Source organism: Mechercharimyces sp. CAU 1602, assembly GCF_024753565.1.
Taxonomy (GTDB): domain Bacteria; phylum Bacillota; class Bacilli; order Thermoactinomycetales; family JANTPT01; genus Mechercharimyces.
Genome location: NZ_JANTPT010000001.1, coordinates 2,073,590 through 2,131,260, shown reverse-complemented (window position 1 = coordinate 2,131,260; position 57,671 = coordinate 2,073,590). Strand labels below are relative to the sequence as shown.

Here is a 57,671-nt window from a genome sequence, read left to right as displayed (position 1 = left end):
CATACACTTCATATCCTTTATTGCGGAGGTCACGTGGAATATTGGTTAGTCCACCCCAGTATGGGATGCCATACAAGTCTTTAAAACCACCTAATCCGTGAACCAGAACTATTGGGTAGTTGTTTGCGTTTTTGTCTGAAGTGAGCTTAATATCCAACTGTGGGTTGATGTTTTTCTCTTGTTCTGCTTCTTTAACCGAGCGGTTATAGGGGTGATCTTGATCTACCTCAGTCAATGGAGTGACAGCAAAGAGTGAACCGCTGAACGATGTCATGCTTAACAGCATGGTAAGCACCAGAATAACAGAGAGTCGAAGGATAGGGAGTCGACGCATTTTTAATTCCTCCTATAGTTAGTGAAATTATCTTTATTTTCAGATTTAAATAAGGGTTACACGCCTGTGGATGGTGATATAGCTGATGCCTGTTGAGAGAAGGATTTAAGTGTTATAGGTGAGGGCAGGAGGCTTTATGCCTCCTATTTCAACCTTTAGAGTGTAAATTTGGAAGTAGATTATTACTCAGGTAAAGAGGAGAGCATAGTCGCCAAATCACGGTACCATGAGCGTAAATCGCGTACGCCAGCTCCAACGATATCAAAGTGATCGAATGATTTCATCTTACCCATATAGTTCCACTTGCCGCGTTGCGGTGTGCCGTCGTAATGTACAATTTGGTCATTTGAACCGATAGTAGGTCCATCCATCGAATTGGTATTTACAATGCCGTCATTTTGCCACCAGTCTGCATTGATCGTAATGCCATTTTCGTTACCCCGGTATCGTCCCATATGAATACTACCAGCGTAAAATAGGGGATTCATTAATAATTCGGGTCGTTGTTTACGATTGAAAAGACTGCTGCGAGTCTGCTCGTTGGCGATGGAGAAGTAATAGACATTGGGAGATGCATTGACCCACTGATTTAACTCTTTGGCTCCATTAGGACTTAAGTCCCATTTGCTCTGGTCTGAAGTTTTCCATACTTTACTCTTTTTAGCGCGTTGGATGTAATCGTGAAAAGATTCCCCGCGCTCCCTTTTTAGGCCCCATTGATCCAGTTGTAAATCTAACTCCGCTTTCTTCTTACCTCCCGTTAATGTCCCGAAACCGGCAAGCAATTTTTGTGCCTGAGGAAGGACTTCATCTACAAAACCGGTAAAGGTGGTTCCGTCATGTGGGGAAGAGATAGTCACAACACCGTGAACCCACGGCTGAGGTGTGGAATCGAACAATGGAGAAAGATCTCCTCCTGATGTGGAAGCGCTTTCATTTTCGTGCCCATTTTCTAATAGTTGAATGAGTGTGCGAATCGTTTGTCCGCCCATACTATGGCCGATTAAGTGAATTTTATTGATACTACCTGTTTCGGGATCGATATCACCCCAAGCCGGATATAGTCCGGAATAGGAACGACCAAAACGATGGTGTCCATGTTGAGCCGCATGTGCTTTGCCATAGTCGACGGTTCCGCCTTTGATCTGTGCATATAATTCTGCAGCTCGATCCCAGTTGCTCGTTACGGGTCCGATTTCAGCTGTGTATACTTCATGACCCCTTTTACGCAGATCGCGCTCATAGTCAGTTAAGCCGCCCCAATACTCAATGCCCAACAACTCGTCAAATCCAACAAAGCCATGGACGAGTACGATCGGATAATTATTTTCTTTTTTACTGCTTACAGGTTCAATTTCAATGCTTGGTAAAATTTTTTGTTCCGATCGCTCAGCTGTACTGAGTGCGGGGTCACTCGTTGGCGCAGCCCATGCCGTATTACCAAGAGGATACAAGAGTAACGTTATGACCAAAGTGAAGCTAAAAAAGATGCGAAAAGAAGTAGTATAGTTCAAATTTAATATCCCCTTCAATATATTTTTGATTTTTAACTAACATCTATTATGACAATATCCAGCGAAAAGGGTACCCCTAATTTAAGGGGGTTTTTAATGAATCGTTCTCGATAGTCTATCCGTCCTTTTATTCGGGAAAAATAATTTGAAGCAAAAGATAATGAGCGGCTGACATCTGTCTGACACACTGTGACGATAGACTCTAGATGTGAACGGCGCCATAGCGCGGTTAATATATAGGAGGAGGATGTACAATATGAATAAAAAGATGGCAACGATGATGTTAGCAGGAGCACTAGCTTTAACCGGTGGTATTGGAGGGTACACTGCATTTGCAAGTGAAAGCGGCAGTGCAGAGAGTAGTAAACAGGAGCAAACAGTAGAGAAAGAGATGAGCGGAAAGAAGAAACATTGTAAAGAGCGTCATGGTTATAAGCTTAATAAAGTGGCACAAGAATTGGGGATTAACATCGAAGGAATGGATAAAGAACAAATTGTAATGGCCGTTGCGAAAGAGTTAGAGATTAGTACAGAGGGTAAGAGCACCAAGGAAATTCGCACGGAGGTTGAAGAGTCTCTATTGATGAGTAAGGCGGAAGAAGCAGGTATTGATACGGAAGGGAAGAGCAAGGAAGAGATTCGTAAAGAGCTGCGTAAATTACGTATGGAAGCAAAAGCGAAAGAACATGGGATTGAATTAGAGGGTAATTCATTGGCTGAGTGGAAAGAACAATTGAAAGAAGTTCGTCAGCAAGAGAATGCTGACGCGAAATAGAGACGCGTTATTCGTTTCTTGAAGGGCTGGTAGTGGGGAAGGCGAGCGATTCCACTTAGTGGGATCCCTTCGCCTTTCTGTTTGTTCGTAGAGGGGGAGCCTGAAGTGAAGAGAGTGTTACTTGCAGAAGATGAGGTGACGATAGCACGAGTATTAGAGGTGTACCTACAAAAAGCAGGTTTTATCGTTTCAGTTGCGCATGATGGGAGAGAGGCAATTTCTAAGTTTGGTGAAGAGGAGCCCGATTTAGTTATTCTCGATGTGATGATGCCAGAACAGAATGGATGGGAAGTACTCCAAACGATTCGTCAACGGAGCAGCTGTCCCGTTATGATGTTAACTGCATTAGGGGACGTGGAGTACCGTCTGCAGGGCTTAAATCATGGAGCAGATGATTATGTGTCAAAGCCGTTTGAGGCGGAAGAAGTGGTAGCGCGGGCACAAGCAATTTTGCGGCGTTCACAAAAGTTATTACAAAATGAAGATGGGATCCAGTACGGATCACTCAATATAAACTTTACGTCTGATCAGGTAACCGTTGATGGTGACTCGATCGCTCTTACACCACGGGATCGGTCGTTGCTTCTGTTTCTAGCCCGTCATCCCAATCAAACGTTCTCGCGAATGCAATTATTGGATCGGATCTGGGGAATGGATTATGAGGGAAGCGATCGAGCAGTGGATCTATCAATAAAGCGGATTCGCAAATCATTATGTCAGTGGCCATCCACAGAAGGAGAAATTCTGACACGCAGGGGGGTAGGGTATCAACTCCGCATCTATGAAAAGTAGTAGGAAGAAACATATAAAACGAACACCATTATTGCGTCATTGGACGCATCGCTATGTATTTATTCTCCTCGTTAGTATGGTGATTATCATTGCCGTGTCCACTTATTGGATGAGAGAAAACGGACGCGAAAAGCAACTAGAAATTTTGCAATTAAACGTAGAGATTTTGGCAGAAGATATGGAGCGTAACTATGTAGCGGAAGACGGGATTCAAGTATGGGAAGGGATGGTTCAGCGTATCTTAGCGGTAGCTAAGCGGGGAGGACCACCTGCTCTTCATCAGAAAAAACAAGACTCTGTCGATATGTATGGGAAACGTGAGGAAGTTGGACAAGCGGGGGAGCCCGTTTTGATCCAGGTTGTTGATGATAATGGAACCCTTATTTTCCCGACGCCAAAAGCGATAAAAAGAAACAAAGTGACGACTGGAAACATAGAAGCAAATTTTGTTACTGAACCTACTACCTATAAATTTACCTATAATAATGAAAGCTGGTATATGATTTCGCAACCTATTTCTTATGAAGAGAAAGTGGTTGCCAATATCCACCTAGCGGTTTCTGAAAAAAATCTTCTACAGGAGGAAAGTGCACCGCCGATTTTGCCTTGGCTTTTAGTGATAGCGGGGATCAGTGTGGTAGGATGGTTTGTTGTTTATTTGTTGTCTCGCAAATTAACCCACCCGATTCGTGAGGTGGCATTGGCTGCAACACAAATTCGTCGAGGCAACTATGATATTACATTGCCGCAAGATGCCAAAGAAGAAGAGATATATCAGCTTACCTCTTCTTTTGCGGAGATGGCTAATCGCTTACAACGATTGGAATCATTACGAACAGAGCTGCTTGCAGGTGTGACGCATGAATTGAAAACACCGATCACTTCTATTAGCGGGTTGTTGCAAGCGGTGGATGAGAAAGTGGTAACAGGCGCAGAGCGTGATGAGTTTGTACAACTCTCATTACAGGAAACGAGACGTTTGCGTCGTATGGTTGAGGATTTGCTTGATTTTAACACGTATGCGACCGGTTCATTTCAAGTGAAGCGGGAAGTAGTCGATGTTAACCAACTTTTACAGCAGGTTGTTCAGAAGTGGCAAGTATCAAAAGGAGAGAGTGGAATTGAAGTATCCTGTAATCTACCTCCCACCCCACTTTATGCTGTGGTCGACCCTGCGCGTACGCAACAGATTTTACTCAATTTAATCAACAATAGCCGTGCGGCATTAAGTGATCAGGGTAAGATTGGTTTGCAGGCTTACCGTGGAAATCATGATGCGATTATGATCGAGGTTAGCGATACTGGATCAGGCATCCCTGTAGAAGAGCAATCCATGATCTTTGAACGCTTTTTTCGTGGTGCAAACAAAAAAGAGCGTGTGCGTGGATTGGGATTAGGTTTGCCAATTAGTAAAATGTTGGCTACAGAGCAAAGAGGAGACTTAACCTTGAAAGAGAGCTCTTCTGAAGGAACGACATTTTTATTAACGGTGGAAGCGGCTAGAAAACCAGATAAGTAACAGGTACAGGCGTATGTTCTGGTCAGTTGCGGTCATATAGCGAAAAAGTAAGAAGAGACACAGTTGCTAGACAAATCTTTTTTTCTCATGCTATACTCGAAGCGACAATGTCAACTGTCGATGCATCCCAAGTTGACAATAAGGAGGGCAAGCATGACGGAGAGAGAAAGTCGTTATGATGCGTACTTAGAGAAAAATCGCCGTTATCTGTGGAACCCATTTACGCAGATGAAAGAGTATTTACACGATGAACCCCTTATTGTAGAAAGGGGTGAAGGGACGAAGCTCATCGATATTAAAGGGAAAGTTTATTATGATGGGAATGCTTCCGTCTGGCTTAACCCTCATGGACATGGACGCAAAGAACTAAATGATGCGATAAAGGAGCAATTAGATCAAATCGCTCATTCCACCTTATTGGGGGCGGCTAATGTACCGGCACTCGATTTAGCAGAGCGATTGGTAGGGATAACACCTGCAGGGCTTAATAAGGTGTTTTATTCGGATAGTGGGGCCGCAGCAGTGGAGATTGGCTTAAAGATTGCTTATCAATATTGGCAGCACCGTGGTGAATCGAAGCGAACTACCTTTATTAGTATGAAAAATGCCTATCACGGTGATACCATCGGTGCAGTAAGTGTGGGGGGAATGGATCTATTTCATGCTACCTTTGAAAAGATGCTTTTTCCGACAGAGAAAGTGTCATATCCATATCCATACCGTTTTCAGGGTACAGAAGCTGAATGTATGCATGCTGCACTGGCTGAGTTGGAGCAGAGTTTACAACAAAATGGAGAGTGCATCGCAGGTGTGATTGTGGAGCCGTTGGTACAAGGGGCTGGTGGCATGATCATGATGCCTGCTGGCTTTTTGAAGAAGGTAGAAGAGCTGTGCCGTGATCATGGGGTGTTACTGATTGCTGATGAAGTGGCAACCGGGTTTGGACGCACGGGAGAGATGTTTGCCTGTGATCATGAAGAGGTTTCTCCTGATATTATGACACTAGGAAAAAAATTGACAGGTGGGTACTTGCCCGTGGCTGCTACCTTAACGACAGATGAGATTTATGATGCGTTTTATGCAGACCCCCATGAAATGAAAACGTTCTTTCATGGTCATTCATATACAGGAAACCAATTGGGGTGTGCTGTTGCACTTGCCAATCTAGATATTTACGAAAATGAGGGTGTGCTGGAGCATGTACAAGCGCTATCCCGCTTTACAGCTAAGAAGTTGCGTCAAATCGCTGAACTGGAGCATGTAGGGGAAGTGCGACAGAAAGGTTTGATGATCGGCATAGAGTTAGTGGCTGATCGAACGAGCAAAGCACCATATCCAGCAGATGTAGGCATGGGAAAGAAAGTGTGTCGCCGTGCTCGTCAACTGGGATTGATTACCCGTCCACTAGGGGATGTGATCACCTTTATGCCGATGCTGGTAACATCAGAAGCGGAAATGGAAGAGATGATTGCGATCTTAGCACAAGCGATTGCAGAGGTGACGGTGTAAGTGAAAGGAAAGGGTATTTTTATTACTGGCACGGATACAGAGGTGGGTAAAACCGTTGTCACTGCGGGAATCGCGCTCGCTCTTACTCGGCGTGGTTATCGCGTAGGTCTTTTTAAACCGGTGCAAAGTGGGCACATGGCTGAGGATCGGAACGGAGATGCTCGTCGTTTACAGCGTTGGTCAGATAGTGATCAACCGCTAGCGGATATTGTTCGCTATGCTTTCCCCGAACCATTAGCACCCATGATTGCTGCCCGTAACGTAGGGGTTTCGCTTCATTTACATGAATTTGTATCTCATGCAGAAGTATTGTATTCACAATTTGATGTCGTGCTGGTAGAGGGAGCAGGTGGCTTAATGGTGCCGATGGGGGAAGACTGGACGGTTGCTCATTTGGCTGGACAGATGGGGCTTCCCCTTGTCATTGTGGCGCGCCCTTCTTTAGGAACGGTAAATCATACTACGTTGACAGCGAAGGTGGCCCGTCAGTATGGGATGACAGAGATGGCAGTGATCTTTAATGGTTCTACACCGCATGTGGTAGAAGAGAGTGCTTTGCAGGATAACCGACAAATGATTGAAGAGCTTGCCGAGGTGCCTGTAATCGGAAGTCTTCCCTATCTAGGTGAAGAGTGGGATTCATCATGGTTGTGTAAACAGATGGAAGAGTGTGTGCAGGTGTCTGAGCTCGAAGCGTGGCTACACAAAGGAGGAAGAATAACGTGAACCAGCAAATGAAAGCGATTACATCGGTGCGATGGGAACAGCTTGCAGACCAGGTATTGGCGGGAGAAAGCTTAACACGAACAGAAGCGTTGTCCTTGTTGGCAGTAGAGGATGAAGAATTACTTACACTATTGCAAGCGGCATTTAAAATACGCCATCACTATTTTGGTAAAAAAGTAAAGCTAAATATGATTATTAATGCAAAGAGTGGTCTTTGCCCAGAAGATTGTGGATACTGCTCCCAGTCAATCGTGTCCGATGCTCCCATTCAAAAGTATCGCTTTTTAGATAAAGAAACGTTGGTTGCAGGCGCACATGCCGCCTGGGAACGAAAAGCAGGTACGTATTGTATCGTAGCAAGTGGTCGGGGCCCGAGCCGGCGTGAAGTGGAGCAAGTAGTAGAAGCAGTAAAGGAGATTAAATCAGAGTTACCTCTTAAAATATGTGCCTGTCTCGGTATCCTTAATGAGGAACAAGCGCAAAAATTAAAAGAAGCAGGCGTAGATCGCTACAACCATAACTTAAATACCAGTGCTGACCATCATGATAAAATTACACACACCCATACTTATGATGATCGTGTAAATACAGTAAAAAAGGCAAAGGGAGCAGGGATTTCTCCGTGCTCTGGTTGTATAGTAGGCATGGGCGAATCGGATGAGCAAATTGTTGATATTGCTGAATCGTTGCGTGATCTGGATGCAGACTCGATTCCGGTTAATTTTTTGCATGCGATTCCGGGTACCCCACTAGAAGGAGTAGAGGAGTTAAATCCTCGTCGCTGCCTAAAAATTCTTGCACTCTTCCGCTTTATTAACCCTACGAAAGAGATCCGCGTATCAGGGGGAAGAGAAGTTAATCTGCGTACACTTCAACCACTCGCCTTTTATGCCGCCAACGCCACATTTATCGGGGACTACCTTACGACAGAGGGGCAACAAGCAGAAGCTGATCATCAGATGATCGCTGACCTCGGCTTTGAGATCGAGGAATGTGCGTTGTGAACCTGTGGGAGAACGAGCTAAAGAAGAGGTTACAACGGATTGAAACAGCGGGGTGTTATCGTCAACTACATCCCGTTGAAGGAGCGGTTGGTTCAGCACTCACCCGCAATGGGAAGAAGCTAATCAATCTATCCTCCAACAACTATCTAGGGTTTGCAGGTTTAAAAGAAGTACAAGATGGGGCTCGCCAAGCATTGGAACGTGGTGGAAGCAGTACTGCATCGCGCTTGATTGTGGGGACGGATGAGGCGACTGTAAATTTGGAAAAGGAGATTGCCGCCTGGAAAGGAAAAGAGGCGGCGCTCCTTTTTGGCAGTGGTTTCTTAGCTAATATTGGGGTATTATCTTCGTTGCTGCGTCGTGGAGATGCCGTGTTTAGTGACGAACTAAACCATGCGAGTATCATTGATGGTATTCGCCTATCTCATGCTGAGCGATACCGTTATCGTCACCGGGATATGGGACAATTAGAGCAGCAGCTAGTAGATGCGGAGACAAGAGGTATCCAACACAAGCTGATCGTCAGCGATTCGGTTTTCAGCATGGATGGGGATGAAGCACCTCTGTTACAACTCATTGAACTAAAAAAGAAATATGGAGCAGCATTAATATTGGATGAAGCGCATGCAAGTGGGGTGTGGGGAGCGGAAGGTGCTGGTTTAGCTCACCACTATGGTGTAGCAGATGAAGTAGATCTTTTGATGGGCACCTTCAGTAAAGCATTTGGCGCTTATGGTGCATACGTAGCAGGAGAGAGGGTGTGGATCGACTATCTGATCAATTCCGCTCGCTCATTTATATATACAACCGCCTTACCACCTGCTACGATTGGTACGATAGCAGCTGCGTTGGAAGTGGTCAGAAGTGCGGAGGAAAGGCGCTGCATGCTGAAACAAAAAGCTGACTGGTTTCGTACGCATTTGCGCGAGCGAGGGTGGGAAACAGCTGGTTCCACAACCCAAATCATACCGCTACTGATTGGGTCGAGTGAACGAGCAATGAAAGTAAGTCAGCAGCTCATCGACGAAGGCATCCTGGCAGTGGCAATTCGCCCCCCAACCGTACCAGCAGGTAGAGCACGCCTCCGCTTCTCATTGATGGCGACGCACACGGAGGAGGAACTGGAGCATGTCGTAAAAGTGCTGGCGCGGATGTCTGTTCCTTCTTCTATTTAAGTGATATCAAGAATTTTTCTTTAAATAAAAAACCCTTTTCCGAAGGAAAGGGCAGGCTGTCGAGAAAGTCTCGACAGCCTGTTTTTTACCCCTTTCATGTTTATTCCAAGTGAAATAGTATAGAGATATACATAGAAGAAGAGAGGAAGAATCGGATGCTACGTTCAACGAATCACACTCAGTCTGAGATGGAATTTGTTTGCATAGAGGAGCTTGTTCCCCAGGATCATCTTCTCCGCAAGATCGACCAATATATCGATTTTTCATTTATCACGGAGAAGGTTCGCCCTCTTTATTGTGAAAATAATGGCCGCCCCTCCATCGATCCTATCGTTCTATTCAAAATGATGTTCATCGGTTATCTCTATGGCATTCGTTCGGAGAGACAATTGGAACGAGAGGTTCGTGTAAATGTAGCTTATCGTTGGTTTTTAGGATTACATTTGACGGATCCGGTTCCTGATCATTCCACGATCAGCTGGAATCGTCGAACTCGCTTTAAAGGAACCTCCATTTTCCAAGAGATCTTTGATGAGATTGTCCTGCAAGCCATGAATCACCGCATGGTGGGTGGACGGGTGTTGATGACGGATTCGACCCACCTAAAAGCCAACGCGAACAAACGAAAGTTTAAAAAAGAGAGGGTAAAAGGACAGACTCGTGCCTACCTAGAAGAACTAAATCAGGCCATCGAAGAGGATCGGAAGGATCACGGAAAAAAGCCATTAAAAGAAAAGGAGGAGGTGAAGGAGACAAAGGAAGTGAAGGTGAGTTCGACAGATCCTGAGAGTGGCTATATGTATCGAGAAGGGAAACCTGAAGGGTTTTTCTATCTCGATCATCGCACGACAGATATCAAATACAACATCATTACCGATGTCCATGTGACGGCAGGAAATGTGCATGATTCTATCCCCTACCTCGAGCGGTTAGACCGTCAAAAACAACGATTTCAATTTGAGGTTGAAGCAGTAGCTTTAGATGCAGGCTATCTTACCAATCCCATTTGTAAAGGGTTGAGTGATCGGAATATCTTTGGAGTCATCGGACATCGTCGGTATTCACCCACTAAAGGACTCATGCCCAAATGGAAATTTCAATATGATGAAACGAACGATACGTATTTGTGTCCAAATAGACAGACACTCGCGTATAGTACAACCGATCGTCAAGGGTACCGTCAATACAAATCGGATCCAAAGAATTGTTCCACGTGTTCTCTACTCACATCGTGTACACGTTCAAGGAACCATCAAAAGGTCCTGACGCGCCACGTATGGGAAGAGCATAAAGAAAAGGTGCGAACGAATCGGCTTTCATCCGAGGGCAAGCTCCTTTACAAAAAAAGAAAAGAGACTATTGAGCGAAGCTTTGCAGATGGAAAAGAACTGCATGGGCTTCGCTATTGCCGGTTGCGAGGACGGGAAAATGTCGAGGAGCAGGCGCTGATGACAGCGACTGCGCAGAACATCAAGAAGATTGCCAACCACCTAGCTCGTATGAACTAGGTGGTTGGGAGAACTTTTTGATTTGAATAGACGATATAGATAATGCCTTTTCATCTATATAAAGTGAAAGAGTGTGGAGAAAATGATCGGTTTCTCCACACTCTGCCTTTTCCGAAGGAAAGGGTTTTTTATGACGGAAATAAAAATTAGAAAATATTAGTGTAAATTATTTGCTTATTTCTCCTAGAACAACTTTTTCTTCAGTGGAATCTGCTCTTCTAAGTAGACCGTCATTAACAATTATTAGTTCAAAGCGGTCGTGGTGGTCATTGTGTGATACAATGTTCGCTTCATTCTTATCATAAGGTAATCTCTTTTTTCACCGATCATTTTTGAGGAAGTCCCCAAAACTTGTTTCGGAAGAACGAAAAAATAATTAAGACAGAGAACACAGATATAAACGCTCCTAAGTAATACTTTATCAGTTGGAGTGTAAGAGCGTTACTCTCTACCTGAATTCGTGCAAGATTGTATTCCATGTTGGGATGCTGAGTAAGCGTGAAGATGCTAAAGATAGCTAGTGACAGCAAAAGTGATGAGAAAGTGATTGCTCTCATGTTTCTAAGCATTATTTAATCCCCTTTTCTTACTCTGTTCTTTTCTGTTCCAGATATGCTGTTTGGTTCTCCATCTGTCCATGAGAGTCCTCCTCAATACGGTAAACTTTCGGTCGAGCCTTCCTCTATGACTTCCTTTATCTATTCTCACTCGGAGACTATATCGACCTATAAGTTGTAGATTAAAGCTATATGGATGGAGTATTACAAAAAGAAATGACCATAGACGTTAGAATTTTCCGTATAGATATGCTATGATTATGGTATAAAGGGGAGAGGAGCATCACATATGTTTAAAACGATGCTAGCATCACTCGGAATTGGCGCGGCTAAAATTGATCTCGTGTTGGATCAAGATCATGTCACGATGGGTGAAGAGGTCACAGGAGAAATAAGACTTCAGGGTGGAGAAGTGGAACAGCGCATGGAATATTTATCTGTTCATTTTTGTGTACAGTCTCATTTCTCTATGGGAGATCAGGTGATGAATGTGGATGAACGGGTGGATACGATTCCGATCGTAAAAAGCCCATTTACTGTGCAAGCTTCAGAAGAACAAACGTTCCCTTTTTCTTTCATCTGCCCAGAATATTTACCCGTCTCATCTATTAACACGAAGTATTATTTTCTGACCAATTTGGAGATTGAGAAAGGTATGGATGCGAAAGACCGTGACTATATCAACGTACTGCCCGCTGGATTGTTGAAAAACTTTATGGATGGTTTCACACGTCTCGGTTTTCGTCATATCGGGGAAGGATATACGGGTCGTCGACATGGCTCAGCGCAAATCATTCAGTTTTATCCGACGGAGTGGTTGAAAGGGAAGTATGATGAGATTGTGTTCAATTTTCAACCAGGGGCGACTCAAAGCCGTATAGAAGGATTTTTTGAGTTGGATAAGCGCACGGCGGGCTTAGAAGGCTATCTGGCGGATAAGTTGGATTTAGATGAGAAGAAGGGGCGTTTTGCGTTTACCGCTGATCAGTTAGCGACGGTGGAAAAAGCAGAAGCGACGATCCGTCAGTTTATTATCGATAACTCTAAAGGGTTGATCGGAATATGATGTTTAACTAGGAATGCTTTATCGTTACTGGGATAGAGGAGAAATATTGTTCCCTAAAAGCATTTCCCGAGAAATGATATAAAGATATCTCTAATTAAGAGTAGCCCTCATCCATCTGGATGAGGGCTTGTTACATACTTCTTACACCTTGTTTATTACCCATTCTTGTAGGAAGTCTGCTACTTGGGTGTATGCTTCGAGGCGGTTTTTATACTTTGCGAGACCATGTCCTTCATCTTCAAAGCGCAGATATTGGACGGGCATCTTCCTTTCCTTGAGGGAAGTGACGATTTGCTCTGCTTCTGCTACAGGGACACGAGGATCATTGGCTCCGTGAATGACAAAGAGTGGAGCTTGGATGCGGTCTACGTGATGGATTGGTGAAATTTGATCGAAAAACTGACCATCTTTTTCGATACTGCCGTACTCTGATTCGCGCAGATGGCGGCGATACGAACTGGTATTTTGAATAAAGGTGCGGAAATTGGAAATACCGACAACATCTACTCCCGCAGCCCAGCGTTCGGGATAGTGGGTTAGGGCGGCGAGAACCATGAAGCCACCATAACTTCCGCCCATCACAGCAATCGCATCTCGATTAGCGTTTCCTTTAGAAATGAGCCAATCGACGCCTGCATTAAGATCAGCGACAGAGTCCATACGCTTTCTTACATCATCGAGGTGGACGTAGGTACGTCCGTATCCCGAACTCCCTCGCACGTTAGGTACAAGGATTGCCATCCCCAGCTGGAGGAAGTATTGAAGGAGGCTATTAAAGCCGTTGCGACTTTGTGACTCTGGACCGCCATGAACATATACGAGAACAGGATAAGGCCCCTTGACATGAGAGGGTCGATAATAAAAAGCAGGGATCTCCAGTCCATCGAAAGAGGGATAATGAATGAGTTCCGGCTCGATATAAGTACTTGCAGGGACGCCAGAGATGGAAGCGTATGTGGCCCGCTCTAACTGGTTTCCATTCATCTGGATTGTCCATATCTCTGTCGCATGACTTGGGCTACTGAGAGTAAAGGCTAATGAATTACTTTGGTGATTCCATGTAAGTTCCGAGATTACACCTGCTGGGGTGGAAGGAAGCGTGATCCGTTTCGAAGTTTCACAGTTAATAATATGAAGGCGTGAAGTGCCTCCTTCGTTAACGGCAAAAGCGAGGTACTGACCATTGCGTGAAAGGGATAAGTGTTCGGCATCCCACTGATCGTCTGTAAGCCATACCCACTGTTTTGTCTGTAAGTGGTAAGCAGCGACACGGAGAAATTGACTGTTGCGGTTGGAGAGTAGATAGAGCAAATCACCGTCAGGGGAGAAATGTGGCATACGATACTGTGTATCATTTTCGGCAAAAGAAGTGATTCGTTCATGCTTGCCGCTCGTCAGATCGAGAAGGAAGAGGTCATTGGTCATATTGGTATGGGAGCGTGAAAAGAGAATATAGCGCTGATCGGGACTAAAACGACTGGCATAATTGGTATGATCGCTTGTAAAGAGTGTGCGGTGGGAGTCCGTATGCACATCATAGAGATAGAGGTCGAAATGTTGCCCGTCACGTTTATTACTGCTGTATGTAAATTGGAGTCCATCTGGAGACCATGCCCCAAAGTGATAGATGTGATGGGGGTCTTGAGTAAGGTTTTTATTCTCTGACCCTTCAGTATTCATGAGGAACAATTGGGCCCGCTCATTCCCACCTTGATCTGCACTTACGCAGATATACTCTCCTCTGGGTGAGGCATGTACTCCCAGCACACGATCGAGAAAAAAGGTAATCTGCTGTGGCCATGGATTGGCAGGTGATTTGCTCCACACTTGCGAAAATCCTGTTAAGTTACTGAGGAAATAGAGAGTTTGATCGTCAGCAGAGTAAGAAGGAGCATGCGCTGCGCGCACACCAAGATAGCGTCTTAATGGAATGATTTGCCGAGTTTTTTTATTCATGGTAACGCCTCCGTAAGGTTAATGGAATGCAAAGGGAAGTTGGGGGATCGCTCCGCTAGTGGTAGAGAAGAAAGTATTACATTGGATCAATCACGGCAAGTGTACAGCGGGAGATGCAGATTAGTTTTTCCTGTTCATCTGTGATATGTATTTCCCATACCATCGACTTGCGTCCGCTGTGTATGAGTGTAGCTGTGGCGGTAACGATTCCTTCCAACTTGGGACGGAGATGATTGGCATTGATCTCTTGTCCAACAGCAACTTTCCCTTGTTTTTGAGCAAGGTTGTATCCGCCGATGCTAGCGGCGGTTTCTGCTAGTGCGACAGAGGCACCTCCGTGTAAAATGCCCATCGGTTGACGAGTATTTGGACCTACAGGCATGGTCATGATGACCTTTTCGTCTTCGATTAGCTTTAGTTCGATTCCAAGTGTGGTTGCCAAGGTTTCAGTTGAGAGTTGGGACCAGCTATCTACTTGAAAATTCATGGATATCCCTCCGATTTGCTGTGTTATAGGTTTATTTTATCATAATGAGCCTATAAAAAGCCTGGACAACAAAAAGGATGTGTGGATGGAATTATGATCTTTTTTTACTGATTGAATGAAAAAGTTTGCGTACGTATTGTAACCATGATTCTAGAGCATGTAAATCAATATGCTCACTCTGTTGGGAAAGCTTACGATGTTCCTTAAGTAGCACGGTTTGAATAGCATGGGCGGTGTATTGGATAGAATGACCCAAAGTAATAAGGATATCTCCATCCTTTTTTTCTCTAGATGAAGAAGAGGATAGTTTGCTTTCACCTAAAGTGGCCACTTTGGCTCCTACAGATTGTAACCAAATGCTCTGTTTGATCAAGTCATTCATTTGCCTTAAAAGCTCTTGGATATCCCTTGAGAGACTTGGCATTGAGATCACCCTTTTCTCCACTGATGTTACGATACTATACGCACTGTAAGGTGAAGAGGGAAGAGGTGTTTATACTACATCAGAAAAATTGTATGCTAGGCTGATGGAGGATGGGGGATTTTTTGTGAAATAGGTGATATATATAGAATAGGAGAGGATGATGCTCAATATGGTGATGTCACATCCTATTACATGTAGTGAAGGTCTACCTTCCGAGATAAAGCGGTGTAGCGTGTGTTTCGTGTAATGGTGTTCTCCTTGAGCATAAGTTCGGTGAGTGATGCAGGTTCATTAAACATAGGAACAACCTTAAATGTGGTAAGCAAATCGACAGATTCTCCGGGAGATTTCCTTAGAGATCCACCTACTGTCCCCAATATTGGTCCTGGACCCGTGGTGGGCCCACTTCTGCCTGCCCCTGTTTCTCCACCCGGTCCTATCGCTCCGCCTGGACCGGTCGGTCCTGTTGCTCCACGAGGAGATGAGAATTAGGTAGTGAGTAAAGAGAGCTAATAATGGGAGGTGGCGATAGAGAAAAGGTAGCCCTACATGGTGGATAGGCTACTTTTTTTGGTCGTTTTTTTGGGCCCATTCTAAAAGGGTGTTGATAGCCCAGCTATCTAAAAGTGGACCCCATCTTCTCGTGCTGTTAATACTAACAACTTTCCAAGTGGAATCTGTGTATATCAAGATGGGCCCACCACTCATTCCGTTGCCTACATAGGCATTGTGATGAATAATTTGATTCATACGATTTATCACCATCAGTTGCCCGGAGTTAGTAACCATGCGCTCCTTTTTTAGTGCGGCGGGGTAACCGGCAGTGAACAAGGGGGCGTTCGGAATGGGGCTAGTAATGGCTAGCCAACTCGGATGTGAGGTTGCTACATTAATGATGGCATAATCTTCTGCCACAGCTTCATAAGGGACTTTCCCCGGCTCTTGAGGCTGAGCTGCTTGCCAAGAGCGGGTAACATAAAATTGGCGGCTATACTCTATCTCGCAAGGTGGTTGCTCTTGATCAGTTGCCGGTATGATGAGAGCGATGCGGAAATATTCATTTTCATAGGTATCATAGACGCAATGGGCGGCGGTGACAATTGAATTGGAGTCGATATACCATCCGGAGCAAGAGTACCATTCTCCCTGGTTATTTTGAAGGCGGAGGAGGACGACAGCACTGTATGGGAACTGGTTAGTTTGAGCGTTTGTCAGACGGCGCTGGTCATCTGACGTAAAGGCGGGGAGTATGGGAAAGGGAGCCGAATAGAGTAAGAGCGGAGGCGAAGAGGAAGAGATGTGTGGGGGAATCAGAGAAATATCATTTAGAGAAGAAGATGATAGATAAAAGGTAGCGGGGTCTTCGCTCTGATCGAATAATACGCTTAGGAAGAGTAGAGGTAAAAATATCAAGTATAAAGAAAGAGAAATTCTGCGTCGCTGTCGACCGAAAAAGGGGTAAATGATTCCTCTTCATTTGTGTGGTAGCATATGGCTTCACCTCCGTTTAATTAAAGGTACATGATTGCTATAGGGGTCCATATGGTAGGGGAGGGGACACTCATTTCAGAATGCTCTCTACTCTCTTTTTGTCATTTGCGATACAATTACTATATTCAATTACTAAAAACATGTTTGTATCTTTACTACAACGCTTGACTTATTTTAAGCGGAATTTCCTTTGATTTCGTATCAACATACAGTTGTTTAGAAAGTGGCGAAGCGAGTTTTTATATAGAGATTTAAAACAGATGAGCTGTAAAGGCCAAAGGCCTATCCTATTTTGAGAAGGTGTTAGTAGGGGAGAATGGGGTTTTGTTGGAACGAGAGTGGGAAATAGATGCATAGGATTTACTGTTATGAATGAAGAAGAAAAAGACTAGCATAAGAGGAGGGGATGAAGGTTGTGATCGGTTATCATATTATTGTGCATGGGAAAGTGCAAGGGGTGGGCTTTCGTAAATATACTGTTAGAGTGGCACGCCAATTAGGGGTGAAGGGCTGGGTGCGTAATCTACCTGAAGGGACAGTGGAGATTTTTGTGCAGGGGGAGCAGGAGAAGGTAGACCGCTTTTTGCGACGAATGAGGAAAGGTCCACTCTTAGCGCGTGTGAGTGATTTGACGATTCATACACGTAGAGTGGAGCGGGTGCTAAAGGGGTTTGAAGTGAAAACGTAGAGGAGCAATCACAGAATTGGCTCCTCTACGTTGGGTCTATCTTTCTATGCGAGTAAAGGCTCTTTCTGCTTGTTGAAGTAACCCTCTCCAAAAGCCATAGTTTATTGCAATGAGGAGGAGGATAGAGGTACTCTTAACAACCCATGCTGGAAGAAGGAGCCAGTATAACAACCCAACCAGTGATCCGAAAACGATGAGTATGATGGTGGTTAGGATCATCATCGTTAGACCGTTGAAATTTTTATTGGTAGCATCTTTAGGATTGATCCAGTCCAATTTGGGGGAGGAAAGATCAATAAAAATCCCTAAATGTGTTGAGAGCGCCCCACTGAGTAGAGAGAGGAGCCAGATCCAAACGATGTCGACAGGGGATGCACCGAGAAAGAGTGTAATTACCAACAAGGTAATGGTGATAAAGCTGCTATTTAGAATCATGAGATGAAGCCACTTCGCTTGGATCCACTCTTTCCCTGAAATGGGTAGTGATCTGGTGAACGTAAAAAAAGGTCCTTCCCTGGATACTGCAGAGTAAGATGCGCCATTTACACTTGTTAGGTAGACCATTATGACAGTAATGATCCAGGTTGCCCACTCCCACTCACTGGGGGCTTGAGGGAGATCGGTTGGCTTTCGTAGTTGCGGGAGAACCATAAATGCAAATAACATAAATGGCATTAAAAGCGTATTGACTAGAAAAACGGGCGTGCGATAATACATTTTCCATTCCCTCCAAAAGAGAGAGAAGGTAGGAGAGAGCATCGATTGATGTGTTTGCTTCTCTGCTTTTGGTTTGCGTGGTTGTGGAGATGACTCATGATTACGCCTCAGACTGGGTATGTAAAAAAAATGTCCTAGCTTAAGATAGAGAAATACAGATGAAATTTGAAAAAGTATCCATCCTCCCCAGGCGGGAAGAGCGGCTAACGATGGATTGGAAAGTGCAGTGGCAGCCCATAAACTCGGAGGAAACCACTCTCCAAGTAGGGTGACAAGATGATGTTCATTTGTTAGCCATTGCCCAATGGACGACGCTCCGATACCGTTGGTGTTTGGTGAATGTTGAAAGAAAGCGAGATAGACGCCCATGGCCAGAATAGGAGTAAGAACTGCGGCCCAGGTGCCTATACGTTGAAATGGAATGATTCGCATGAGAAACATAATTATAGAAGCAGCTAACGCAAGAGGGAAAAGCGGCAATAGCAGATAAACGATGCCCATGGTGATAAAGTAGCTCCATCCGCTATCACTTAATATTCCATAAATGAGGAGTGGAGGAAGGAAGAAAGGTAGTAGACTGGTGATTTCATGAAGCCACATCCCAACAAATTTCACGCCTAGCACTTGAAGGGGAGAGACAGGCATGCTTAAATAAGAATCATGGTTTTTATTATGGTATAAACTGTTATATACGAAGAGTAGAGCAAGACAGAACGTAGTTATTTGGTGGAGAACGACGATTCCACTCAGCATAGCTTCTTCCTGATTAATAGCAGCGAGCCATGTGTAGAGGGTAAGTGAGAGTGGAATGATAAAAAGTTGTGACATGAGAATAAAGAAAATAATGGAAATTCCAGAAAGAGCTTCAGCAGTGAAGTTTTTCTTCGTGAAGAGGCGGTACTTTATATAGCGGAGTGGGTATTGATTGCGTAAAGTATGTTTAAGTAAGGGGATAAAGGTGGACATGTCAGCCATACTCCTTTGCTTAATGAGTCACGAGTAGATGAGGGAATAGATCATCCTGCGATAGAGTCATCGTTTGTAAGTTGAATAAATAACTGCTCTAATGTGGCGTGGTCTTCAATCATATTGCCTTGTCCTTGTTGTAATTCATTTAAGGTACCGACAGCGATAAGGCGCCCTTTATCAATTATTCCGATGCGATCGCACAGTTTTTCGGCAACTTCGAGCACATGAGTGGAGATAAAGACGGAGTGTTGGAGAGCGCGATACTGGCGCATCATCTCTTTAAGTGTGAGCGCTGCCTGAGGATCTAGTCCCACCATCGGCTCATCTAAAATCCATAGTTGAGGTTGATGAAGGAGGGTGGCGATGAGGGTGACTTTTTGTTTCATGCCACGTGAGTAACTATGGATAAAATGGTGGACTGCATCTTCCATACGAAATTTTTGTAATAGTTGAGGAAGTCGCTGTTTGCGCTCTTCTACTGTTACATGGTAGATATCAGCGATAAAGTTGATATACTCCATGCCGGTGAGCCGATCATATGGCTCAGGAGAATCAGGGACATAGCCGATATATCGTTTGGCCTCTACAGCATTCTTCCTGATGGAGTATCCTGCTATCTGAATATCTCCTTCATCCGGTGTTAAGATCCCAGTCATCATTCTGATGGTTGTTGTCTTTCCAGCTCCATTGGGGCCGAGGAAGCCAAAGATTTCCCCTGGTTGTATGGTAAGAGATAAAGAATCGACGGAGCGGTGTTTGGAGCCGCGATATGTTTTGCTAACATTGCGTATTTCAATCATATTGGATACCTCCACACTAAAGTATAATGATTCTACCTCTTCTATATAGAGATTCTTTAAAATATAGAGCCTATAATCTTTATATGAGCATAACACGTACCACCAAAAAATAGTAGTTTTGCTTTCTGTTCTCTAATAAAGGGTGGTTTTTGTTTGAGTGAAAGTTGTTACTTAGGGTAGAATAGAGGTTGGGTTTTAGGGGATACATACTGTATCATTTTGAGAAGAACCGAGGAGGGTTTTTAAAATATGGATACATATAACGAGCTATTAAAAGTGATGCATGACCGGAAATCGGTCAAGTTGTATCAAAAAGATGCGGACATTTCAAAGGAAGAACTGAGTGAGATGTTAAAGGAAGCGACGACCGCACCGTCATCATGGAACTTGCAACATTGGCATTTTATGGTTTTTAAAGGGGAAGAAGTAAAACAGAAGCTTTTACCGATCGCGTTTAATCAGCCTCAAGTAAAAGATGCCTCAGCAGTCATTGCAATCTTGGGAGACTTAGAAGCGAACAAAAATGCGGAAGCTATTTTTAGACCAATATTAGAAGGGGGTTTTATGACGGAAGAAGCATATAATGCCCTCTTAGGCAACATTAACGGAGCTTATCAAATGGAAGGAACCGCTCGTAATTCCGCTATTCTTAATGCATCTTTGGCAGCGATGCAATTTATGTTGATCGCAAAAGCAAAAGGGTGGGATACCTGTCCGATGGGTGGTTTTAATCCGGTGCAGTTAGTAGAAGAGTTTAACATCGATAAGCGCTATACACCGGTTATGCTAATTGCCCTCGGCAAGGCAGCAAAAGAGGCACATCCAACTTCTCGCTTTGATATTGAAAAGATGACCACATGGATTGAGGGATAAACGAGTCTTATGTAGACCTGTGTATGCTAAAACAGAGCTCAGGCTGTCAATATTTTCTTGACAGCCTGTTTTTTCTTGATAATCGGTTATCGATTAATTTTATGCAGGGGCCGGAGCTCTTTGTAAAGGTAGAACAGCTGCCAATTGATTGGCAAACAGAATGGGGTTAGCAATCGTCTGTAAAAATACATAGGATAAGGTGGGTTCAATCGAGAGGAAGCGGTCGGTTATTGAAGCGACCATGAATCCTGTCTGTTGACGAACCCTACGGATAAAAGGTTGGACCTCATCAGTTAACAATGTCACATCAGCCAAACAGAGTGCCTTTCCATCCGAAGAAAGGGATTCAAACCCTGCGACAACCGACTTCACAATGTTGTCTACTACGGGCTTCCCAGAAATTCGAACCGGGAAATCCCTCGATTGGAAGGAGATACATACCCCTGGAAATGTCGTATTAGCAAATCCGTCTAAAATGCTTACAAATCGCTGACATAACCTCTGGAAAGCAGGAGATGATTGGGTTCCGGCTAAGCTCCTTGTGATCTTATTTTCTTGCAACACTTTTGCTACTTTTATTGCGAAAAGAATGGGATTTTCCACTGCCTGAAAGTAGATGTTGGTCAAAGAAGGCACTTCAAATTGGACTCGCACAGCTGTTCTTGAAACTATGATTCCCTCGCGATTCAAGGAACGGATCAACGGATCCACCTCATTGGTTAAAAGGGGAATGGTACCTACATTGAGAGCCTTCCCATCGCGACCCAATGACTCGAAACAAAAAGAGGAGAGATTTAAGATAGTGGCTGGTCTTCCTTTTACTCTTATAGGGAGATTACGGAGGAAAGTTGCCACACACGCACTTCTATCAGCATTCAGGCTGGAGGTGGCTCCTAATATTTCTCCAAACAATCGACATATTAAAGGGCTAATAGGAATATCTATTACCTCCTTTGGATCTAACTATTTGCTATCATATGCTCCTATCGATTTTTTGATTGGATAGATACCTTGATATTGTTATGTGGCGAAACCATAATCGAAAGAATGAGGCACCTTATTGTTTTATCATCTATGTAAGTGGGAATAGGATAGTAGAGTGCATGCGGAAAAGGAATGTTGTCTATGGATATCGAATATGAATAACTAGGCGGGATGAATTCATCCAAGGGGGTTTGGGCTTATATTGGTGACACCAACCTAAGTTGTTAGCATAAGATGCTGTGTGTAGGGATGTATGGCGTAAATAGTACGAATCATCCGTATACATGGTATAGGAAAGAGATGCGTTACGCTTTTTAATAGTAAGTGAGTACCCCAATCACAAAGGAGGAACTGATTCTTGGCTTATGTGATTACTTCTCCATGCAAAACTGAGAAAGCAGCAGATTGTGTTGATGTTTGTCCGGTGGATGCCATTCATGGGGATGACGTTATGTTTTATATTGACCCCGATACCTGTATTGACTGTGGTGCATGTGAGCCTGTATGCCCTGTAGAAGCAATTTACGAAGAGGAATTTGTTCCAGACGATGAAAAACAATTTACAGAGATCAACGCAAAATTTTTCGCTGATTAAGGTGAAGATACAGGGGCATACTACTCAAGGCCCCTTTTTGTTTTGAAAATGTTTACTAACCCCTTGACGAAAAGCATAATCAGTTCGATAATAAGTAGTGAGAGTAACATTTAAGTTAGATGATTTTTAAGATGCTTGGAAGGATCAAAGATGAAGACACGCGCCTATCCGCTGGAAGGTGTTTTTTAACACCTTGAAATGAATGAGCATTCATTCATGGGAATAGGGCATAGCATCTGCCTGTCCGAATCTTTCGGATCTCTGATCGAATAACTACGTGATGCTCCGCGACATGAACGCGGGCGTGCACGAGAGGAGGAACGAAATTGGCAAGTATCAAACGCGCGGCTGTCATCGGTTCCGGTGTAATGGGTGCAGCCATTGCTGGTCATTTGTCCAATGTAGGGATCCCAACATTATTGTTGGATATTGTCCCACGTGAACTAACAGACAAGGAAGAAGCAAAAGGGTTAACCTTAGAGGATAAGGTGGTACGTAACCGAATTGCACAAACCGGGAAAGATCGACTCTTTAAGGAGAAGCCATCTCCCCTCTATACAAAAGAAATGGCTAACCTTATCTCGGTTGGTAACTTAGAAGATGATTTGAATCAGTTATCTGAAGTAGATTGGATCATCGAAGTAGTTGTAGAGAATCTGAAAATTAAGCAAGATCTCTTTAGCAAAATTGAACAGGTATGGACACCTGGTACGATTATCAGTTCCAACACTTCTGGTATTTCTATTAATGCAATGGTATCTGGACGTTCGGATGAGTTTCGTGCTCATTTCCTAGGTACGCACTTCTTTAATCCACCACGTTATATGAAGTTACTTGAAATCATCCCGACGTCGGCGACCAAGTCCGAAATCGTGGAAGAGATGAAAGCGTTTGCGGAAACTCGCCTGGGTAAAGGCGTGGTTATTGCTAAAGATACGCCTAACTTTATTGCAAACCGGATTGGTGTATACGGTATGCAAATTACGCTTGATATTATGAAAGAGTTAGAGTTAAGTCCAGCTGAAGTAGACTCCGTGACCGGACGTGCGATGGGTCGTCCGAAGAGCGCTACTTTCCGCACCTTGGACATGGTAGGGCTTGATACCTTTTTAAATGTGTGTCAAACCGTACGTGATAACGTAGAAGATCCAGCGGAAAGAGAAGCGTTTGCTGCGTCTGATGTTATACAGAAGATGGTAGATAACGGATGGCTCGGTTCGAAATCTGGTCAAGGATTTTATAAAAAAGTAAAAGGGGAAAAAGGGAAGGAAATTCATGCCCTTAACCTGGATACGTTTGAATATGAACCACGTAAGAAGTTGAAAGCACAATCGCTTGAAATGTCTAAGCGTGCTAAAACTGATGCAGAAAAATTACAAGCATTGGTATACGGCAAAGATAAAGCAGGTGAGCTCGCTTGGTCACTCACAAAGAAAGTGCTTCTCTACGCGGCAGCACGTATTCCTGAAATCGCAGACGATATCGTCAATGTGGATCAAGCGATGAAATGGGGCTTCAACTGGGACATGGGTCCGTTTGAAGTGTGGGATGCCATCGGTGTAGAAAAGTCGGTAGCTAAAATGCGTGAAGAGGGAGAAACCATTCCAGCACTTGTAGAGGAATTGTTGGCTAGTGGTAAAACTTCCTTCTACCAAAAAGAAGACCATCGTCCGCTCGCTTTCCACCTCGGTGGGGAGTACAAAGGAATTGAGGAACATCCAAAAACAATTTCCCTTCCTCGCCTGAAAGAGCAAGGCGCAGTTGTGAAATCAAATAGCGGTGCTAGCTTGGTTGATCTTGGCGACGGAATTGGGCTGATTGAGTTCCATTCTCCTAAGGGAGCAATTGGCGGCGATATTATCAGCATGCTTCAATACGTAGCCAAAGAAGGCTATAAGCAGTTTGACGGTCTCGTGATCGGAAATGACGCTCCTAACTTCTGTATCGGTGCGAATTTGATGCTGATTCTGATGGAAGCACAAGATCATAACTGGCCAGAACTTGATGTGATGGTGCGCCAATTCCAAACAACGATGGGTGCGATGCGCTACCTCAACATTCCAGTTGTGGCTGCTCCCCATGGTATGACCTTAGGTGGTGGGGTAGAAACGATCTTGCCAACGGATCATATCCAGTATGCGGGTGAAACTTACATGGGTCTAGTGGAAGTAGGCGTAGGTCTTATTCCAGGTGGTGGCGGTAATAAAGAAATGTTGTATCGCCTCACAAAAGATATTGATCCAAAGAATGCGGTTGCACGTCAAGCAGCTGTTAACAAAGCGTTTGAAACCATTGCGATGGCAAAAGTTTCGACCAGTGGTGAAGAAGGCCGTAAGCATGGCTTCTTGAAAGATAGCGATAGCATGTCGGCTAACACTGATCACCTTATCTACGATGCGAAACAAGCGGCTTTGTCGATGGCGAAGCGTGGTTATGTTGCACCACAACCGATGAAACTGTCGGTTGTAGGGGAGACGGGGTATAACACCTTGCGCTTGGGTGCGTATAACTTGCTTGAGTCCGGATACATCTCCGAGCATGATTATAAAATTGCTTCGAAGTTAGCGTTTGTTCTAGCTGGTGGTAACCTACCAGAAGGAACGATCGTATCAGAGCAATACCTCTTGGATCTCGAACGTGAGGCATTTTTAAGTCTCGCAGGTGAGCCGAAATCGCAACAACGGATGATGCATATGTTGTCGAAGAACAAACCACTTCGCAACTAGGGATAGAGGAAAAGGTAAATGAAAAGGAGGGTGAGCGGGGGTTTGTCCGCTCTCCTAACCCTCATAGGTTAATTTAATTTATGTGAAGGAGGAAGACAGATGCGTGAAGCTGTGATCGTAGCTGGTGTACGGACTGCCGTCGGGAAGGCAAATCGTGGTGCACTGAAAAATCATCGTCCAGATGAACTAGGCGCAACAGTAGTGAGCGAATTGATGAAGCGCACACCACAACTGGATCCGAAAGATGTAGAAGATGTGATCTTGGGTTGTTCATTCCCAGAAGGGGAACAGGGTATGAATCTAGGGCGTATCGTTGCGATGCGCGCAGGTCTACCGAGTACTGTACCTGGAATGACGGTTAACCGTTTTTGTTCTTCGGGGCTACAAACGATCGGCATTGCTGCGGAGAAAATCATGTCAGGCTTTGCTGATGTGATCGTGGCAGGTGGCGTTGAGAGTATGAGTATGGTGCCGATGGGTGGTAGCAAGCCAGCCCCCAATCCATACTTGATGGATCATATGCCAGAAGCATATATGTCTATGGGTCACACGGCAGAAGAAGTGGCGAAGCGGTTTAACATCTCGCGCGAGGAGCAGGATGCTTTCGCGGTAGAGAGCCATAAACGCGCGCTCGATGCTATCCAAGCAGGGCGTTTTAAAGAAGAAATCGTTCCTGTCAAAGTAACCAACCGCAGTCTTGGTGCTGACGGAAAAGTAAAAGAAGAAGAGTTTATCTTTGATACAGATGAAGGTGTACGTCCAAACACTTCTATGGAAGGGTTGGCTAAGTTAAAGCCAGCATTTCGTGTAAAAGGGAGTGTAACAGCAGGAAACTCTTCACAAACCAGTGATGGTGCTGCGGGCGTAATCGTTATGTCTCGTGAACGTGCTGAAGAGCTAGGGATTAAACCGCTGGCAATCTTCCGTTCCTTCATGCTAGGCGGTGTAGATCCTGACATCATGGGTATCGGACCAGTAGTTGCCATTCCGAAAGCACTTGAAAAAGCAGGTATTACGTTAGACCAAGTAGATCTGATCGAACTAAACGAAGCATTCGCTTCTCAATCTCTTGAAGTTATTCGTCAATTGGAACTTAACCCCGAGATTGTAAATGTGAATGGTGGAGCGATCGCAATGGGTCATCCACTGGGTTGTACTGGTGCAAAGCTGACAGTTAGCATTATGCATGAATTGAAGCGTCGCAACGGAAAATACGGATTGATCACCATGTGTATCGGTGGCGGCATGGGTGCTGCTGGCGTTATTGAAATGGTAGACTAACATCATAAATTAGGGAGGCACTATATATGTCGACAGATACCATTAAAAAAGGCGGAAGCTTTTTTATCGAAGATCATGCTCCAAACGATATCTTTACTCCAGAGGACTTGACTGAAGAGCATAAAATGATTGCCAAAACCACGGATGATTTTGCTCGCGAGCAAGTACTGCCGGTTTTGGAAGAAATCGAACAGCATAACTTTGAGCACAGCGAACGGTTGTTGAAAGAAGCAGGTGAACTTGGTCTTTTAGGTGCAGATGTACCTGAAAAGTATGAGGGACTTGGTTTGGATAAAATCAGTTCCACTCTTATTACTGAGAAGTTTGCATTGGCTCGTTCTTTTGGTCTGAGTCATGGTGCTCATGTAGGAATTGGTACGCTTCCAATTGTTTTCTTCGGTAACGAAGAACAGAAGAAAAAGTACCTTCCAGGTTTGGCGACCGGTCAAACAATCGCTGCATACGCGTTGACCGAACCAGTGTCTGGTTCCGATGCATTAGGCGCAAAAACGACAGCAACGTTGACCGAAGATGGTAAGCATTATATTTTGAACGGTGAAAAACAATGGATCACCAACTCTGCTTTTGCTGATGTCTTTGTTGTTTACGCAAAAGTGGACGGAGACAAATTCTCCGCGTTCATCGTAGAAAAAGAGTACCCAGGTGTAAGCACCGGGCCTGAAGAAAAGAAAATGGGGATTAAAGGTTCTTCCACTCGTACTCTTATTCTTGAAGATGCAAAAGTTCCAGCAGAAAACTTGCTCGGTGAAGTAGGGAAAGGTCACGTTATCGCCTTTAATATTTTGAACATCGGTCGTTACAAGTTGGCAGCAGGTGCATTGGGTTCCGCTAAGCGTGTAATCGAAGTTTCCACTAACTACGCGAAAGAGCGGAAGCAGTTTAATATTCCAATTGCTAAGTTTGGTCTCATCCGTGAGAAATTGGCAAACATGACTGCAAAAACCTTCGCATTGGAAAGTATGGTATACCGTACAGGTGGCTACTTCGACGAGAGTTTGAGCACAGTTGATGTAGACGACGGTGAGGCATTTGCAAAAGGTATCTCCGAATATGCGCTTGAGTGCTCCATCAACAAAGTATTTGGCTCTGAAGTACTTGACTATGTAGCGGACGAAGGTGTGCAAATCCATGGTGGTTATGGCTTCATGCAAGAGTATGAAGTGGAAAACATCTACCGTGATTCACGTATTAACCGTATTTTCGAAGGGACCAATGAAATTAACCGTCTCTTGATCCCAGCTACCTTGATGCGTAAAGCGATGAAAGGTGAATTGCCTCTTCTACAAGTAGCACAAGGCTTACAAGAAGAATTGTTGACCATGATGCCAGCGATGCCAGAAGAAAACCCAGCTGCTTTGGAGATTGAAGCGAAGAAAATCGCGCATGCGAAGAAGATCTTCCTTATGACAGCGGGTCTGGCTGTTGAAAAGTATCAGCAAGATCTACAAAAGCAGCAAGAAATTTTGCGTGACCTCGCTGATATTGGTATCGAGCTTTATGCGATGGAAAGTGCTTATCTCCGCACTCTTAAAGCAATCGAAAAAGTGGGCGAAGAAAAAGCAGCTGCAAAAATTGATCTCGTAACTGCCTACGTAAATGACGGCTTTGCTAAAATCGAAGCTTTCTCCCGTCACACCATGGCAGCGATGGAAGAAGGCGATACTCTACGTACGCAGCTCTCCATCTTGAAAAAATTGACCCGTTTTGATCCAATCAACGAAGTAGCGTTGAAACAAGAGATTGCAAAACGCGTGATCGAAGCAGGCAAATATACCGTATAATTGCACTGAAATGAAAAAGGCAGAGCCAAGGGGCTCTGCCTTTTTTGAGTGCGCCCGGCTGTGCGCGTTCTATAGGGTATATAATACAGATGTTAGCGGTGAATCAGTGGGAGTTCTTTTAATCCTCGCATCAATAAACTTGGACGCCAGGAGAGCTCCTCGGCTGGTTTTGCTAAGGTGAGGGATGGAAGAGTGCGCAAGAGCTCTTCAAAGGCGATGTGAGCTTCCAGACGTGCAAGTGGCGCCCCTAAACAATAGTGGATTCCCATGCCAAACGCGATATGCTTATTAGGGTTGCGCTTCATATTAAATAGATGAGGTTCAGGAAATTGTTCGGGGTCACGGTTAGCAGCAGCAAGTGAAATTAGGACATAATCCCCCTTGGAGATAACGGTATCGCCCAGCGGAATATCTTCTAATGCCCACCGGTTGGTGGAAAACTCGACGGGACTATAGTATCGTAGCATCTCTTCTGTAGCCGTTGGGATGAGGGATGGGTTTTTCTTTAGCTCTTCCCATTGTTCAGGGTGCTGTAGAAGAGCAAATAATCCATTTCCAATTAAGTTTACAGTGGTTTCATGTCCGGCAATAATTAGTAAGAAAATCATGGAGAACAGCTCTGGTTCCGATAATTGTTCCCCATTCTCCCTTACATGTACCAGTTGGCTGATGAGGTCTTCTTTGGGGTGATTTCTACGATCTGCGATTTGACTTCCGATATAGTCGGTAAACTCTTTCATGATAGCGATCTCTTTGTCTTTGTCTTCTTCTGCATGCTCCTCTACTAAGTAATTGGACCATTGGCGAAATTGATCTCGATCTTCAATGGGAACGCCTAGCATTTCACTGATGACGATAATGGGTAAGGGAAAAGCAAAGGATTGAATGAAGTCAAAGGAAGAAGAATGATGGCGGTAAGGTTGAAGTAGATGAGACGCAATGGCATGAATGCGTGGGCGCAACTTTTCTATCATACGTGGAGTAAAAACTTTGTGTACCAATGTACGCAAACGAGTGTGATCTGGTGGGTCAACATTTAACATGTGTTTGGACAAGGGACTAGAACTTCCTCCGACAAAAAACTCACTGAATTGTTCTTCTGTGAGGATAAGGTGAGGGTTTTTAGTTAAACGAGTCTCTTTTAAAAGCGAGTTGGCATCTTTATAGCGGGTGATGATTCGCAGTTGTCCTTCGTAGAGGAAAGGAAGTGGGAAGGCAGGGGAGTGTTGACGCAACTCATCATAGTGAGCATATGCATGCTGTTTAAAAGAAGGGGTGGTAAGAGAGGTGGCAGATTGTAAGGACTGCTTTACATGAGAAGTAGTCACGAATGATCACACCTTTTTAGTATATTTTAACTGAGGTAATAGTAATGAAAATTCCTTTTTGAAATATTAGACAGAAAACGGATATACCCTGCTTACATAAAGTAAAGAGTATGTTACAAATCATATCTCTCTTTCTATAGAGATAGAGGTGATGGAGATTGAGGAGTATGCGTATAGATATGAAAAAGGATTGGGGAGGAAAACATATGGAGTTATCAGTCTGGCAAGAGCATCGTTTTTGGCTGGGCGTGTTAGATGATCATGCTGTGTTTGTATATGATTTTTTAGCACCGAAGGAGAAAGAGTGGGTGCAAGCCGCTGAGGAGTATAACGCACGTTTTCGTCTACTTGAAAGTGAGTTGATGAAGATTCAGCGAGAAGCACCCGCTTCGTCTCAAGAGATGATAGAGTTTGCCCGTCGTGCATATCCGGTGGTGACTGGATATTATGAACTGGAAAGCCGTATTCAGCGCTTGCGAATCATGAACGATATTCAGATTTCGTTAACCCCTACATACTTTAATGGGACTTTAGCAGAAAATGATGAGTATATTAGGATGCTCAAATATTACACCAATGGTCAAGTTCCTCCGCGATTATCCCTTGTCGACTTAAGTGATCTATGGTTGACTGATCAATATGGGCACGCCTCTCTTCTTTTCTTTGATTTAGATTTAATAGAAGGAGATATTTTGGCGCGCACCAATAAGTTTCGTGATCAATTTGCGACACTCTTACTGCAAAATAGAGCCATAAAAGGATATCTGCGAATGCAAGAGCAAGGATTCCCTAGGCAGGAGAAACTAGCATATGTGACAGCAACAACAGTAAATGAATTTTATCGCTTTGTGGAATACGTAGTGCGCGAATATGAACTGGAACGATTGATGAACAGAACCAGCCTTCGCTTTCTGGAACATCATTTGCCCGAATCATGTTACTTTCTTAAGAAGCTCTCTTACTATGCACCAGCGGTAAACATTCCGCACAATTGCTCTTTGATCAATCCGGCAACAGAGACGAAAGAATAACCTATATAACTGGTACATTTAATTTTAATATTGTGATAATATAAAAGAGTAACACGATAAGCCTACATATGGGTATATTCTAGTACGTAATAAAAAGGATATATTCAATTGAGGGAGTGAGTGGATGAAGCGTTATCTGGTGTACACTTGGCTCATTTTCTTTCTGGGTGCTCCTACAGCGGGTTCGTTTGCTCTCTCTATTTTATATCAGTATTGGTATCCGCAAACGAAGTTTTATCCTGTTTGGCTGTTAGAAATGTATTTGTTTGCTTGGTTCCCCGCTGTCATTATAGCGGCTTCCACTGCGTACTGGGGAAAGCGACATCCTAAGGCATATATCGCTTTAACAATTGTTTTGTTTATGGCTGTATTAACGATGGGAACTTGGGAAACGCGGGGCTCATGGGGGGGAATTAGCAGGGAAGAGGTTGTGATCAAAGGGATTGTCGGTGAACAAGTATTGACATCCGCAGGGCAATACGAAATATTGTATGCGCCTGTACATGAAAAAAATTTGATGGTCGCCATTTTAAACGGACAAGCGGTAGAAGTTGACGTCATTGCGGGGACACGAAAGATTGTCTCCTTTTCAAATTCTACATGGCTACAGTATTCTAGTTGGGAACGCACAGTAAACGTGGTGATCGGAGTGACGGCAACGGGAACTTTCGCCGGCTTTTTTTTCTTTGTTTTTAGTGTCTGGAGTGAGCGGATTGAAAGACGCCCTCATCGTCTTCATATATATAAGTGGGGGCGAAAGCAGCTCGTAGAGTTGGAGGATATTATTGAGCTACGCTGGGATGAAAATCAAAATAAGATGACGATCGAGACGAATGCCGTTGTGTTTGATTTTCCATACTCTTCGAAGATGGTTTCTCTACTGCGTAAGGTTGCATATGATGCAGGTTTATCTGCTATGACTAAGTGGCGCTATGTACGATGGAGTCAGTATAAAGAGGTGCGTATCGAAGAGACTGAGTTCATACTACAAGATGAACAGGCTCATCGGATTCCGTATATCTGGGTGGAGGAGCTTAAATGGGATGGAGCGATTCGCGTATTGACGGTAGACGGAGAATATTTGATAACAGATATTCGGTTCACTGACGAGCAGTGGTTTGACGAATTGGCAAATTGGATGAAACGGGTGTGGGAAAAAGAAGGTATCTCTTATATCAAAATAGTGGATCGTGAACAAGAAACGATTACCTATAAAACAGAATGGGATTAAGGTTAAACCAAGGCAAAGACATCTCCAACTTATGGAGATGTCGCAGGGGTAGATCAATTATTTTTTAAATAAACTTTTCAATACAAATAGAGCATTGGCAGGACGTTCGGCGATGCGACGAGTGAAGTATGGGTACCAGTCCTTACCAAAAGGGGTATATACGCGTACTTTATAACCTTCTTGCACTAATTGTTTTTGCAAGCCGGTACGGATGCCGTACAGCATTTGGAATTCGAAATGATCGGATGTGAGACCGTGTTTCTGTACATATTGTTTTGTCCAGTTAATGATGGTCTCATCATGGGTGGCGACAGCGGTGTAACACCCTTTTTCTAAATGCATACGCACAAGGTCAAGATAATTTTGGTCTACATCCTTTTTGTTAGGGTATACCAATTCAGTAGGCTCTTTATAGGCCCCTTTGACAATACGCAGATTAGCCCCCCATGATGCTAGTTTTTCTGCGTCCCTTTGCGTGCGATATAAGTAAGATTGAACAACAAGTCCGACATGTTCCTTACCAAACTCTTCTAATAAACGCTGGAAAATATCGATGGTAACGTCAATGCGTGGGCTGTCCTCCATATCGATGCGGACAAAGTTGTTATATTGTTTTGCTTTAGCGACAATCCGTTTCATATTTTCATAACAGAATTGGGGATCGATGTCTAACCCGAGCTGTGTCAGCTTCACAGAAACATTGGCTTGAACGTGTTGCTCTGCTATTCCATCAAAGATGTTCATGACAGCTTCTGTGCAGGCAGTGGCCTCGGCTTCTGTAGTCACACTTTCCCCAAGTAGGTCTAAGGTAACGATCAGCCCATCATGATTAAGCGCTTTCACAATTTCTATACTTTCTTTAAGTTGAATGCCTGCCACAAATCTTGCTGCTCCTAGTTTCATCCCATAGCGGGAGACTAGCGAAGTAACTAGTCGGTTACCAGCAACAGTTAATATCACCTTACGCGAAATGGACATGATGTCGCACCCCCTTGATATTTAGTGAATCGCATTTATTATACCTGAACGTGGCGGAAGCGCAATGGGAAGGGAAGGAATTATATAATTCAGTAGAGTAGGGGGAGGCAGAAGGTGGTTATGTAACCCTCGCTCCTTGGATAATACTGAGGAGCGAGGGGATGTTATTTGCTACGATCGATACCGATTGTACGAGTAGTCGAATAAGATTTTTTTGGAATATAAATGTAAAGACGTCCATTTCTTTCTTTCGCTACAATTTGGTCAGGATCTGTATCGGGTGGGAGCATAAAGGTACGGTAAAAGGAGCCGTACCTTTGCTGTTGTACACGCATACCGCCTTCACGTTCTGACTCCACTCGTTCTATCTGCTCCATTTTGATGGCCAGTTGATTTTCTTCCACCTCAATTTCTACATCATTAGCCGACATGCTAGTGAGATCCATTTCGATACAGTAGCATTCATCTTGCTCCGTCTGTTGGATAGAGGGGTTGAAAGTAGAGAGTGTGCGCTCAAACAAGCCATCGTTAAACCAGTGTTTAAACATGCGATCTATTTCTTGACGAAAGGTCGAAAATGGGTCAAGTTCAGCTGAACGGTTTTGCGCGCGTTCAGGTAAGCTCATCGGCATAACCTCCTTTTTCGCTATAAGTATATGTACACGCACTAGGAGTCGTTCCATGGAAGGGCTAAGGTTTAGAAGGATTTTGTGCTATACTGGCTGTATGATAAAGGCTTGGTTTTAATAAGTGGAGGTGACGTAAGTTGAGTATTTCCAGTACTGATGTAAAACATATTGCTAATTTGGCACGCTTAACTCTTACAGAAGAGGAAGTAACCAATTATACTAGTCAGCTAAATGATATCCTTCAGTTTGCCGATAAATTGAATGAATTAGACACAAGTGACGTAGAGCCAACCAGTCATGTGCTTCCACTCGTCAATGTGTTGCGCGAAGACGAAGTCCGCCCTTCGCTTACTAGAGAAGAAGCGTTAAAAAATGCACCAGATCAAAAAGATGGACAAGTACGCGTACCCGCTGTATTTGAAGACTGAGGAGGGATAGTATGTCATTGTTACATGAACCGATAAGCGACATACATAAACGGTTAGTAGCTAAGGAAATTACACCGACCGATTTGGTGGAAGAATCACTTACTCGCATAAAGAAAGTAGATGGGAAAGTACAAGCTTTTTTAATGGTGGATGAAGAGGGAGCGCGGGCTCGCGCTTTCGAGTTGGGGGAAAGGGTGAAGAGCGGGGAGACATTATCAACGCTATCGGCACTTCCAGTAGGGATCAAAGATAATATGGCGACGAAGGGGTTACCTACTACATGTGGGAGCAAGTTATTGCAAAACTACGAGGCGATCTATGATGCGACTGTTGTACAAAAATTAAATGCTGCGCACACGATCACAATCGGAAAAACCAATATGGATGAGTTTGCGATGGGTTCTTCTAATGAGAACTCAGGTTATTATCCGGTACATAACCCATGGGATTTAAAGCGAGTGCCGGGTGGATCTAGCGGTGGCTCAGCAGCAGCCGTTGCTGCTGGCGAAGTAGCTTTCGCGTTAGGATCGGATACGGGAGGCTCGATTCGCCAGCCTGCAGCATTTTGTGGAGTGGTCGGGTTAAAACCGACGTATGGATTGGTTTCCCGCTATGGGTTGGTTGCGTTTGCTTCGTCGCTTGATCAGATTGGTCCATTAACCAAGGATGTTAGGGACTCAGCTTATGTCTTACAAGCGATTGCAGGTCATGATGCATATGACTCCACGTCTGCTAATGTAGAGATCCCTGATTATGTGAGCGCGCTTACGGGTGAGATTAAAGGGCTTAAAATCGGGGTTCCAAAAGAGATGATGGGCGCTGGAATCGATCCAGGTGTGAAAGAGAAGATCGAGGCAGCGATCCGGGTGTTAGAAGGGCTAGGAGCTGTAGTAGAAGAGGTCTCTTTGCCTCACTCTGATTATGCTGTTGCTACCTATTATTTGCTGGCCCCGGCGGAAGCTTCTTCAAATTTAGCTCGCTATGATGGTGTGCGGTATGGACAGCGCATCGAAGGAGAAAATCTCTTGGACTTGTATCACCGGACGCGTAGTGAAGGGTTTGGGGCAGAAGTAAAGCGGAGAATTATGTTGGGAACCTATACACTCAGCTCGGGATATTATGATGCATACTATTTGAAAGCACAAAAGGTGCGGACACTTATTCGACAGGATTTTGAGTCGATTTTCCAAGACTATGATGTGATCTTAGGGCCAACTACCCCGACCCCTGCTTTTATGGCGGGAGAAAAGGTAGATGATCCACTCACGATGTATCTCAATGATATTTGCACGGTCCCTGTTAACTTAGCAGGTTTACCTGCGATGAGTCTTCCTTGTGGACGGGTAGATGGTCTACCCATCGGTCTGCAATTAATTGGTCCTGCTTTCTCTGAAGCGAACCTGCTCAATACGGCTTATGCATATGAACAACATGGCGAACGTCTTCCCAAACTAGACCTCGAAGGCGGTGAAGCATAATGACTCGATACGAAACCGTCATCGGTATTGAGGTTCATGTAGAGCTATCTACTCAGTCGAAGATTTTTTGTGGATGCTCTACCGACTTCGGTAAGGAACCCAATACACAAACATGTCCGATATGTTTAGGACATCCTGGTGTACTGCCGATGCTGAATAAGAAAGCGGTTCACCTTGCAATGAAAGCAGCGATGGCGTTACATTGTGAGATAGCGGAAATTAGTAAATTTGATCGTAAAAACTACTTTTATCCTGATTGTCCGAAAGCATATCAGATTTCGCAGTACGATCAGCCCATTGGAGAGCATGGCTGGATTGATATTGAGGTAGAAGGAGAAACAAAGCGGATTGGTATTACTCGTGTTCATTTAGAGGAAGATGCGGGTAAATTACAACATGAGGAGAGCGGAGAAAGCTCACTCGTCGACTTTAACCGTGTGGGAGTACCTCTGATCGAGATTGTGTCTGAGCCAGATTTACGTACTCCGGCAGAAGCGCGTGCTTACTTAGAAAAATTGAAGTTGATTATGCAGTATACGGATGTATCCGATGTGAAGATGGAGGAAGGATCGCTCCGCTGTGACGCTAACATAAGCTTGCGCCCAGTTGGACAAGAAGCTTTTGGTACCAAGACAGAACTGAAAAACTTAAACTCCTTCCGCAATGTTGAGCGGGCACTCTATTATGAGCAGAAGCGTCAACAAGAGGTGCTGGACGCGGGGGAAAAAGTGACGCATCAAACGATGCGCTGGTTAGAGGAAAAGGAAGAGACAAAAGTAATGCGTAGCAAAGAGGAAGCGCATGATTATCGTTATTTCCCTGAACCAGACCTTGTCAAGTTGGAGTTGGACCCAGTATGGAAGGAGAGCGTGCGTGCTCAAATCCCTGAACTACCTGATACACGTCAACAACGTTATATAAACGAATGTGGGCTTTCTAGATACGATGCAAGCATACTCGTGTCGGCGAAGTCAACGGCGGATTTTTTCGATGCAACAATGGAACAAGGAGCAGACGCAAAACTGGCAGCTAACTGGATTACGGGTGAGTTGCTCGCCTTCCTCAATAAAGAGGAGAGGATGCTGTCCGATATATTACTTTCGCCAGCTTCGCTTACGAAGATGATTACCCTTATTCAGCAGGGAACGATCAGCAATAAAATAGGGAAGAAAGTATTCCGTGAACTGATTGAGCACGGTGGAGATCCTGAGCAGATTGTGAAAGATAAAGGATGGGTGCAGATCAGTGATGAAGGAAAGCTAGAGGAGATGGTGGTAGCAGTTCTCCAGGAAAATCCGCAATCGGTGATCGACTATCGAAACGGCAAAGATCGCGCACTAGGCTTTCTGGTGGGGCAAGTGATGAAGCAGACACGTGGTCAAGCCAACCCGCAAATGGTAAATGAGATGATTCTCAAAAAGATGAACGACTAAGAGAAGGCGGCCCGCTTTTCTAAAAAGCGGGCGTCTTCTTCCTTCCTATTTTTAAGTAAGACAGAATTGAGGTGCGTTACGTATGATGGTTGTGTTATATGCGTTAATTGTTGTTTTTATGATCATAGGGGGGATTTCCTATTTGACTGTAAACCCACAGCCGATGTTTGCTGTGCATTATTTTTCGATCGCGCTGTATTTCTTTGTCCTGATTTTCGAGTTTATAGGGAAACCATTTTCTCGTCCTATCTATTTGCTGTTAACAGCGGTTTTAATGGGAAATGCGTTGATTCAGTTCTTCTATGCAGATGAGAGCAATTACTTGATGGGGATCATTAGTCTATTCTTTGCTTTCTTTTCCTTACAAGCGCAACGGAGGCTTAGAAAATCAGATGATTAGAGCGCTACTTTCCTTCAGCTAACTCGTTCCAGCGGTCTAAACCGATAATCGCTTGGACGGAGAACATGGCACATTGCAGGTGCTCTTCTTCGATTGCAGCCCAGTGCATCAGTGCTTGGATGGCTGTTTTCTCAGTAGTGGATGTTGCTGTGCACAATTGATTTAGGTAGCCGGCTCGGGAACGTAAGTGTGTGCGAGTGTAGTAAAGGCAGTGAACGAGAGTGGATAGTAGTTGCGGATGCCAGTCTCCACATTGCATTCGCTTTATGCATCCCATCGCCGTTAGCAAGTGATAACATGTTTCATGGTTTTCTCTAATTACTTCGTTCCACAACGCCGGGGCAGAAGGGGTCTGGTGAACGAGTAAGATTTGGGCAGTAAGTGAGCAAATGACTTCTTCTGCATAGATTGCTTGTTGTACATCACTTTGTGCTTGGAGATTTTTTTCTGTTTCCGACTTATCTTGTTCTGGAGGAGCGGATGGTTTCTCTGATGAGGGGGGTGTCTCTTCAGAAGGAGCTTGATCGGACATGGGATAACCTCCATTGGACAAATAGATGGCTTCACTACACCATAAGCGCCAAGAGGTACGAATAGACCATTGGGGGGAGAGAAAAAATGAGACGAGCGCGATTAATCTATAATCCATCTGCGGGAAGGGAAGCGGTGGAACGAAAACTGTCTGCAATCTTAAACAAACTGGAAGAGTGTGGTTTGCAAACGTCTTGTCATGCAACAACGGGAAGATGGGACGCGGCGGAGGCAGCGAAGCAGGCGGGTGAAAATGGATATGATGTTGTTATCGCAGCTGGTGGAGACGGTACTATCCATGAAGTGATAAATGGATTGTCAGTGCTTGATCAACGTCCTCAGCTAGGAATTATTCCGGGGGGAACGAGCAATGACTTTGCTCGCGCTTTGGGTCTGCCACGGGATTTGTTGCAAGCGACTGAGGTACTAGGAAAAGGTAGTGGTAAGAAAGTAGACATTGGTAAAGTGAATGGGCGCTATTTCTTAAATGTGGCGGCAGCTGGGTCACTCACGGAGATAACATACGAAGTTCCTAGTCGCCTCAAGACTGTTCTAGGTCAAGCGGCTTACTATGCTAAGGGATTAGAGAGGCTAAGTAAATTAGTTGAGCCATTTCCAGTGGAGTTGAAAACGGCTTCGCACTCATATGAAGAAGAGTTAATTTTACTTATCGTAGCTAATAGTCCTGCGATTGGTGGATTTCCTCGCTTGGCACCGCAGGCCACTATGACAGATGGGAAGTTAGATGTATTAGGGGTACGGAAGTGTGGATTGCCAGATCTTATTCATCTTATTAGTTTGCTACTAAAAGGAGAGCACCCCCAGGACTCACATGTGCTCTACTTCCAGACAGACCGAGTTGAAGTACATTCTTCAAGCGAAATGCAGCTTAATGTGGACGGGGAATGGGGAGGTACCGTTTCCGGTACGTTTGAAGTATTCCCGCATCATCTTGAATTGATCTGTTGAGGGAAGTAGGGAAGTAGGGAAGTAGGGAAGAGAAGGAGATAGATGTATGAGTAAGCCACCGGTACAGCCAGGAGAACGGGTTACAATTGAGATAACAGGTCAGAGTCATTCCGGTGATGGGATTGGCAGAGTGGATGGGTTTACATTATTTGTACCTCAGGCTATTCCTGGAGAAATTGTAGAGGTACAAGTGGTTCAAGTGAAAAAAACATATGGAAAGGCTCACGTTAAAAGTTGGGAGAAGGAGAGTCCGGCTCGTGTCCAGCCACCTTGTCCTATATATGATCGCTGTGGTGGATGTCAGGTGCAACATTTATCTTATACAGCACAGTTAGAGATGAAACGTGAGCAGGTACAGGATCAATTTGAGCGAATCGCTAAATTGAGCCATGTTCACATTCATCCTGTTAAGGGGATGGATAACCCGTGGCAATATCGCAATAAGGCGCAAGTACCTGTGGCGAAAAACAAAGGGAAAATAGTGGCAGGCTTTTATCAAGCGGGAACGCACCATATTATCGATATGGATCAATGCCTTATTCAACGACCGGAAAATGATGAAACGGTGCGCATGGTGAAGGAAATAGCGCAGGAGTGTGGACTCTCTATTTACAATGAGAAGACCCATCAAGGACTATTACGTCATATCATCGTTCGTACCGGGGTGAAGACGAACGAACAGATGGTGATCCTGGTCACAAATGGCAAGGAGTTACCACAGCAGGCGAAAGTAGTGCGAGCTCTACAGAGTCGCCTCCCACAGGTAAAGTCAATTGTTCATAATATTAATCAACAGAAAAACAATGTCATTATGGGACGGGAGAATAAATTGTTGTGGGGGGAGCCTTATATCCAAGATATGATCGGTAAAGTTACCTTTTCTATTTCTCCACACTCTTTTTATCAGGTTAATCCCGAACAGACAGAAGTATTATATGAGCAAGTACGACAATATGCACAGCTGTCAGGAACAGAAACGGTGATTGATGCTTACTGTGGTATTGGTACGATTGCACTTTATCTAGCAGAGCATGCGGGGTATGTGTACGGAATAGAATCCGTACCGCAAGCGATCGAGGACGCTAAGAAAAACGCTAGTTTAAACGGAGTGGAGCATGTCCACTTTGAAGCTGGCTTAGCGGAAGAGGTGATGCCTCAATGGCAGCAGCAAGGGATCACACCAGAGGTGGTTGTTGTCGACCCGCCGCGAAAAGGGTGTGCTCCTGAGCTATTGGACGCTATTGTGGAAATGAACCCTGACCGCCTTGTTTATGTTTCTTGCAACCCATCTACACTAGCGCGCGATAGCCGCTATCTACAGGAGAAGGGATGGTTGATTCAAGAAGTCCAACCTGTTGACATGTTTCCTCAGACCAGTCATGTGGAGTGTGTAGCTTGGTTTAAAGCACCCTGTAGAAAGTAAAAACGGGGTGCTTTTTTATGAGAAATATATAGTATGAAGTCCCTCGTTGTAAGAAGAAGGTTAGTTTATAAAGAAAGGGCTGGATTATTCGATCCAGCCCTTTCTTAATCCTACTGCGACCGCTTCTGCGCGGTTTTTGGCTTCTAGTTTATAGAGGATGGAACTGGCGTATTCATTGACGGTATGATCGCTAATCAAAAGAGATTGAGCGATCTTCTTTGTGTTGTATCCTTTCGCAATTTGTTGGAGCACCTGTTGCTCACGCGTACTCAGAGGAGAGGGTGATGTCGTTGAATTAGGCATGAGATAGGGACGGATGGCGAGAAGGATCTGGAGATGAAGTGTTTCAAGCAAATGAGATAGTTCTGAAGTGGGCTGGAACGGACGACCATCAATATCTAATATGAATACTCCTGCTAATTTTTGGTGTTGTCCACGAAGAGGGACGACATAGACTGAACTGAGATGAAATTGTTCTACCCATTTACTCGGAATGTAAGGGCTTACATTATTGAGGTAGAGAGGCCGGCCTGTTGAGAGCATTGGACAAAATTCCTGAATGGGGTAGAAGGGCTTAACAGTATTGGAGACTTCGCCTTCTTCCACACGGTAGGTATAGATTTGACCGGGGAGATGGGAAAGAGGGGAATGCCAAAACAAACAACCGCGTGTAAAGGGAGTTAGTGTACAGATATGATGAAGGGTTTGATTAAGTAAATCATGTAAGGAGCGGTGATGGAGAAGGGTTTGCTCAAATTGGACTAACGATTGCAGAAGAAATAGCCCACTTGGCACTGTAATGTGATTTCCGTTCATTTTTCACCCTCCCTTGGTACATCTTGAGATATCCACCGTTATAGTATATTAACACCACATTATTTTTTCTTTTAGTTTTTGTCAAGCTAAGCATGCTACATAATAGAAAGAAAATAATGTTGAAATATTTGGGTGTTTTACTGGTATCGTTATATCATGATAAAATCATGACAATTATTGCAGAATCGCCTCTTTGCTGCTAACTGCTAAGAGGGGTTTTACAAAAGTGCAATTTTGTGGTCTTATATGATGACGGGTTTATAATTGAGACGGGTCTTTACCTGGAGGTAATTATGAAAGAAAAGCTAAGATCTATATACAATACTCTTGATCAGCGGGAGAAATTCGTGCTCGCGTTATACATATCGATTTTGATCTCTCCTGTGATTCCTGTGCTGATCCTTGCATGGATGGGAATTCAAAGTGTGGTACAAAGGCAATTCAATTGGAAAGTGAAAGCATGGCCAGAAGGATTCTTTTTGTTGCTAATGGCGATCTCATTACTAAGTTGGGTACTGGAGCCGGTCTATTATTATGGTATTCCAATTGTACTTATTCCAATGCTTACGTTTTTTCTATACTACACCCTTAGTTTATGGGTGAAGTCTCTGGGCTGGACGTGGAGGCAGATACAGCGGGTGTATTTGCTGTTTTGGCTATTAGGATTGTACCCTGCCGTGGTAGCGACTTTACAACGTCTAGGATGGTTTCCTATGTATAAAGAGCCCCTCCTCTTTATCTTAGGCTATTATCCTTTGCAAAACATTTCTCATACGAGAGTTGTGGCCACAGCACTTAATTCTAATTTAGCGGCAGCAATGTTTATTTGTTTAGCATTGATCAGTATTTATGCTGCCTACGTATTGACTGTAAAATGGCAAAAGTGGTTTGCGCTCGCTTGCTTTTTCTTCTATTGCACCACCATCTGGTTCACGGGATCGCGCGGAGCTTGGGTGGGACTACTGATTGGTCTTTTGGTGCAAGTATGGATGACGGGCAACCGTAAACGAACAGTAGGATTATTTCTTAGCTTGGTGGGATTGGCAGCATTGGTATATACCAATCGAACGTTAATTCCACGGGAAGAAACGTTATTTGCTACAGCCAAGGTGAGGATTGGTGTCTGGCAAAATTCGTTTCAAATATTTCTAGATCATTGGGCATTAGGAACCCTCCCCCTTCGCTTTGGGCAACTTTTTTACGAACGTACCGGGGATACTATTAATCATGCGCATAACACGTTTCTCAGTGTGGCGAGTGAATATGGTGTAGCTGGATTTGTGGGATTCTGTTTATTGGTTGTTTTAACCATTTCCCGTGCTCGCCGCTGGCGCAAAGATGCGATCCTTCGGGTTGAAAAACGATTAGCAGGGATGCTCACCTCTGTTGTGGTGGCGCTTTTAAGCCACGGGATGTATGATCATCCGATCCAAACCCCCCAAATCGGATTGTTATTCTTTTTCAGTGTGATTCTTATCCACGATCAGTATGAGCGTTCGCGTCCCCATAAGCTATCGTCTTAGCATAAAATGTAAATTACCTATACTAAAGATCTTGTTGAAGATAGGTATAGAAGTAGTATCTTTTGGTCAACCTTGAGAATAAAACGATGTATCTATTAATCTATGAGGGAGACGGATAAGATGCTTAAACGATGCTTATTCTTATTGTGCACGTTGTTACTTCTCTATCTATCTGTGAATGGTATGCAAGGAAAAGAAGATGAAGTAGAGGCGAAAAAAAAGCCCTATACGCTGATCACTGTAGTGAAGGGAGACACCGTCTTTAATCTAGCAAAACGCTATCAGACGGATGTGGATACGATTTCACAGCTTAATCAGTTGGTAAATCCAGCACTCATACGTGTAGGTCAGAAATTAAAAGTACCACAATCAAACGAAGAAAAGACAGCATCTATGGATCAAGCAAACTCGGAGAAGAAAAAAAGTGAAGAGGCGAATGCGGTGCCGGCGATGGTGCGAGGGGATGCAGTAGGCGAATTCACTTTGACTGCGTATACAGCAGGTCCAGAATCAACAGGCAAAAAAGCGGGTGACCCAGGTTATGGAATTACCTCTAGTGGTGCTAAAGCAGTAGAGGGGATTACAGTTGCGGTTGATCCGCAAGTGATTCCAATTGGATCACGTGTTTATATAGATGGGCTCGGTTATTTTGTTGCTCAAGATACGGGCAGTGCCATACAAGGAAAGCGTATTGATATCTTTATGGAAGATGTGAGTGAGGCACGTCAGTTCGGTGTGAAAAAGGGTTTTAAAGTTGAAGTGGTGAATTAGCTGTATGGAGGATGGAGAAAAAGGAGCTTAAGTAAATGCTAACATGGGAATTTAAGCCACAGGTGCCTTACTCGTTTGCTCAAACGATGAGGCGCCTCCTTTCGTTTTCTAAGTCGAGTTATATTCAGATGGATGGTTTTTTTTATCGCACCTTGCGCACAACCCAGGGAGGGATCTATGTAATAGGGATAGCAGGGTCGGATGAACCGGAAGTGGTATTGCGTGTGCAAGTATTCGGGAAGCCTTCACAGGAAGAAGAGAATGAGCTGAAGCAATTGATAGCTCATATGTTTTCTTTAAATACGGACCTTACTCCTTTTTACAAGCATGCAGAGCAAGATGAGATCTTGACAAAAGTGGTTGCGCAGCGGTGGGGACTTCATTTGATACGGGAGCCTTCTCTATATGAATGTTTGATGCGTACAATCATCGGTCAGCAGTTAAACCTCTCTTTTGCAGCCACGTTAATTGATCGTCTCATCGCATTTTCTTCGCCGTCACTATCATGGAATCAGCAATTATTATCCGTTTTCCCAACAGCGGAGATGGTAGCTGTACTAGACTATAGTGATTTGGAAAAATTGCAGTTCAGTAAACGAAAAGCGGAGTATGTGATCGACCTGTCGCGCAGTATAGCAGAGAATAACTTAGATCTTGCTGCGCTTTCTGTACTGGATAACGAGGAAGTAAGTACGACGTTGCTTCCTTATCGGGGTATAGGAAGATGGACAGTAGAATGCTTCTTGCTATTTGGCTTAGGTAGACCCAATCTGTTGCCAGCGGTTGATATTGGGTTACGAAATGCCATTTGGAAGGCATACGGTTACGATGAGAAACCATCTGAGCAAGAAGTTCGTCGATTAGGACAAAAGTGGGATCCATGGGGAAGCTACGCCACGTTCTACCTATGGGATACACTTTCATAACGGAAGGTAGACCCAAACCGAGTAAGGGGGGATGGATTACTCATGCAACGCTTCTTTGTATTGACTAAGCAATTGAAGGGCATGTTTCTCATCTCGTTTGGGAACGAGCAATTGATAGGTGGCGATTTGCCTTTTACGGGAAACTTTAAGTTCACTGTATATATTGTGTCGCTCTAACTGATTGCGTAGGGAGTAGATAACGCGGGGAGCTCCGAAGGATTCGTGCACAACAACCATACGATCAAAAAATATCATAATGCAGTTCACCTCTTGTATGGTTTTTCCCTTTATTCATGTGATGTAAACGTAAGCAAGGTTTGTTATAGTATATGCATGTTGTGTAATAAAGCGTACGTGAATCTGTATACGAGCGAGATATTACACTAATGTTACACGAAAGTGACTAATTTGTAAAATGTCTGATAATTGGAGGAGAACAATGGCGAAAAAGAAAGCGAAGCAAATAAAGAATGAACACGTCCTTCCCCCGATAGAGATTTTAATGCGTGACATGCGGCGGTTGGGTTTATGGTTAGGAATTTCGACGGCATCTGTATTAACATTAGCATGGATGATCAGCACATTTGTATAAAATTGCATATAAAAAAGAGCCCCCTGTATTTAATTCGATTGCGGAGCAGGGGGTTGTTCTGTAGCTTCCGCATGAAGGTTAACTAAACGCAGACGAATCTTCGAATCTGTATCTTGCTCAAATACGATAAGGTTTTGTTCGTTTTCGGAGAGATAATAGTTTTGAATGGAGAGGGGAGTGTGGTACATCACTTTCTCTTCCATCTCCTCTGCGATGCGAATAATTTCATGGGCCTGAGCAATCCAGACCCCGCTAGCGCGGTAATAGATGAAATCAGGATTACTTCTTTCAGCATAAGGGTATACATCAAATACGCGTGATTGCTGTGACTCTAAGTTTAGTAGCTTTAAAACACCATTCATCGTATATGAGAGATAAGTACCTCGATTGCTGAGAGTATGGTAATTAAGACTTGTCGGTAATAAGTTTTGCTCACTTTCTACGTAGTGAAAAAGTTGGAGATCCTTCACATGAACGCGATCAATTTGTGGTTCTTCATTAACTATTTTGCCGGTGGCGAAGCTGTAAGCTTCTCCTTCCTCATCCCATAGGATACGGTCAATAACCCATTCTTCCTTCGCTGCTGTGTAGAGTGTTGTCTCTTTATTCGTTTGCAAATCTCGCCAGATAATTTTATGGCCCATTGGGATGGCGTAATCGCGTAGTTTCTTCTCGCCTTGAAGATAGGTGAGAACATTTTTATGAGGAACAAAAGTAGCCCCACTGCCCTCTATAGAGTCGATTTTCTTTCCATTTTCCGTGTTGTAGAGATCATGTTCATTTAATAACAAGGATTGTTCATCTGATGACCACTGAACAAAAGCAGGATGATTAGGGTTAAAGGCACGGATATCGTTATAGAGGATAAACGCTTGTTTTATATTTATATTGTAGAGATAGAGGCTGACACGACCGCCGCGTTTAGTGGTATAGATAATGAACTGTCCACTAGGTGATGGCCATACGGATTGTAAATTCCGTGTTATGACGTGGGAGCGCTCTTCTTTCTTATGTTCAATCTTAAGAGTCTTCTGTTCTTGATGAAGGAGCCAAGGAGTATCGCCTAAAGGGAAGCGGCGATGATCGGCAGCATAAATCATAATATTTTCATGGTTGTTTTGTCGCAGTTTTTTGGCATCTAGATCAAGCACATACTCTCTCTCTTTTTCATCAGCCTTTTGGGCAGTGAAATAGAGCTGGTTATTTTCAAAGTGATAAGGAGTAGCTTCTTTAAAGTGAGTTTCTAACAGTACTTGCTGGCGATGGCTCTGTTCTTTATATATCCAATACATCCAGCTGATCGCGCCGACGAAGACGAGAATTCCAACGATAAGCCAGGATATTTGTCTGGTAAGGTAAGGTCTGTAGAATGGCATATGCGGTTTCCCCTCTCCGAACAACAAGCGAATGATCCAAGTAGGCTTGATGCTAGTTGCTTCTATTTTACTAGATATCGGATTAATAACCATGGTAATACTTTCTAGGGAGAAAGTTTAGAGGGTGTGATCAGTGCGTGTTCTCCCCATACTTTTGGTATAATGAAGGATGATGATAAATCGAAAGTAGCGGATGGGGATAGGTTATATTGGGGGCATAAATTAGATGAATCAATTGTATAAGGCCGTAAAGTTTAGTCGAAAGTGGTTTGTAGTTGCGCTGGGTAGTTTTTTGGTAGCTATTGGATTGGAATTGTTTTTGATTCCCAATCAGATTATTGATGGGGGAGTTGTAGGATTATCTATTATTTTCAGTGAGATTACACCTTTATCATTATCTATATACTTAATCTTAATCAATCTACCCTTCTTATATTTAGGTTATCGCGAAATCGGGAAAACCTTTGCCATCTCAACGATGGTGGCAGTCGCATTGCTAGCAATATTTGTCCGCTTTTTTCACCACATTGAAGCTGCAACAGACAATGCTTTTTTAGCCACCGTGTTCGGTGGTATTGTGATTGGGATTGGGGTAGGCTTAATCATACGAAATGGTGGCTCTTTGGATGGAACAGAAATCTTGGCGATCATTGGGAATGAAAAACTGGGATTTTCGGTGGGCGAGATTGTAATGTTTTTTAATATCTTTATTTTGGGCAGTGCAGGTTTTGTTTTTGGTTGGGATCGAGCCATGTATTCCTTGATCGCATACTTTATCGCCTTTAAAGTGATTGATATTGTGGTGGAGGGTTTAGATGAATCCAAGTCAGTCATGATCATCTCTGATAAACCGGATGAGATCGCAGAAGCAATTTTGTTCCGTTTGGGTCGCGGAGTAACCCACATATACGGTAAGGGTGCATATACACAGGAATCAAAAGAGCTTTTATACTGTATTGTGACCCGGATTGAGGTTGCTAAACTAAAAAGTATTGTGCTTGAGCACGATCCGAATGCCTTTGTGGCGATTGAACATGTACATGATGTTCTTGGAGGTCGATTTAAGAAGAAATCTATACACTAGGGACGTGAAATATGATGATGGCGGTTGATGATTTACTTAAAAATGCCGAGGAAACAACAGATGAAATTGTAAATAACCCAACCCTATTTTTAACGAAAATTATGGAAGAGTGGTTATACCCGGTAGTGAAAGTGGCGCTCATCGTGGTGTTAGCTATGTTGGCTTTGAAGTTTTCTGCCCGCTTTATAGACCGCATTTTTGAGCTCAGGAGAGATGGAAATAAAAATGTAACCCTGAGCAGATTGATTCAGTCGACGGCGCGGTATGTTATATATTTCTTAGCGGGTCTGATGATCTTGTATAGCGGTTTTGGGATTAACCCCGCTCCTCTCTTAGCTGGTGCAGGGATTGTCGGATTGGCGATTGGCTTTGGAGCACAAAGTTTGGTGAAAGATGTGATCAGTGGCTTTTTCCTCATATTCGATAACCAGATGGAAGTAGGCAATTATGTTGAATTGAACGGTAAAGTTCAAGGTGTGGTGGAGGAGATTGGCTTACGTGTTTCTAGAATTCGCGCCTTTGATGGTAGGATGCAATATGTATCCAATGGTGAGATCACACAAGTTTCCAATTATAGCCGTGATGAGATGCGTCCGTTGGTTAACGTGAAAGTCCCCTATGAAGCAGATGTTTCGCTTGTGTGGGATGTATTGGATGATATTTGTGCAGATATCGGACGGCGCTATGCGCCGTATTTGAAGGAGTCTCCTTCAATCTTAGGGATTACCAGCATTCAGGATAATGGTACACAATTTACATTGATGGCGTTGTGCGAGGCTGATCAGTATTGGTTTATCGAACGTGAAATTCGCAAAGCAGTAGTAGAGCGTTTAAATAAAGAAGAGATCAGTTTAGCTTATCCACGGCGAGTGGTTGATTATGTAGAAGCACAAAGTGATGAAGGTGTTGTGAGAAAGAAAGGGTCGTTTATGAGCCAGAACAGAGCGGGTGAAGCCGACTAAGATGAGTAGTGCTGAAGAGATTACAGCTGAAGTATCAGAGGGCATCCAGCAAGACCTGTTGACATGGTATGATACTGCCAAACGAGACTTACCATGGCGTCAAAATCAAGATCCATATCGTATTTGGGTGTCAGAGATTATGTTACAACAGACACGTGTAGATACAGTAATCCCGTATTTTGAAAACTTTTTGTCACAGTTTCCTACCTTAGAAGCATTGGCGTCGGCGAGCGATGGAGAAGTAGTTAAGGCATGGGAAGGATTAGGTTACTATTCGCGCGTCCGCAATCTTCACACGGCGGTGAAAGAGGTGATGGCTGAGTATGGGGGGGTTGTCCCGCAAGAACTTCCTGCTATCTCTAAATTAAAAGGGGTAGGTCCTTATACGGCGGGGGCGATCTTAAGTATTGCTTATAATAAGTCTATACCTGCTGTCGATGGTAATGTTATGCGGGTCTTTACCCGATTGTTCGCTTTATATGATGATATTGCCAAAGTGAGCACGCGTAAAAAGATTGAACAGTTGGTCGCGCAAGTAATTCCTTCAGAACGAGCGGGTGATTTTAATCAAGCAGTGATGGAGTTAGGAGCGATGATCTGTACGCCCTCGTCGCCGCAGTGTTTGCTCTGTCCAGTCCAAGCTTATTGTCGGGGTTTTGCTCATAATGTAGAGCGTGATTTGCCGGTGAAAAAGAAAGCGAAGCCACCGGTACATGTTTCGGTGGTGATGGTATGGCTGACTCGGGGAGATCAGATCTTGATCGAGAAGCGACCGGATACGGGCTTGCTGGCAGGGATGTGGGGATTGCCAACGATTGAGCGACAGGAAGGGGAGGTGGCAGAGGCGACCCTTGCCCGCGCTTTATCGGAGTGGGGTTTGGAAGCTGTAATCAGCGGGGTGAAGGGGCAGTTTGAGCATGTATTTAGTCACCGTCGCTGGATGAGCACGGTTGTAGCTGCTACCCCGCAGGTGGAGCAATCGTACCCTTCACGCTGGATGTGGGTTACAAAGGAGAGGCTTTTAGAATACGCTTATCCTAAAGTGTATCAGAAAGCATTCCAAGTGATGGGTATCAATCGAAAGTGATCTGAGATCCGTGATCCCAGCTACTATCAGAGAAATGAAGCCCACCACGTCGCTCGATTTCAGTGACAACCCTGTGGTGGAATGAGATCCCTTCCTGGTTGATATAAGGTGAGAGCTGGGAGATAATAGTATGGTAATATGCCAGTTCTTCCAGCTTCCACTGGTTAATTGGGAGATCACTTAGTTCGGTTAATTGACGACCAACATACATAGGGGTCACTCCTACACGTTTATTTTCTAAAGAAATACACCCTTATTATGAAAGAAAGTGACAGAAACCATGTATGACGAAAGCTAAGGAGATAATTATGCAATTATTCATCGAAGAATATCCTCATGATATAGACCTGGAGTCCTTGTTTGCGGCTTGTTATGGGGAGCAACCTTATTCCTTCTGGCTGGATGGGAATGATGATGAGCGTGGTCGCTATTCCTATATGGGAGGCGACCCTTTCTTTATCTTGGAAAGTTGGGGTGAGAGGTACCGTCTACGAAATATGCGCTCAGGTGAGGTGAATGATGGGGAAGGCGACCCTTTTTCATCCGTACAGCAGATTTTAGAACAGCTGCAAGTGGATCATATTGAATCAGATAATGAGGAGATCCCTTTTCTGGCTGGGGGGGTAGGCTACTTTTCTTTTGAAAATAAAAGCTTTGCTGAACCTGTGACACAGACTAGAGAGAATGGGGAAGATATACCGGACAGTTGCTGGATTTTTGTTGACAAAATGTTGATCTACGACCGAAAGGAAAGGCGCACCTGGTTAAGTAAATGGCAGTTACAGGAAGAATCGGTGCAAGAAGCTCGGGATGCATTAAAAGCGTTTCGCCAAGGGATATTTGAGCAACATGAGTTTCGTCTTGCTTCGCTCACGGAAACATGGGATGCAGGCTCACTCCAGCATTGGGCAGATCAACTTGAGGTGCAGATGGAGGACAAGATCCATTATCGCGAGAAATTGAGACGGATTCAGGAACATATTGGGCGTGGAGACATATATCAAGCATGTTATACATATCCAGTGAGAACTTTACTACAGGCCGACAGTTGGACGTTGTATCGCATCCTTCGTCAATTAAATCCTGCTCCGTTTTCCGCCTATTTGAGATTGAACGGGGTGGAAGTACTCTCTTCTTCCCCCGAACGTCTTCTCCGCTGTTATCAAGATGGTCGAATGGTGAGCTCTCCAATCAAAGGTACACGTCCACGGGGCAAAAGTATAGAAGAAGATGAGATATTACGGTTTCAGTTGGGTCATCATGAAAAGGATCGAGCCGAGAATGTGATGATTGTAGATTTGGTGCGAAACGATTTCGGCAAAATTGCGACGACAGGTTCTGTATCGGTTCCACAATTGTTGGAAGTGGAGACATATGCGACTGTTCACCAACTCGTATCAACGGTTGAAGCGAAGTTACAGGCGGGATTAAATCCTCTTGATGCAGTACGGGCGGTCTTTCCCGGGGGATCGATGACGGGGGCACCTAAAATACGCGCTTTGGAGATACTAGCAGAGCTAGAATCCTCACCACGCGGAATCTATGCAGGTGGACTAGGGTATTGCGATGTGCGAGGTGGGCTTGATCTTTGTATGGTTATCCGCACGATTATTTGTCAAAAAGGAATGGCTACCTTTCATGTGGGTGGTGGGATTGTAGCAGACTCGGATATTGAAGCCGAGTTTTGTGAAACAGAGGATAAGGGTCTTGCTCTGAAAGCGGCAATTGCCATGGCAAATGCTATTTATCATTCGTCAATGGATAATAGTAAGAAATGATAGGATTAACTCATTTTTTACTGGTATATACTAAGTAGTAGCTTAGCAACTTAACCTGTACCATGAGAATGAGGAATTGGGTGAAATGTATGTTGGTCCGCTTCGGGTTTGTGGCGATGAGTATGCAAGTGAAAAATGCCTCGCCCTCCAAGACAATGACTGCTTCTGCATTTGAAAAAATTGCAGATCGTGAGGCTGCTTTACGTAAACTGGTACGTCTTGCACAGGAGAATCTGCAGAATACGAAACGATTGCTTTATCATTGTATCGGGCACGATATTCGCTTTTATCGGTTCTCTTCCCGTCTTCTTCCCTTAGCAGGACATGATTATATAGAGGGGCTGGATTACTTTTCATTGTTGAAAGATGATTTTTACCAAGTGGGTGAAGTGGTGCGTAAGCATCAGATACGCACAGGCTTTCATCCTGACCATTTTACTGTGCTCAATTCACCACGATGCGATGTAGTAGCCTCTTCTATTGCGAGCTTGGATCGTCATGTGAAGATGCTCGAGGCGATGGAATTGGATCAAAGTCATAAGTGCAACATCCATATTGGAGGGAGCTACAACAATAAAGAGAAAGCTGGGCGTAACTTTATCAATCAATTCTCGTTATTAGATAGACGACTGCAATCATACTTGTGTCTGGAAAATGATGATAAAACCTTTACGGTAGCTGAAACCTTAGCGATTGCTGAGGAGGTAGGGGCACCGTTTGTATTGGATATTCACCATCACCGTTGTAATCATGAAGGGGATTTATTAACCGATTATTGGCCCCGTATTGTGACAACTTGGAAAGATGAACCGTTTCCGCCAAAAGTTCACCTCTCCAGCCCGAGAAGTGAGTCACAAATGCGTGCACACGCAGATTATGTTCATCTTGATGATGCAGTGGAACTACTACGAGGGGCGGCTGAAGTGACGGACCGTCTTGATGTAATGATTGAAGCAAAAAGAAAAGACGAGGCTCTTTTTCGACTGATAAAGGAATTAGCTTCACATCCAGCCGTCACGGTAATGGATCAAGCTTCGATACGGTGGAAGGAATCATAAGCTGAAGCAAGTGATGATAGGAGGAATAATCCGAGGGGGAGGTGTCGCATGAAGAGAGGAAACGGCAACTCGTCTGCTATATATGTGGGTTTGACGCTTTGTTCAATAACACTCAATCTTGTAACAGTGATTTTGTCACTCTCTTTTTTAACTGAAGCGTTGTTTGGGTCTGACTTGGAACGTATGATCTATATTTCTCATCATCAATCACAGATAGTGATCGCTTGGAGTGCCTGGATAGTGGCAACTTTGGCAATGGTGCTAGTCTTAATTATGTTAACGCATAAATTGGGGCGGCAATTTCGCGCTATTTTACAGTTGGCATTATTAATTTGGGTGATTGGTGCGAGTGCAGGAGTATTGACTCATCTCATTCAAATGACAATTATCCCTGGAGTAGCTGCTCTGTTTCTTCAGATGCCATCTGTTGCACTGGCCCATTATTTTTCCTCATGGGATCAACTGATGCAAGAAATGATGACCCTTTTTAGTAATACAGCCTATGCAATAAGTGCCCTGATTTTTACAACTGTGATGTTGCGTTCTCGATTTTTATCGGAAAAGGCCAGTTATACTGCTGTTTGTTTATGGGCGTTGCTCTTGTTTGCAGTGGTTACTTCACAATGGGTTGAATTCTTGATGCCGTTTGTCTTAGGGAGCTCCTTTATTCTTTTTATTCCGTGGGTGTTACTCGTTAGTGGAGGAGATGATTCACAGGGAAGGGAAAGCATCTATTCATGAGCGGGTAGTAGGGAAAGAAGGAAGGAAAAGTAGAAAAAGCTAATTATGAAGTTGCGAATAAAAAGGGAATGCAAAAAAGTGACTGGGGAGAATTTAATGACTGCTTAGCAGGTATGGGAGTAGCAAATGGGGCAAGGGGTGTATTTGATGCAATATTATTCCTCTATTATGAAGGAAAATTGTGATATAATTGATTACGAGAATTGGACATAAAGATCCGGGCGGCGTAGGCTGAAAATCCATCCATCAGGTAGGGGGTGGGGCCTATGACAGGAAGCGAAGTTCTGGCTATCCTCACTTTTGTTGTGTTGTTAATCGGTCTGCTGATAAAGGTAGCCGAGTTAATTTTCAACATATACAAAAAATAGTCCGCCCAGGGTCGACAACCTATAGGGGTGGACTATTTTTTAGGTTTCCCTCGATGGGTTCGGCTTAACGCCGCTCTGTGTCCATGCAATTTCTCCGTAAACGGTGAGTGTATCCAGGACTCACCGTTTTGCATTCTATAAACATAATACCACAATTGACTGTGTTTTATCCATAGGAGACGTTCTTTATTTTCTGAACCTTATTACGGTTAGATTTCAAACAGCAGAAAAACAATTGCGATAGCAGTTATGATCGCCCCGCTAATTCTCACCGCTAAATTAAATCCTCTCACTCCCTTTGAAATACCGATTCCCATAACGACGGTTCCGATTAAATCTAACTGCTCAGGTAATAGACCGATGCCAAACGCATCTTCTTGTCACGTAGCAGTAGATTTAGTAGAATATGAAGAGGGTTTTTTGACTGCCAAGGAGGTACTACATCACCATGCATCTTCGTTCTTTCCAATTGTCCGACATTTATGCGGTTTCCACTATATGGGATATGAATGCTGTGCGTAGAGAAGAAAGTGAAACATTAAAAGTGATGGCGAAACAATTGGCTCATGATCGTGATCTGGTATTGGTTGCAGAAGAAGATAACGAAATTGTAGGTGCGATCGTGGGAACGATGGATGGGGGAACGGGGTTCTTTTATTGTTTGGCTGTCCATCCGTCGTATCAGGGACGCGGGATTGCCAGAATATTGACGAGTGAATTAGAAGAGCGTTTTCGCAATAAGGGAGTGCGCTCCATCTGGATTACAGTGGATGAGGGGACTGAAAAACTGGTTCCATTTTATCGCCATTTAGGGTTTCACAATACCTGTTCAACCCGTTTGGAGAAAGATTTGCTCTCTCTACCAAGAAACGCCTAAGTCATACCATTTTACCGCCACCCGTATTTAATGGGGATGGCTCTTTATTTTTGGGAGGATTTTTTCGAATTAATATCCAATTAAAATAATAAGTAAAGGGGGGAATCGTATGGGTCTTGGAAAGAAGGTATGGTTTGAGGAGGCAGGCTCGCGTCTTGATCCCGAATTGCGCGGTAAATTGATGGAGCAGCGCCAGCAACACCATCAGCACAAGTCTACCGATGATACCGTCCCTGTTATAGTGCAATTATCGCAGAAGGGCGATCCACAAGAGGTCAAGAAAATATGCCAAGGGGATCAGTGTAATCGATTGGAAAAAGAACTGCCTCTTATTTCTAGTCTCTCCGGTCGGATGGAACCTTCGACTATTCGTCGATTGACAGAACATGAAGGGGTAAATCGGATCTATTATGATCGCGAGGTGCATGCTCTTCTAGATGTGGCTTCAAAAACAATTGGTTCTTATCAATTGCAAAAAGCAGAATCCCTAAGTGGTAAAGGGGTGACGATTGCGATCGTCGATACGGGTATTCATCCGCATGCTGATTTGGTACAACCAACATCACGAATTCTCGATTTTGTTGATCTGGTCAACGGAGAGAGCGAACCTTACGATGATCAAGGTCATGGAACTCATTGTGCGGGTGATGCAGCAGGGAACGGCTTTGATTCGGAAGAATTATATTGTTCGCCTGCGCCTGAGGCGTCATTGATCGGGATTAAAGTGCTTGATGGTAATGGAAGTGGTCGTCTTTCGACTGTTATTAAAGGAGTGGAGTGGTGTGTAGAGAATCGTGAGAAGCATGATATCCGTGTGATTTCTATGTCTTTAGGTGCGAACGCGTATGAAACGTACCGTGAAGATCCGCTAGCACAAGCGGTAGAGATAGCTTGGCACCATGGAATGGTGGTATGTGCAGCGGCAGGTAACTCAGGGCCATATCCAGGAACAATCAGTACGCCGGGTATAGATCCTGTTATTATTACTGTTGGTTCTACCGATGATTTTGATACCCCGGAAAGGTCGGATGATGAAAGGGCGTCGTATTCGAGTCGTGGACCGACGATTGATTGGTTGGTAAAGCCAGATATTTACGTTCCAGGTACAGACATCGTCTCTCTGTCTGCACCGGACTCCGCTATCGAAAAGCAACTGCCGGAAAATCGTGTGGGTAAGACCTATATTCGCCTTTCTGGAACCTCGATGGCAACTCCGATCTGTGCAGGTGTGATTGCCTTGATGTTGGAGGCTAATTCATATTTGAGTCCAAATGATGTAAAGACGATTTTAAAGAGCAGTGCCCAACATATGGAGGGTTGTCAAGCAGGTTATATCGATGCACAGGCGGCGGTTGCGCTTGCAAAAAAATATTTAACTTTTCAGGAACCGGCCGTGCCTGCAACGTAAATAATAAGGAAACCACCCGCACAGGGTGGTTTTTAAGTTTACATCGTTAGCGAACAGATGGCTAAAAGGTATAGTTCTGCTCATGTGGTGTGCATCCATATACTTATACATAATGTACATAAGTGTGCGGGAAGTTGAGGGGATGAGAGTGGATGTACACACGTATATGCGCTATGTACTATATTTAGCTACAACCAACGTGGAGTGTGGAATGGGGGGAGGACCTTTTGCTGCGATCATTGTTCAGTTTGGAAAAGTGATAGGAGTAGGATGTAATCGAGTGGTGGGTTGTACGGATCCAACAGCTCACGCTGAAATTATGGCAATTCGTGATGCTTGTTGTCGCACCCGTTCCTTTCGGTTACCACATAGTATACTATTTGCTAGCAGTGAACCGTGCCCGATGTGTCTAGGGGCAATCTATTGGGCTGGAATTCCTGTCGTTTATTATGCAGCCTCAACAGCAGAAGTAGATGGTTATGGTTTTGCTGATCGGTATATATATAGACAAGTCTGCTTGCCCTTGCCATTACGCGATGTGAAAATGACCCATGTGACGATGCCAGAGCAAGCCCTCCCCTTTATACGTTGGCAATTACGGGGTGGGACGGGTTATTGATGAGCCATAGTGATTCTTCTTCATTAATGGATTGTGAAAGTGATCTCAGTGAAAGTGATGGGCTACTTTTTTTGTGAAGTGGCGCATATAGTTTGAATAGAGGCCATGCTGATCACGACACTTCCTATCACCCTTTTGCATTGTGAAAGGTTAGTGATAAATATGGTAAAATATCTTCAAAAAAGAAAAGTTATGACATCTTAATGAATAATTCCTTCGTATATGGTATAATGATGTCAGATTTTTCTCTTACTCTAGCATAGAACGAAGCTAGGTTGACAGAACCGGGTATGGCGCAACCTTTAAAGAGAGAGGAGTTAGAAAATGAGCTTAACTAAGAAGATCTTGCTGGGGATTGTTTTAGGTCTTATCACGGGTATTGTTTTAAATATTTGGTTTCCAGATGCATTTGAGTATTTGAATTCCTACCTATTCAATCCGGTCAGTGAGCTATTTATCAAAGCAATTAAGATGATCGTAGTACCTTTGGTCTTTTTCTCCCTCACCTTAGGGGCAGCTAGTATTGCTGATCCGAAGAAGTTGGGTCGAATCGGTGGAAAAACGATTGGGCTCTATTTAGCCACCACCGCCATTGCTATCTCGATCGCCTTGTTGGTAGCTAATGTGATCCAACCAGGTAACTCGATAACAATGGAAAAAGCAAAAGAGATTAGTGTTGATAAGACGGTGGAGGAAGCGCCTCCTGTCGTTGATACGCTTTTAAACATCATACCAACCAATCCCTTGGGAGCAATGGCAGAAGGACAGATGTTACAAATCATCTTCTTTGCCCTTGTCTTCGGGATTGCAATGGCCTTCTTGGGTAGTAAAGTAGATACCGTACGCACGGTTATCGACCAGGGTAATCAGATCATGTTGAAGTTGGTAGACTTTTTGATGATCATCGTCCCTTATGCCGCATTTGCCTTGATTGCGCGGGCAGTGGGTGCTTCAGGAATTGAGATGCTAGGTGCGATGGCTTGGTACATGTTCGCAGTGGTACTGGCACTGATACTGCATGCAACCATTACCTATAGTAGCTTTTTGGTTCTCTTTGCAAAAATGAATCCGTTTACATTTTTCAAAAAAATTGCTCCAGCGATGGAAGTTGCTTTTACTACTAGTAGTAGTGCGGCGACATTACCTGTGACGATGGAGCGGGTGGAAAACGGATTAAAAGTACCGAAACAGGTGAGTAGCTTCGTCCTTCCACTGGGTGCGACGATTAATATGGATGGTACCGCTATTATGCAGGGGTGTGCAGCTTTATTTATTGCTCAATTATATGGAATTGATCTGGGCTTAACGGAGCAGCTCACCATCATCTTAACGGCGACGATGGCGTCAATTGGGACTGCGGCTGTACCGGGTGTGGGGCTAATTACCCTGGCGCTGGTTCTTGAGTCAGTCGGTCTCCCTGTTGCTGGAATCGGTATTGTGATGGGGGTAGATCGCCTCTTAGATATGAGCCGGACGGCGATCAATATCACAGGCGATTCCATGTGTGCGGCAGTAGTTGCACGTGGTGAAGCGAAGCATGAAGAAAAGTTGGTG

The 57,671-nt window shown here is 44.1% G+C and carries 55 protein-coding genes (2 of these 55 running past the window's edge); 38 read left to right on the top strand and 17 right to left on the bottom strand.

Features of this window, described 5'->3' with window-relative positions; genetic code table 11:
• Positions 1–334 carry the 5' portion of an esterase/lipase family protein gene (locus tag NXZ84_RS10870; protein ID WP_258840277.1) on the bottom strand. The gene continues 1,019 nt to the left of window position 1, outside the view, so only the first 334 of its 1,353 coding nucleotides appear in the window; it begins with the start codon at positions 332–334; its stop codon lies beyond the left edge, outside the window.
• 182 nt (positions 335–516) lie between these two features.
• A complete protein-coding gene (locus NXZ84_RS10865) occupies positions 517–1,848 on the bottom strand; it encodes an esterase/lipase family protein (protein ID WP_258840276.1) in 1,332 nt (443 codons plus the stop codon).
• Positions 1,849–2,104: 256 nt separating this feature from the next.
• Here NXZ84_RS10865 and NXZ84_RS10860 point away from each other — a divergent pair, with 256 nt between their 5' ends.
• The 9 genes from NXZ84_RS10860 (at position 2,105) to NXZ84_RS10820 (ending at position 12,479) form a co-directional block, all read left to right on the top strand.
• Positions 2,105–2,623: a hypothetical protein gene (locus tag NXZ84_RS10860; protein WP_258840274.1), complete on the top strand. Its 519-nt coding sequence runs from the start codon at positions 2,105–2,107 to the stop codon at positions 2,621–2,623.
• A gap of 105 nt (positions 2,624–2,728) precedes the next feature.
• A complete protein-coding gene (locus NXZ84_RS10855) occupies positions 2,729–3,415 on the top strand; it encodes a response regulator transcription factor (RefSeq protein ID WP_258840273.1) in 687 nt (228 codons plus the stop codon).
• A complete protein-coding gene (locus tag NXZ84_RS10850) occupies positions 3,405–4,934 on the top strand; it encodes a sensor histidine kinase (protein ID WP_258840272.1) in 1,530 nt (509 codons plus the stop codon). The genes NXZ84_RS10855 and NXZ84_RS10850 overlap by 11 nt, the downstream gene beginning before the upstream one ends.
• A gap of 153 nt (positions 4,935–5,087) precedes the next feature.
• Positions 5,088–6,443, top strand: a complete 1,356-nt coding sequence (gene bioA, locus NXZ84_RS10845) for an adenosylmethionine--8-amino-7-oxononanoate transaminase (RefSeq protein ID WP_258840271.1) — start codon at positions 5,088–5,090, stop codon at positions 6,441–6,443.
• Positions 6,444–7,169, top strand: coding sequence for a dethiobiotin synthase (gene bioD / locus NXZ84_RS10840; RefSeq protein WP_258840270.1), 726 nt, complete (start codon positions 6,444–6,446; stop codon positions 7,167–7,169).
• 8 nt (positions 7,170–7,177) lie between these two features.
• Complete coding sequence (gene bioB / locus NXZ84_RS10835) at positions 7,178–8,173, top strand: biotin synthase BioB (RefSeq protein WP_258840399.1); 996 nt, start codon at positions 7,178–7,180, stop codon at positions 8,171–8,173.
• Positions 8,170–9,348, top strand: coding sequence for an 8-amino-7-oxononanoate synthase (bioF, locus tag NXZ84_RS10830; protein WP_396654019.1), 1,179 nt, complete (start codon positions 8,170–8,172; stop codon positions 9,346–9,348). The genes bioB and bioF overlap by 4 nt, the downstream gene beginning before the upstream one ends.
• Positions 9,349–9,503: 155 nt before the next feature.
• A complete protein-coding gene (locus tag NXZ84_RS10825; protein WP_258840268.1) occupies positions 9,504–10,856 on the top strand; it encodes an IS1182 family transposase in 1,353 nt (450 codons plus the stop codon).
• Positions 10,857–11,702: 846 nt separating this feature from the next.
• On the top strand, positions 11,703–12,479 hold the full coding sequence (locus tag NXZ84_RS10820) for a sporulation protein (protein WP_258840267.1): 777 nt from the start codon (positions 11,703–11,705) through the stop codon (positions 12,477–12,479).
• Positions 12,480–12,620: 141 nt separating this feature from the next.
• On the opposite strand, the gene NXZ84_RS10815 is transcribed toward NXZ84_RS10820, so the two are convergent.
• The 3 genes from NXZ84_RS10815 to NXZ84_RS10805 form a co-directional block, all read right to left on the bottom strand.
• Complete coding sequence (locus tag NXZ84_RS10815) at positions 12,621–14,435, bottom strand: S9 family peptidase (RefSeq protein ID WP_258840266.1); 1,815 nt, start codon at positions 14,433–14,435, stop codon at positions 12,621–12,623.
• 76 nt (positions 14,436–14,511) lie between these two features.
• Complete coding sequence (locus NXZ84_RS10810; protein WP_258840265.1) at positions 14,512–14,922, bottom strand: PaaI family thioesterase; 411 nt, start codon at positions 14,920–14,922, stop codon at positions 14,512–14,514.
• A gap of 91 nt (positions 14,923–15,013) precedes the next feature.
• On the bottom strand, positions 15,014–15,304 hold the full coding sequence (locus tag NXZ84_RS10805) for a hypothetical protein (protein ID WP_258840264.1): 291 nt from the start codon (positions 15,302–15,304) through the stop codon (positions 15,014–15,016).
• Between the two features lie 300 nt (positions 15,305–15,604).
• On the opposite strand from NXZ84_RS10805, the gene NXZ84_RS10800 reads away from it, so the two are divergent.
• A complete protein-coding gene (locus NXZ84_RS10800; protein ID WP_258840263.1) occupies positions 15,605–15,838 on the top strand; it encodes a hypothetical protein in 234 nt (77 codons plus the stop codon).
• A gap of 69 nt (positions 15,839–15,907) precedes the next feature.
• Here NXZ84_RS10800 and NXZ84_RS10795 read toward each other — a convergent pair whose 3' ends face one another.
• Positions 15,908–16,759 (bottom strand): trypsin-like serine peptidase, encoded by an 852-nt coding sequence (locus NXZ84_RS10795; RefSeq protein WP_258840262.1) that lies wholly within the window; start codon positions 16,757–16,759, stop codon positions 15,908–15,910.
• Between the two features lie 484 nt (positions 16,760–17,243).
• Between NXZ84_RS10795 and NXZ84_RS10790 the strand changes: the two genes are divergently transcribed.
• A complete protein-coding gene (locus tag NXZ84_RS10790; protein ID WP_258840261.1) occupies positions 17,244–17,525 on the top strand; it encodes an acylphosphatase in 282 nt (93 codons plus the stop codon).
• A 36-nt stretch (positions 17,526–17,561) separates the two neighbouring features.
• On the opposite strand, the gene NXZ84_RS10785 is transcribed toward NXZ84_RS10790, so the two are convergent.
• Positions 17,562–19,208, bottom strand: coding sequence for a putative ABC transporter permease subunit (locus NXZ84_RS10785; protein WP_258840260.1), 1,647 nt, complete (start codon positions 19,206–19,208; stop codon positions 17,562–17,564).
• Between the two features lie 50 nt (positions 19,209–19,258).
• Positions 19,259–20,011, bottom strand: coding sequence for an ABC transporter ATP-binding protein (locus tag NXZ84_RS10780; RefSeq protein ID WP_258840259.1), 753 nt, complete (start codon positions 20,009–20,011; stop codon positions 19,259–19,261).
• Between the two features lie 249 nt (positions 20,012–20,260).
• Here NXZ84_RS10780 and NXZ84_RS10775 point away from each other — a divergent pair, with 249 nt between their 5' ends.
• Positions 20,261–20,884, top strand: coding sequence for a nitroreductase family protein (locus NXZ84_RS10775; protein ID WP_258840258.1), 624 nt, complete (start codon positions 20,261–20,263; stop codon positions 20,882–20,884).
• A gap of 99 nt (positions 20,885–20,983) precedes the next feature.
• Here the strand turns inward: NXZ84_RS10775 and NXZ84_RS10770 are convergent, their stop codons facing one another.
• Positions 20,984–21,796 carry a DUF1259 domain-containing protein gene (locus tag NXZ84_RS10770; RefSeq protein WP_258840257.1) on the bottom strand — a complete coding sequence of 271 codons (813 nt, stop codon included), beginning with the start codon at positions 21,794–21,796 and terminating at the stop codon, positions 20,984–20,986.
• A 430-nt stretch (positions 21,797–22,226) separates the two neighbouring features.
• Between NXZ84_RS10770 and NXZ84_RS10765 the strand changes: the two genes are divergently transcribed.
• The 4 genes from NXZ84_RS10765 (at position 22,227) to NXZ84_RS10750 (ending at position 28,272) form a co-directional block, all read left to right on the top strand.
• Positions 22,227–22,463 carry a ferredoxin family protein gene (locus tag NXZ84_RS10765; protein ID WP_258840256.1) on the top strand — a complete coding sequence of 79 codons (237 nt, stop codon included), beginning with the start codon at positions 22,227–22,229 and terminating at the stop codon, positions 22,461–22,463.
• 326 nt (positions 22,464–22,789) lie between these two features.
• The gene (locus NXZ84_RS10760) at positions 22,790–25,189 is read left to right on the top strand and encodes a 3-hydroxyacyl-CoA dehydrogenase/enoyl-CoA hydratase family protein (protein WP_258840255.1); all 2,400 of its coding nucleotides are present in this window, start codon (positions 22,790–22,792) and stop codon (positions 25,187–25,189) included.
• A gap of 99 nt (positions 25,190–25,288) precedes the next feature.
• Positions 25,289–26,470 (top strand): acetyl-CoA C-acyltransferase, encoded by a 1,182-nt coding sequence (locus NXZ84_RS10755; RefSeq protein WP_258840254.1) that lies wholly within the window; start codon positions 25,289–25,291, stop codon positions 26,468–26,470.
• Positions 26,471–26,496: 26 nt separating this feature from the next.
• The gene (locus NXZ84_RS10750; protein WP_258840253.1) at positions 26,497–28,272 is read left to right on the top strand and encodes an acyl-CoA dehydrogenase family protein; all 1,776 of its coding nucleotides are present in this window, start codon (positions 26,497–26,499) and stop codon (positions 28,270–28,272) included.
• A gap of 92 nt (positions 28,273–28,364) precedes the next feature.
• Here the strand turns inward: NXZ84_RS10750 and NXZ84_RS10745 are convergent, their stop codons facing one another.
• Positions 28,365–29,600 carry a cytochrome P450 family protein gene (locus NXZ84_RS10745; RefSeq protein WP_258840252.1) on the bottom strand — a complete coding sequence of 412 codons (1,236 nt, stop codon included), beginning with the start codon at positions 29,598–29,600 and terminating at the stop codon, positions 28,365–28,367.
• A 206-nt stretch (positions 29,601–29,806) separates the two neighbouring features.
• Between NXZ84_RS10745 and NXZ84_RS10740 the strand changes: the two genes are divergently transcribed.
• Entirely contained in the window at positions 29,807–30,631 is an 825-nt protein-coding gene (locus tag NXZ84_RS10740) for a DUF2935 domain-containing protein (protein ID WP_258840251.1), read from the top strand.
• 124 nt (positions 30,632–30,755) lie between these two features.
• A complete protein-coding gene (locus NXZ84_RS10735) occupies positions 30,756–31,862 on the top strand; it encodes a hypothetical protein (protein WP_258840250.1) in 1,107 nt (368 codons plus the stop codon).
• Between the two features lie 57 nt (positions 31,863–31,919).
• On the opposite strand, the gene NXZ84_RS10730 is transcribed toward NXZ84_RS10735, so the two are convergent.
• Entirely contained in the window at positions 31,920–32,840 is a 921-nt protein-coding gene (locus NXZ84_RS10730) for a proline dehydrogenase family protein (protein ID WP_258840249.1), read from the bottom strand.
• A 164-nt stretch (positions 32,841–33,004) separates the two neighbouring features.
• Positions 33,005–33,466 carry an Hsp20/alpha crystallin family protein gene (locus tag NXZ84_RS10725; protein WP_258840248.1) on the bottom strand — a complete coding sequence of 154 codons (462 nt, stop codon included), beginning with the start codon at positions 33,464–33,466 and terminating at the stop codon, positions 33,005–33,007.
• Positions 33,467–33,606: 140 nt separating this feature from the next.
• Between NXZ84_RS10725 and gatC the strand changes: the two genes are divergently transcribed.
• From gatC to NXZ84_RS10705, 4 genes are all read left to right on the top strand, one after another.
• The gene (gene gatC / locus NXZ84_RS10720) at positions 33,607–33,897 is read left to right on the top strand and encodes an Asp-tRNA(Asn)/Glu-tRNA(Gln) amidotransferase subunit GatC (protein WP_258840247.1); all 291 of its coding nucleotides are present in this window, start codon (positions 33,607–33,609) and stop codon (positions 33,895–33,897) included.
• An 11-nt stretch (positions 33,898–33,908) separates the two neighbouring features.
• Complete coding sequence (gene gatA, locus NXZ84_RS10715; protein WP_258840246.1) at positions 33,909–35,375, top strand: Asp-tRNA(Asn)/Glu-tRNA(Gln) amidotransferase subunit GatA; 1,467 nt, start codon at positions 33,909–33,911, stop codon at positions 35,373–35,375.
• Entirely contained in the window at positions 35,375–36,808 is a 1,434-nt protein-coding gene (gene gatB / locus NXZ84_RS10710) for an Asp-tRNA(Asn)/Glu-tRNA(Gln) amidotransferase subunit GatB (RefSeq protein WP_258840245.1), read from the top strand. Before gatA ends, gatB begins: the two co-directional genes overlap by 1 nt.
• 82 nt (positions 36,809–36,890) lie before the next feature.
• On the top strand, positions 36,891–37,208 hold the full coding sequence (locus tag NXZ84_RS10705) for a hypothetical protein (RefSeq protein WP_258840244.1): 318 nt from the start codon (positions 36,891–36,893) through the stop codon (positions 37,206–37,208).
• A 4-nt stretch (positions 37,209–37,212) separates the two neighbouring features.
• Here NXZ84_RS10705 and NXZ84_RS10700 read toward each other — a convergent pair whose 3' ends face one another.
• Positions 37,213–37,740, bottom strand: a complete 528-nt coding sequence (locus NXZ84_RS10700; protein ID WP_258840243.1) for a hypothetical protein — start codon at positions 37,738–37,740, stop codon at positions 37,213–37,215.
• 86 nt (positions 37,741–37,826) lie between these two features.
• Here NXZ84_RS10700 and NXZ84_RS10695 point away from each other — a divergent pair, with 86 nt between their 5' ends.
• Positions 37,827–38,708: a YegS/Rv2252/BmrU family lipid kinase gene (locus NXZ84_RS10695; RefSeq protein ID WP_258840242.1), complete on the top strand. Its 882-nt coding sequence runs from the start codon at positions 37,827–37,829 to the stop codon at positions 38,706–38,708.
• A gap of 46 nt (positions 38,709–38,754) precedes the next feature.
• Positions 38,755–40,131: a 23S rRNA (uracil(1939)-C(5))-methyltransferase RlmD gene (gene rlmD / locus NXZ84_RS10690; RefSeq protein WP_258840241.1), complete on the top strand. Its 1,377-nt coding sequence runs from the start codon at positions 38,755–38,757 to the stop codon at positions 40,129–40,131.
• Between the two features lie 84 nt (positions 40,132–40,215).
• Here the strand turns inward: rlmD and NXZ84_RS10685 are convergent, their stop codons facing one another.
• Positions 40,216–40,947: a LuxR C-terminal-related transcriptional regulator gene (locus NXZ84_RS10685; RefSeq protein WP_258840240.1), complete on the bottom strand. Its 732-nt coding sequence runs from the start codon at positions 40,945–40,947 to the stop codon at positions 40,216–40,218.
• Between the two features lie 293 nt (positions 40,948–41,240).
• Here NXZ84_RS10685 and NXZ84_RS10680 point away from each other — a divergent pair, with 293 nt between their 5' ends.
• The 3 genes from NXZ84_RS10680 to NXZ84_RS10670 all read left to right on the top strand — a co-directional run bounded on the left by NXZ84_RS10680 (position 41,241) and on the right by NXZ84_RS10670 (position 44,167).
• The gene (locus tag NXZ84_RS10680; RefSeq protein WP_258840239.1) at positions 41,241–42,470 is read left to right on the top strand and encodes an O-antigen ligase family protein; all 1,230 of its coding nucleotides are present in this window, start codon (positions 41,241–41,243) and stop codon (positions 42,468–42,470) included.
• Positions 42,471–42,590: 120 nt separating this feature from the next.
• On the top strand, positions 42,591–43,241 hold the full coding sequence (locus NXZ84_RS10675) for a 3D domain-containing protein (protein WP_258840238.1): 651 nt from the start codon (positions 42,591–42,593) through the stop codon (positions 43,239–43,241).
• A gap of 35 nt (positions 43,242–43,276) precedes the next feature.
• Positions 43,277–44,167 (top strand): DNA-3-methyladenine glycosylase family protein, encoded by an 891-nt coding sequence (locus NXZ84_RS10670; protein WP_258840237.1) that lies wholly within the window; start codon positions 43,277–43,279, stop codon positions 44,165–44,167.
• A gap of 36 nt (positions 44,168–44,203) precedes the next feature.
• On the opposite strand, the gene NXZ84_RS10665 is transcribed toward NXZ84_RS10670, so the two are convergent.
• The gene (locus tag NXZ84_RS10665; protein ID WP_258840236.1) at positions 44,204–44,422 is read right to left on the bottom strand and encodes a hypothetical protein; all 219 of its coding nucleotides are present in this window, start codon (positions 44,420–44,422) and stop codon (positions 44,204–44,206) included.
• Between the two features lie 184 nt (positions 44,423–44,606).
• Here NXZ84_RS10665 and NXZ84_RS10660 point away from each other — a divergent pair, with 184 nt between their 5' ends.
• Positions 44,607–44,759, top strand: a complete 153-nt coding sequence (locus NXZ84_RS10660) for a hypothetical protein (protein WP_258840235.1) — start codon at positions 44,607–44,609, stop codon at positions 44,757–44,759.
• Between the two features lie 29 nt (positions 44,760–44,788).
• On the opposite strand, the gene NXZ84_RS10655 is transcribed toward NXZ84_RS10660, so the two are convergent.
• Positions 44,789–46,135, bottom strand: a complete 1,347-nt coding sequence (locus tag NXZ84_RS10655) for a hypothetical protein (RefSeq protein ID WP_258840234.1) — start codon at positions 46,133–46,135, stop codon at positions 44,789–44,791.
• Between the two features lie 226 nt (positions 46,136–46,361).
• On the opposite strand from NXZ84_RS10655, the gene NXZ84_RS10650 reads away from it, so the two are divergent.
• From NXZ84_RS10650 to mutY, 3 genes are read left to right on the top strand one after another with little or no spacing between them, the layout of a single operon-like run.
• Positions 46,362–47,219: a YitT family protein gene (locus tag NXZ84_RS10650; protein WP_258840233.1), complete on the top strand. Its 858-nt coding sequence runs from the start codon at positions 46,362–46,364 to the stop codon at positions 47,217–47,219.
• Positions 47,220–47,233: 14 nt separating this feature from the next.
• A complete protein-coding gene (locus NXZ84_RS10645) occupies positions 47,234–48,181 on the top strand; it encodes a mechanosensitive ion channel family protein (RefSeq protein WP_258840232.1) in 948 nt (315 codons plus the stop codon).
• A complete protein-coding gene (gene mutY, locus NXZ84_RS10640) occupies positions 48,168–49,268 on the top strand; it encodes an A/G-specific adenine glycosylase (RefSeq protein ID WP_396654018.1) in 1,101 nt (366 codons plus the stop codon). Before NXZ84_RS10645 ends, mutY begins: the two co-directional genes overlap by 14 nt.
• Here the strand turns inward: mutY and NXZ84_RS10635 are convergent.
• A complete protein-coding gene (locus tag NXZ84_RS10635; RefSeq protein ID WP_258840231.1) occupies positions 49,255–49,479 on the bottom strand; it encodes a hypothetical protein in 225 nt (74 codons plus the stop codon). The genes mutY and NXZ84_RS10635 overlap by 14 nt on opposite strands.
• A 97-nt stretch (positions 49,480–49,576) precedes the next feature.
• Between NXZ84_RS10635 and pabB the strand changes: the two genes are divergently transcribed.
• From pabB to NXZ84_RS10600, 7 genes are all read left to right on the top strand, one after another.
• Positions 49,577–51,046 carry an aminodeoxychorismate synthase component I gene (pabB, locus tag NXZ84_RS10630; protein WP_258840230.1) on the top strand — a complete coding sequence of 490 codons (1,470 nt, stop codon included), beginning with the start codon at positions 49,577–49,579 and terminating at the stop codon, positions 51,044–51,046.
• An 89-nt stretch (positions 51,047–51,135) separates the two neighbouring features.
• Positions 51,136–52,104, top strand: a complete 969-nt coding sequence (uvsE, locus tag NXZ84_RS10625) for a UV DNA damage repair endonuclease UvsE (RefSeq protein ID WP_258840397.1) — start codon at positions 51,136–51,138, stop codon at positions 52,102–52,104.
• Positions 52,105–52,152: 48 nt separating this feature from the next.
• A complete protein-coding gene (locus NXZ84_RS10620) occupies positions 52,153–52,845 on the top strand; it encodes a hypothetical protein (RefSeq protein ID WP_258840229.1) in 693 nt (230 codons plus the stop codon).
• Between the two features lie 816 nt (positions 52,846–53,661).
• Positions 53,662–54,090 carry a GNAT family N-acetyltransferase gene (locus NXZ84_RS10615; protein WP_258840228.1) on the top strand — a complete coding sequence of 143 codons (429 nt, stop codon included), beginning with the start codon at positions 53,662–53,664 and terminating at the stop codon, positions 54,088–54,090.
• Between the two features lie 109 nt (positions 54,091–54,199).
• Positions 54,200–55,498, top strand: coding sequence for a S8 family peptidase (locus tag NXZ84_RS10610; protein WP_258840227.1), 1,299 nt, complete (start codon positions 54,200–54,202; stop codon positions 55,496–55,498).
• Between the two features lie 142 nt (positions 55,499–55,640).
• Positions 55,641–56,117 carry a nucleoside deaminase gene (locus tag NXZ84_RS10605; RefSeq protein WP_258840226.1) on the top strand — a complete coding sequence of 159 codons (477 nt, stop codon included), beginning with the start codon at positions 55,641–55,643 and terminating at the stop codon, positions 56,115–56,117.
• A gap of 324 nt (positions 56,118–56,441) precedes the next feature.
• Positions 56,442–57,671, top strand: the 5' portion of a protein-coding gene (locus NXZ84_RS10600; protein WP_258840225.1) for a dicarboxylate/amino acid:cation symporter. Its footprint extends 15 nt past the window's final position; the window shows 1,230 of its 1,245 coding nt (coding positions 1–1,230); the start codon lies at positions 56,442–56,444; its stop codon lies beyond the right edge, outside the window.

Excerpts from the sequence above, each read along its gene's own strand:
- NXZ84_RS10860 (WP_258840274.1), top strand. The coding sequence starts at position 2,105 with ATGAATAAAAAGATGGCAACGATGATGTTAGCAGGAGCACTAGCTTTA.
- NXZ84_RS10850 (WP_258840272.1), top strand. The coding sequence starts at position 3,405 with ATGAAAAGTAGTAGGAAGAAACATATAAAACGAACACCATTATTGCGT.
- bioA (WP_258840271.1), top strand. The coding sequence starts at position 5,088 with ATGACGGAGAGAGAAAGTCGTTATGATGCGTACTTAGAGAAAAATCGC.
- bioB (WP_258840399.1), top strand. The coding sequence starts at position 7,178 with ATGAAAGCGATTACATCGGTGCGATGGGAACAGCTTGCAGACCAGGTA.
- NXZ84_RS10825 (WP_258840268.1), top strand. The coding sequence starts at position 9,504 with ATGCTACGTTCAACGAATCACACTCAGTCTGAGATGGAATTTGTTTGC.
- NXZ84_RS10820 (WP_258840267.1), top strand. The coding sequence starts at position 11,703 with ATGTTTAAAACGATGCTAGCATCACTCGGAATTGGCGCGGCTAAAATT.
- NXZ84_RS10815 (WP_258840266.1), bottom strand. The coding sequence starts at position 14,435 with ATGAATAAAAAAACTCGGCAAATCATTCCATTAAGACGCTATCTTGGT.
- NXZ84_RS10810 (WP_258840265.1), bottom strand. The coding sequence starts at position 14,922 with ATGAATTTTCAAGTAGATAGCTGGTCCCAACTCTCAACTGAAACCTTG.
- NXZ84_RS10805 (WP_258840264.1), bottom strand. The coding sequence starts at position 15,304 with ATGAATGACTTGATCAAACAGAGCATTTGGTTACAATCTGTAGGAGCC.
- NXZ84_RS10790 (WP_258840261.1), top strand. The coding sequence starts at position 17,244 with ATGAAGGTTGTGATCGGTTATCATATTATTGTGCATGGGAAAGTGCAA.
- NXZ84_RS10785 (WP_258840260.1), bottom strand. The coding sequence starts at position 19,208 with ATGTCCACCTTTATCCCCTTACTTAAACATACTTTACGCAATCAATAC.
- NXZ84_RS10780 (WP_258840259.1), bottom strand. The coding sequence starts at position 20,011 with ATGATTGAAATACGCAATGTTAGCAAAACATATCGCGGCTCCAAACAC.
- NXZ84_RS10775 (WP_258840258.1), top strand. The coding sequence starts at position 20,261 with ATGGATACATATAACGAGCTATTAAAAGTGATGCATGACCGGAAATCG.
- NXZ84_RS10755 (WP_258840254.1), top strand. The coding sequence starts at position 25,289 with ATGCGTGAAGCTGTGATCGTAGCTGGTGTACGGACTGCCGTCGGGAAG.
- NXZ84_RS10750 (WP_258840253.1), top strand. The coding sequence starts at position 26,497 with ATGTCGACAGATACCATTAAAAAAGGCGGAAGCTTTTTTATCGAAGAT.
- NXZ84_RS10740 (WP_258840251.1), top strand. The coding sequence starts at position 29,807 with ATGGAGTTATCAGTCTGGCAAGAGCATCGTTTTTGGCTGGGCGTGTTA.
- NXZ84_RS10735 (WP_258840250.1), top strand. The coding sequence starts at position 30,756 with ATGAAGCGTTATCTGGTGTACACTTGGCTCATTTTCTTTCTGGGTGCT.
- NXZ84_RS10730 (WP_258840249.1), bottom strand. The coding sequence starts at position 32,840 with ATGTCCATTTCGCGTAAGGTGATATTAACTGTTGCTGGTAACCGACTA.
- NXZ84_RS10725 (WP_258840248.1), bottom strand. The coding sequence starts at position 33,466 with ATGAGCTTACCTGAACGCGCGCAAAACCGTTCAGCTGAACTTGACCCA.
- gatA (WP_258840246.1), top strand. The coding sequence starts at position 33,909 with ATGTCATTGTTACATGAACCGATAAGCGACATACATAAACGGTTAGTA.
- gatB (WP_258840245.1), top strand. The coding sequence starts at position 35,375 with ATGACTCGATACGAAACCGTCATCGGTATTGAGGTTCATGTAGAGCTA.
- NXZ84_RS10705 (WP_258840244.1), top strand. The coding sequence starts at position 36,891 with ATGATGGTTGTGTTATATGCGTTAATTGTTGTTTTTATGATCATAGGG.
- NXZ84_RS10700 (WP_258840243.1), bottom strand. The coding sequence starts at position 37,740 with ATGTCCGATCAAGCTCCTTCTGAAGAGACACCCCCCTCATCAGAGAAA.
- NXZ84_RS10695 (WP_258840242.1), top strand. The coding sequence starts at position 37,827 with ATGAGACGAGCGCGATTAATCTATAATCCATCTGCGGGAAGGGAAGCG.
- rlmD (WP_258840241.1), top strand. The coding sequence starts at position 38,755 with ATGAGTAAGCCACCGGTACAGCCAGGAGAACGGGTTACAATTGAGATA.
- NXZ84_RS10685 (WP_258840240.1), bottom strand. The coding sequence starts at position 40,947 with ATGAACGGAAATCACATTACAGTGCCAAGTGGGCTATTTCTTCTGCAA.
- NXZ84_RS10680 (WP_258840239.1), top strand. The coding sequence starts at position 41,241 with ATGAAAGAAAAGCTAAGATCTATATACAATACTCTTGATCAGCGGGAG.
- NXZ84_RS10675 (WP_258840238.1), top strand. The coding sequence starts at position 42,591 with ATGCTTAAACGATGCTTATTCTTATTGTGCACGTTGTTACTTCTCTAT.
- NXZ84_RS10670 (WP_258840237.1), top strand. The coding sequence starts at position 43,277 with ATGCTAACATGGGAATTTAAGCCACAGGTGCCTTACTCGTTTGCTCAA.
- NXZ84_RS10665 (WP_258840236.1), bottom strand. The coding sequence starts at position 44,422 with ATGATATTTTTTGATCGTATGGTTGTTGTGCACGAATCCTTCGGAGCT.
- NXZ84_RS10660 (WP_258840235.1), top strand. The coding sequence starts at position 44,607 with ATGGCGAAAAAGAAAGCGAAGCAAATAAAGAATGAACACGTCCTTCCC.
- NXZ84_RS10655 (WP_258840234.1), bottom strand. The coding sequence starts at position 46,135 with ATGCCATTCTACAGACCTTACCTTACCAGACAAATATCCTGGCTTATC.
- NXZ84_RS10650 (WP_258840233.1), top strand. The coding sequence starts at position 46,362 with ATGAATCAATTGTATAAGGCCGTAAAGTTTAGTCGAAAGTGGTTTGTA.
- NXZ84_RS10645 (WP_258840232.1), top strand. The coding sequence starts at position 47,234 with ATGATGGCGGTTGATGATTTACTTAAAAATGCCGAGGAAACAACAGAT.
- NXZ84_RS10635 (WP_258840231.1), bottom strand. The coding sequence starts at position 49,479 with ATGTATGTTGGTCGTCAATTAACCGAACTAAGTGATCTCCCAATTAAC.
- pabB (WP_258840230.1), top strand. The coding sequence starts at position 49,577 with ATGCAATTATTCATCGAAGAATATCCTCATGATATAGACCTGGAGTCC.
- uvsE (WP_258840397.1), top strand. The coding sequence starts at position 51,136 with ATGTTGGTCCGCTTCGGGTTTGTGGCGATGAGTATGCAAGTGAAAAAT.
- NXZ84_RS10620 (WP_258840229.1), top strand. The coding sequence starts at position 52,153 with ATGAAGAGAGGAAACGGCAACTCGTCTGCTATATATGTGGGTTTGACG.
- NXZ84_RS10615 (WP_258840228.1), top strand. The coding sequence starts at position 53,662 with ATGCATCTTCGTTCTTTCCAATTGTCCGACATTTATGCGGTTTCCACT.
- NXZ84_RS10610 (WP_258840227.1), top strand. The coding sequence starts at position 54,200 with ATGGGTCTTGGAAAGAAGGTATGGTTTGAGGAGGCAGGCTCGCGTCTT.
- NXZ84_RS10605 (WP_258840226.1), top strand. The coding sequence starts at position 55,641 with ATGAGAGTGGATGTACACACGTATATGCGCTATGTACTATATTTAGCT.